This window comes from Nocardia sp. NPDC050378 (assembly GCF_040655675.1).
Lineage (GTDB): Bacteria > Actinomycetota > Actinomycetes > Mycobacteriales > Mycobacteriaceae > Nocardia > Nocardia coubleae.
Map to the genome: position 1 here is coordinate 1 of NZ_JBFAKI010000009.1, position 56,241 is coordinate 56,241.

Here is a 56,241-nt window from a genome sequence, read left to right on the forward strand (position 1 = left end):
AATTCCCTGAAGCCGGGCTGAGCGAGTTCGGTCAGCGACTGCGGCTTCTGGTGAAGGTCGTACTCATCCAGGCCTTCGGGCCATCCGATGATCGCCACCTCGACGCGGTCACCGATCTCATGGTCGACACCGGCTTCGCCGCCGTCGTCCGTGCGTCAGCAAACGATATCTCCGATCGGCAACGTCGCGACATACTCGAAATGACTGCGCAAATGATGGGCCAATGGATAGCAGGAGAAGTCACAGCCAACTCGGATCGATAACACGGCACCAACCCACGAAACGAATGCTGGGCGCGAGTGTCGGGATCAAAAGTCGACGGGGTCGCGGATGATCGGGCACGTCATGCAGTGCCCACCGCCGCGTCCCCGGCCGAGTTCGGCGCCGTTGATCGTGATGACCTCGATACCGGCTTTGCGGAGCAGTGTGTTGGTTTCGGTGTTGCGGTCGTAGGTGAAGACCACACCGGGCTCGACCGCCACAGCGTTGTTGCCCGAATCCCACTGTTGCCTCTCCGAGGCGTACTCGTCGCCTCCGGTTTCGATCACCCGCAATTCCGGCAGACCGAGCGCGTCCGCGACGACGTCGACGAACGGTGTGGTGCCTTCGTCGACCACCTGAACGCCGGGAGCCCGTTCGGTGGGATGAAGCGAGAAGGTATGTACCGCGCCGATGATCTTCGGATAGAGGGTGACGGTGTCGCGGTCGACGAAAGTGAAGACTGTGTCGAGATGCATCGCCGCGCGTAGCTTCGGCATTCCCGCGACGACGATGCGATCGGCGGCGCCCTGGCTGAACAGTGATCGGGCGACCTGGGTGATGGCGTGCCGAGAGGTGCGTTCGCTCATGCCCATCAGCACCACGCCGTGGCCGACGGGCATGATGTCGCCGCCTTCGAAAGTGGCTTGGCCCCATCCCTGTTCCGGGTCGCCCCACCACACGGTGGAGCCGGCGAACTCGGGATGGAACTGGTAGACGGCTTTCATCAACAAGGTCTCGTCGTGGCGCGCGGGCCAGTAGAGCGGGTTGAGGGTGAGTCCACCGTAGAGCCAGCATGTGGTGTCGCGGGTGTAGAGGGTGTTGGGCAGCGGCGGCATCAGATATTCGCGTATCCCGGTGGATTCCCTTGCCAACCCGAGGTAGGGGGTGCGGAGATCCTCCGGCAGGTCAAGGGTCGACATGCCGCCGATCAGCAACTCGGCCAACGAGTCGGCGCTCAGGCTTTCCAGGTAGGTCCGAGTGTTGTCGATGAGCCCGATGCCGACTTCGTTCGGCACGATTTTACGATCGAGTATCCAGTCGCGCGCTCCGGGAACGGCCACTGTCTGCGCCAGCAATTCGTGTAACTCCACCACCTGTACTCCGCGGTTGGTGAGCTTGTTGACGAAGTCGGCGTGATCGCGCTGAGCGTTTTCCACCCACATCACGTCGTCGAAAAGCAGGTCGTCGGCGTTCGTCGGGGTCAGCCTGCGATGGGCCAGGCCCGGTCGGCAAACGAGAACCTTGCGTAGCCGCCCGACCTCGGAATGGACCCCGTAGGACTGCGGTTGGGAGCTCTGATGGGTCATGGCCGTGCCCTTTCGGAAAGAAGGAACTCATGGCGCGATCGTGCCGGTCGCGAGGCCGATGACGCCTGACACCGCACCGACGACGATGATGGCGAACAGGCCGATTTCGGTCGGGGTGAACAGTCGGGCACCTCGTTCGGCGCGAGCTTTGACATACAGCAACGTCGCGGGCGCGAGTATCACGGTGGACAACAGAAGAAACTCGAGCCCTGCCGCGTCGAAAAGAAACAGGGTGTACACGGTGGCAGCACCGGCGATGATCGCTTCTTTGCGGCGGGTGCGCGCACCGACCTCCTCATAGGCTTCCCCGGTGATGGTGAGCTTGAGCGCGTACGCCGCCGCGAGGAAGTAGGGAATGAGTGCCAGGCTGGTGCACAGGTCGAGCATGAAGTTGAGTGCGTCGTCGATGACAAGGGTCAGCAACAGGAGTGACTGGACGGCGATGGACGTCACGATCAGCGCGCTGATCGGTGTGCCGTCGTCGTTTTCGCGGCCGAGGAATTCCGGTAGGTCGTCGCTGCGCGCCGGTGCGTACATGACTTCCGCGGCCATCAACGTCCATGCCAGATAGGCGCCGAGGACCGAGATGATCACGGCGATACTGATGAAAGTTTCACCCCAGGCCCCGACGACCGACTCGAAGACACCGACCATCGACGGCTGCCGTGTCGTTGCCATCTCGGGTTGTGGCATCACCGAATAGCTCGATGTTGTGACCAACGCGAAAAGCGCAAGCACGCTCAGGAACCCCAGCACGGTGGCCCTGCCGACATCGGTTCGCTTTCTGGCGTAACGGGAGTAGACGCTCGCTCCCTCGATGCCGAGGAACACAAAGGTCGTGATGATCATCGTGTTCCGGATCTGTTCGTCGAGACTGCTCAGGTCGTCGTAGGCAAAGAAGTTGTCGGCGAATACCCCGGCATCGAAGGAGACGAAGAGCACGATGATGAAGACGATGATGGGCAGGATCTTGAATACGGTGATGATCCGGTTGATGATCGCCGCATTCCGAACGCCGCGGGCGATCAACACGTGGAATACCCATACCCCGACCGTGGATACCGCGACCGCGAGCACGGTGTCACCGTCACCGAAACCGTCGTAGAAGGCGCCCACCGTGGCAGTGATGAACACCCAATAGAATGCGTTTCCGGCGATCGTGCTCGCCCAGAAGCCGATCGCGGAGTTGAAGCCCGCGTAGTCACCGAAACCAGCTTTGGCGTAGATGAAGACACCTGCGTCGAGTGCGGGTTTGCGGATCGCGAGGGTTTGAAATACGAAGGCGAGCATCAGCATTCCCACACCCGCGATCCCCCAGGCGATAAGCGAGCCGAGTATGCCCGTAGCCACTCCGAATCGTGCGGGCAGGGAGAACACGCCTGCACCGACCATGCTGCCGATCACCATCGCGGTCAAGGTGGGCAGGCTGAATTTCTTGTCGGCTTCTGGTGCGCTCGTGGCCATCCGATCTCCTCGCAGACTGTGGTGTCAGACAACAAGCCGGTGGACCCGCACGTCATGCTCGGTGACGAGCCGCCCGATCAGCGTCTCACGTGCAGGGCAGAACACTGCCGCGTACGCGCCGTCGACACTCACTCAACGAGTGGAATCACGCATCGTCCGGGTCGAGGTGATGCCGGAATCACCGATATCCGGCGGATCGGCCGTGAAGGGCTCGGTCACACCCCGGGAGATGCCCGCGACGAGACCGTCGATGACATCAGCGACCGCCGTCTTGCTGCGGAACTCGGCGCGAATGTCGGCCCACTGCGGGAGTAGCCGGGCGACGGCGGGGAATTCGATGAACTGATCGGCCGAGATCAGGTCCGACCAGTAGGGGAGAGCTGCCTCGTCTCCGTCGCGGTGATGCTCGGCGGCTCGGCGGCTCATCAGCTCACCGACCACGAAACGCCAGGCAGTCAGGTACATGTAAGCGGCTTGCCGATCGGATGCGCCCAATTCCCCTGCGGCATCGACGAATTCGTTGAGCATCCACAACGCCGCCCGGCCCGAGCTCTGACCGGTGACCAGAATGTCGGCCACCCACGGCAAACGGTGAAGAGTCTCGATGAGGTAGTCCACGATGGCGACCATTCGATCTCGTGGCGCGGTAGGGAGCTCGGGGCGTTGCAGTTCGTCGGTGAGTCGGCCGAGCACCACCGAGAACAGTGCTGCCTTGGTGGGGAAGTGGTGATAGATCGCGGCCGTACTGACCCCGAGATCGCCGGCCGGCTTGCGCATGCTGAACGCCACTGCGCCCTGCGTGGCCAGCAGTTGGGCGATCGTCAATGTCGCGCTCCCCGCCATGGATGCCGCGCTCGATCTCGGGCCGACCGGTCTGGCCTGGGCCATCAACGCCTTCCTGCTGCCCTACGCGGGATTGCTGCTGCTGGGCGGCCGCCAAAGGCGATGGCGATCTGGGGCGGCGCCGGCGCGGCGGGTGGCGCGCTCGGTGGTGCTGAGCGGGCTGCTCACCGACCACCTAGCTGGCGCTGGGTGATGTGGGTGAACGTGCTGTTCGTGGTCGCCGCCGTCATCGCTGTGCTGCGCGGGGTGAGCAACCAGGCGCCCACCGGAGAGCGACGGCTCGACATACTCGGCGCGGTGTTCGCCAGGCGTCACCGCACTGGTGCTCGGGGTCATCGCCACCGGTGAGCACGGTTGGGGCGCACCGCGGACGCCGGCATTGTTTGCCGCCGGCGCCATCGCCTTGCTGATCTTCGTTGTCGTCGAGGACAAGGTCGCCGACCCGCTGGTGCCGCTGAATTTCCTGCGGCGGCGCTCGCTCATCGGTGCCGCGGTCTTCGGTTTCCTGCTGACCTCGGCGCAGATCGCCAGCTTCTTCTTCGTCTCCCAGATGATGCAGCGCGTCCTCGGCTACAGCCCGACCGAAACCGGCCTGGCCTTCCTGCCGTTCTGTGCCGGCGTCATGGTGGGGTTGCGGGCAGCGCGGGTCGCGGCTCGCGACTTCGGGCCACGACCGGTGCTGCTCGTCGGCGGACTGGTCGGTGCCGCGGGTCTGCTGTGGTTCGGGTTCACCGATCCGTCCAGCGACTTGGTCACCGGCATCGTGCTGCCGTCACTGGTCTGCAGCGTCGGCGTCGGCGCCGCGATGGTCGCGATGGGTGTGGCGGCGTCGACCGGTGTGCCTGCCGAACAGGCCGGGCTGGCTTCGGGAATCCTCAGCAGCGCGCGCCAGCTCGGGGGTGCCCTCGGGCTGGCGGTGCTGGTCGGTGTGGCCAGTTCCGTTACCGGTGGCGCAACAGGCGCTGATGCGTTGTCCGACGGATTCGGCACGGCCCTGTGGGTGACTGCGGCGCTACTAGCGCTCGGTGCCGTCGCGGCGGTCGTGATCGTGCCCGCCGGGCGCCCGACATCGTTTGGTGCGATCGACCCGCCGCCCCGATCGTCGCCCGCGATCGGCGAGTAGCCGTGCCGGTCCACCTTGGTGACGGGTGCTCCTGTGACCCCGGCGGTGGACATCTCGAATCCTGTGCGCGATCGGCGCCGTGCAGCGGCAAACGTGCGCACCGCACAGGATCCGGTGCGCGTGCAGGGCGGCTGGGCGATGACCTCGGTCGCGGCGTTGGCCGGTGGAATCGTGGCACGGCCCGAAGCCGAGGGCTTCGGGCCGTGCACGACGCAGAGATCAGCGTGTGGTTACCGCGAGGCTCCGCGACGACCGGTGACCAGACCGACGAGGAACAACAGGATCACCGCCCCGGCGAGGCAGGTGAAGAAGCTGAACCACAACCCGCCACCTTCGACATCGACTCCGAACAAGCCGAGCAGGAACCCGCCGAGTAGGCCGCCGACAATGCCGACGACCACGTTCAGCAGGATGCCTTGCTGGGCGTCGGTTTTCATGATCTTGCTGGCGATCCACCCGGCGAGTCCGCCGATGATGATCCATCCGAGAATACCGAGACCGAGCATGGTCTACTCCCATCACCTGAAGGCGCTGGCGAACACCCGTTGTGCTCGCCCTATCGCGGCATACCCGGGTCCAGCGCGGTCAATCAGCCCTACACCATCGGTGCCTCGCGAGGCGCTGAGAGGTATCGCGGTCACCCGACTCGTTCCCGGCAGACAGCAGATCACGCGAGTGTGTGGCAACTGACGCGAACATGCGACATCCTTATTGTCGAGGCGTGGAGGGATAGGCACATGGACGTTCTCGTCGAATCAAGGCAGCTGGGCGGCGCGGACGCGCTCCGTGACCTGAACACCGAGCTACTGAACGATGCGCGGTGGCGTGGCCGGGTCACTCTGCTCGAAAAGCCCGCCCCCGAAGGCACTTTGGGACCGGTGCTGGAGGGTCTGCAGATCGTGCTACAGCCGCAGACACTGGTGCCGCTGGCCACCGCGTTGTTCGCCTTTCTGCGTGTCTATACCTCGGACATCGAGATCGACATCAAGCGCACCGACAACAAGACCGAAGTCACGTTGTCCGCCAAGCGGATCAAGCGGCTCAAGGACGCCGAGCTCCCTGCCGCGCTCGCCGAGCTGATCGGTCGACTCGACACACCCGACAGCGACAACTCAGAGCCATGACCGGACTGAGCGGTGCAGGCACACGCGTACTGCTCATCGGAACCGAACACACGAACAGCCCGAAGCTGTCCGACGTCCCGGCCGTGCGCACGTCGTTGGCGGATCTCGAACGGCGGCTGGTGGATTCGTGCGATGTTCGTCCGGCGAACATTCGAGTCGTTCTCGATCCGCCCGATCCGGTCATGCTGGACGCGGAAATCCGGGCCACCGCCGCCGCGGCGACCGATGTCCTGCTGATCTACTTCGTCGGGCACGGGCTGGTCGCGGCGGGCAACGAGCTGTTCCTCTCGACGGTGGCGACTGTCGACATCACCAAGAACCGCCCCGCCAGTGAAGCTTTGGAGTTCTCCGCCATTCCGGCGGCACTGTCCACGTCGACGGCGAGCACGGTGCTCGTGGTGCTCGACTGCTGCTATTCCGGCCGGGCCAGGCTCGGCTCCGATATCGCCGACGGCCTGCTGTTGGTGTCCGCGACGCCGTGGGGACCCGCGCTGGTTCGCGACGGCGCCGAGCACACCGTGTTCACCGGCGCGTTGCTGCAGGTCCTGGCCGCGGGCGATCCGAACGGCCCGCCGCAGACCACGCTCGCCCGCCTGACCGAGCTACTCGATCGCACACTGCACGACGTCGATCCCCATCAGCCCCGGATCGGCATCGAATTCCGCGGCAACGCCGGGCGACTGGTCATCGCGAACAACCGTGGCCACCGACGACCGAAGCTGGAGCCACCGTCGGATGCGGGCGCCGCCGACGCCGTCAACCCGTATCTCGGGTTGGCCGCATACGAGAAGGGGGATGCCGCACGGTTTTTCGGGAGGGCCGAGACGACTGCCGCGCTGACCGCGGCCATCGCCGCGCGCGCCACCGACATGATCGTGCTCACCGGAGCGTCCGGCGTCGGAAAGTCCTCGATACTCGGCGCCGGACTGCTGCCGCTGCTCGACAAGGGTGCGGAGTTCCCCGGCTCGGAGGCATGGCGGCAAGTGGCGTTCGCGCCCGGCGCCGATCCGCTGGCGGCCCTGCGCTCCGAGTTGGCCGGGGCCCTTCGAATTTCCCAGGAGGCCGTCGACAATCTGCTCACCGACCCCACCCGGCTGCGCGAAACCTGCACCACGACACCGATTGCCGTGGTGGTCGACCAGTTCGAGGATGTGTTCACCCATCATCTCGCCGTTGCCGATGTCTTCATCGAGAAGTTGACGGTACTGGCCGCCGTCGCCCGGTTGACGGTGGTTTGTCTCCGGTCCGACTTCCTCGGGCGCTGCCTGCGTTACCCGGTGCTCGGGCCGGCGGCCAGAGCGGCCGTCGAAGTGACACCGATGACGCCCGCGGATCTGCGCATGGTGGTCGAAAAGCCTGCCGCGCAGGCCGGTTTCGTGGCAGCAGAGGATCTCGTCGAGATCATCCTTGCCGACGCGCTGCCGCGCTCGGGTCGCTCGGTCGAAGTGTTGCCACTACTGTCGCACGCGCTGATGGAGACCTGGCAGGTGCGGCGGGACCGGATACTCACCGCCGCCGACTACATCCGGGCAGGTCGCATCGACAAAGCCGTGACCAAGAGCGCCGACGCCGTCTACGACGCGCTCGACGCTGCGGGTAGAACGGAAGCGCGCCAGCTGTTTCTAGCATTGGTCCCGCTGGACGGCGAGACGCAGCGCACCGGCCGGGTCGTCGCGCTGGACGATCTCCGGCCCGACCCTCGGGTGCTCGACGTCTTCGTCCGAGCCCGGCTGCTCGGCATCGACCGAGGCGCCGTGTTCCTCATCCATGACGCCCTGCTGGACGCCTGGAAACTGTTGCAGGAGTGGATCGACCAGTACGGCGCGGAGATGCGGGAGTGGCAGCGGGTCCGGAGCCGGGCCGCCGAATGGCAGTCCCGCAGACACCCGAGCCTGCTGATGTCCGGTCCGGCGCTGGAATCGGCGTTGCGGTTGCGCGACAGCGGCGTCCGGCTCAACAAACCGGAAGAGGAGTACCTGCACGCCAGCGAGGACAGGCGAACGTTCACCAAGCGCCTGAAAGTCGGCGTGGCCATGGGCCTGGTACTGCTGACCGTGTTCTCGGTGGCAAGCGGGATTCTCGCGATCGATCAGCGCGACCGGGCGAGCGCGAGCGCCGACGAGGCGGCCGTGCGTCAATTGCAGTTGCTGGGGCAGATCCATGCGGAAACCAACCCGCGTGCGGCACTGAGCTTTCACCTGGCCGCCGCGCGCATCGCGCCGAGTGACCGGAACCGCACGGAGCTGGCGCGGGCTTTGATCGGTAGCCCGTTCGGTGGTTCGGTCATCATGCCCGAATTCCAGGAGGCCGACGACGCCATCACAGCGGTGGCGCTCAGCCCCGACGGTGGTCTCCTGGCCGCCGCTGACCAGATCGGCCAGGTGGCGCTGTGGCGGGTCGACAACCACCAGTTGGTCGACGCTCCGGTCGGCAGATTCCGGGTCCGGCAGGTGGACGATCTCCGGTTCGACGCGACCGGCCGGACGCTCGTGGTATACGGCCATGACCACGACAAGACACGGCCGGTCGAGCAGCATGAGCGCGATGTCCAGTGGTGGGACATCAGCGATCCGGCCCGACCAACCTTCAGCCGCGCCGACGGTGGTGGGACGGTCGCGTTGATCTCCGCCGACGGGACGGTCGGCGTCCGGCGGACGCTCGTCGGCAACGCCTCCGTGACCACCCTGGTCCGTATCGGTGACCAGGTCACCGAGGTCGCGCGACCGGACATGCCGGGCATGCTGCTCGGATTCAGCAAAGACAATTCGATGCTCGTCACCGGTGACGGCTCCGGGTATGTCCTGTGGGATACCCGGAATCTCGCTCTCCCTGTGGAACTGGCGCGGTTTTCGACCGCCTTGCCGATCGAGACCGACCCGGCATCATTCGGGATGATCACCGGTGGACCGCGCGAGTTCGCCTCGTTCAGCGCGGACAACCGCCTGGTCGCGCTCGCCGGACGCGGGGGTCCTGTCATCCTGATCGACCTGGCCGACCGCACCCGGCCGACGGCACTGGGCACCGTCTCCGACACGGGACCGACCGGAGTCATCGGACCGAGCGCCACCCGAGCGGAATTCAGTCCGTCCGGACGTACGCTGACCGTCGGCGGAAGCGGTGCCGGCGTTCAGATCTGGGATGTGCGTGATCCGCTGCACCCGCATGTCGAACGCAGTCTCGACACCGAACTGACTGGCCAGATCCGGTCCCTGACCTATTCCGCGGACGGCCGTACGTTGGTGTCCGGTGGGCGGGGCGGAAAGACGACCTTGTGGAATCTCGGCGGCGGCACCGGGATCGAGGTCGAGACCGAATTCGAAGCCCTCGGTGACGACGGTTACCTCAGCCCGGACGGCATGACACTGATCCTCGACCGTCAGTCATCGCTCACGGCGCCCGAGATCCTCGAGGTATGGCGGCTGACCGATTCGCGGAACCCGGTGCGGGTCGGCGAAATACGTGAGCAGGCCGACGGAACCGCCGATGTGAGCATGACGCGCGATGGTCGTCTGGTCGCGGTGCGTGGCGCCGACGGTGCGACCGCTCTCTGGTCGCTCGTGGACCCGGCCGACCCGGTACTGGTCGGGTCGGTCGCGACGAATTCAAGGATCGGCCTGACCTATCCCAACACGCACACCATGACCGTGCGGATGGACCACGCGGGGACGACCCTGGCCGTCGAGCGGGAGAGCGGCTTCGGATACGTCGTACAGCTGTGGGATATCACCGACCCGGCCCGACCTCGGCACCTCGACGACATCCCGGTCGGCGGTTCTCCCCGACCCGTCTACACGGTGTCGCCGGACGGCCGGTTTCTCGCCGCGGCGACCGAATCGGACAGTACCGGTATTTGGGCCATTCGCGGACCGGACAAGCCTCGGCTGCTCGCGGAGCTTTCGGGAGCAGCCGGGCGCGTGACGGTCAGCGCCGACGGCCGCATGTTGCTGAAAACCAGCAGCTTCACGGCCGAGAACGCTGTCACCGAGGTCTACGACCTGACCGACCCCACCGTGCCGGAGCTACGAGAAGCGACCCAGCGGGTGCTCGGCTCGTCCGCTCTCGACCTGGATCCGCGGATACTCACCATCGCGTCGGGGCGCGACGTCATGCTCGCACCGACCGACAACATGGACAGCACCGTGCGGCTCTCCGGCCATCTGGGCACCGTGGACGCGCTGCGATTACGGCTGGACGGACATCTCGTCTCGCGCGATCCCCGGACCGTCCGAATCTGGGATGTCCGCGGGGCGCTGACGACGCTGCTCGATCCAGAAGTCGCAGCCTGCCGACGGCTCGGGGCGGCGATCTCCGAGAAGGACTGGCAGTACTACGCGCCGAACGTGCCCTACGACAACGTCTGTCGCTGACGCCAGGGCGTCACTGGGGGACGAAGTTGTGGATCTGACCGAAAACGTCATATCGCCGAAAAAGCGAAACCCCTCCGACCCAGGTCAGAGGGGTTTTCACTGTCGGGCTGACAGGATTTGAACCTGCGACCACTTGACCCCCAGTCAAGTGCGCTACCAAGCTGCGCCACAGCCCGTTCCTTGCCCCCGTCGCCGGGTGCTCGGAAAGATTACCGCAACAGTCCGCGTGAGTACTAATCGGCTGGTAGATGGCCGTTTCGGGATGCGGTCGAGACTGGTTCGGGGGGTGTGTCGGTGGGGTTGGTGATGAGGGTGGGGATTTTGGGGAGGGCGTGGGGGTGGTGGTCGGAGAGCCAGGTGAGCAGTTCCTCGCGGACGGCGCAGCGCAGGGTCCAGGCGTCGTCGGCGTCGGCGGCGGACATGGCGGCGCGCACGACGATGTTGGTGGGGGTGCTGTCGGTGACGAGCAGGCTCCAGGTGCGGCCGTCCCAGTCGGGGCGTCGGCGCAGGTAGGTGTGCAGATGTTCGCGCAGGGCGGGGATGGGGGTGGAGTGGTCGAGGTGGAGGGCGACGGTGCCGGTGACTTCGGAGCCGCCGCGTGACCAGTTCTCGTAGGGCTTGCTGTTGAAGTAGGAGACCGGCATGGTGAGGCGGCGGTCGTCCCAGATGCGGACGGTGAGGAAGGCGAGGGTGATGTCCTCGACCACGCCCCATTCGCCTTCGACGACCACCGTGTCGCCGATCTTGACCGAGTCGCCGAAGGCGATCTGCAGCCCGGCCATCAGGTTGCTCAGGGTGGATTGGGCGGCCACGCCCGCGATGATGCCGATGACGCCCGCCGAGGCGAGCATCGAGGTGCCGAGTGTGCGCAGGCTGGGGAACAGCAGCAGGATCACGACCGCCGCGGTGGTGACGACGAGCACCGAGGTGATGATGCGGCGCACCAGTCCCAGCTGGGTGCGCAACTGCCGCACCCGCGAAACCTCGGTTGTGCGTTGGGCATAGCGGCGCAGCAGGTGCTCGGCGACGGCGTCGGTGGCGCGAATCACCAACCACGCTGCCGCGATCAGCGCGGCGGTGGCCAGGAAATTCTGGACCACCGTGTCGCGGCGTGGATCCAGGTCGGCCAAGGGGTAGAAGGCACGTAAAAGCAGTGTGCCCAGCAGTAATTGAAGGGGCACCCGTACTCGGCGTACCGAATTCAGGTGGACACCGGGACGTCGGCCGGCGCTGTAGCGCAGCAACCGGTCGATCACCAGGCCGGCGGCCACGGTGATCGCGATCGTGCCGAACACCACGAGCATCGGCCGCAACAGGTCTTCCACGAGATCGAACTCCTCTCGTTCTCGACTCGCCTCAGCCGGTCGCTTACCCGGGTGTCGCGGCCTCAGACATGACGTTCTGATGGCAGCGGATCACCGCCTGGCCAGTTCGCCCAGTAGGGCGATGGTGCGGCGATGGTCGGCCTGGCCGCTGAGGTCGGTCGCGGTGAGGACGACTTCGGTCGCGCCCGCGTCGAAGTAGCGGCGGATGCCCGCGGCGACGGTTTCCTCGTCACCGATCAGTGCCAGATCCGCCGCTCTGGTGACTCCTTCGAGGTCGAGGACGCGGCGATAGGACAGGATCTGCTCATAGAAGGCCAAGTGCCGCAACGCTTCGGAACGGGCCGTCTCGACATCCGCGGTGACGACGGCAGGTACGAAGGCGACGATCCGCGGGGGAGTGGTTGCCGCCCTGGTGATTTCGGGAACGATGTGTTCGCTCAGCGTCCTAGGCCCGGCAAGGTAGGGCAGGGTGCCGTCGGCGAGTTCGCCGGTGACTCGCAGTGCCTGCGGTCCCATGGCGGCCACCAGCACCGGAAGCCGCTCGGCGCCGGGAACCGAAGTCGGTAGCGCCGGGGTGGTGGTGAACAGTTCACCGTGGATGTCGGCGGTGCCGGTGTCGAGAAGCTGCCGCAACGAGGTGAGGAACTCACGCAATCGGGCGATGGGCCGATCGAACGGCTGACCGAAGGCACTCGCGGACAAGGTGGACCCGACCGCGAGACCGAGATGGTAGCGGCCGTGCGTGGCGGCCTGGGCGGTCTGTGCCTGCGACGAGATCAGCAGCGGATGCCGTCCCGTCACGGGAATGGCGGAGGTACCGACCTGCAAGGTGGGTACCTCACGTCCGACGATCGCGGCGAGGGTGGGGGAGTCGTAGTCCATCCGCTGCCCGAACCACACCGCGGGCACACCCTGTTCGGCGACGAAGCGGGCCTGCTCGACGATGTCGTCGACGTAGTTGGTGGCGTTTTCGACGGCGAGCGCGATTCCGAGAGTCATGCCCGGTCCAACCGGGCCATCGGGAGGCTTTGTTCCGAAATGCCACTATCTGATCACCGTGATCGAAAGGGCCGTCGGCCTCAGAAAGCCGCCACCAGGCACGCCGCGAGAGTCACACCGAGCACACCCGCGCCCAGCAGACAGAACAACCATTCCGAACCGCCGCTATAGCCCTCGATGACCATCTTCGCCGGGCGATCCGGATCGTAATGGACGAGTACCGGCGTGCCGGGGCGGAAATTCACAATCCACGACTTACCCATGACGGCGCGTTTCTCGACGGTGCGCCCATCGGCCGTCACCCACCGGACCACCGTGTGATACAGGGTGCCGTTCTGTCCCGAACTGGTTGCCAATGGGACTACTGTGCCGACCGCTTTCGCGCCGGAAATCTTCAACTTTCGAGTACGGCGAATCAAGACCACACCGATAACGAAGAAGACCGACCCCAGGCAACCCGGAATCAGCGCGAACAACCATTCCGTTGACACAGTCTTCCCTCCCCACGACATTCACGCGCATTTCTCGTCGCCCGGTCATCCACCACCACCGCCCCCTCCTCCGCCACCACAGCCGCCGCCACCGCCTCCGCAGCTCGATCCACCCCCACCCCCGCAATTCGATCCGCCCCGCCTCCGCAGCTCGGTCCGCTTCCGTAGCTCGACCCGCCGGTTCCGCTCAATTTTCCCGACAGCCGCGCCGCGCGCCACAAACGCTCGCGCCGGGACAGCGAAGGCGACATCCGACCGATCTCGCGAAGTGCCCACAGATATTCGCGAAGCTCGTACATCGCGATCACCGTCGCGAGGGCGAGCAGCGGGATGCCCGCCATCGGCGCCGACCCCACCGTGGACGCGCCGATGATCGCCAGCAACAGTGCCGGGACCAAGTGCATGATGTCCCCGCCCTCAGCCGGCAGTCCGGCACCGATCAGCCGACGCCCACGGAACGCAGCAGATCCCGCAGCGCCCAGGACATCGCCGACGACCAAGCCGACCAGTCGTGTCCGGCCCCTGCGTCATAGCGTTCCCTGACATCCACGCCGGGCGTGTTCTCCAGTTTGGCGACGAAGCGCGAGTTCTGCTCGTACACAGCGGATTCGACGAGCCCGTTCTTGCCGTAGGTGACGAACAGGGGGATTCCGGTCAGCTTGGCTGCTTGGGTGTAGGGGTTGTTCTGCTCCCAGATGTGGCGCTGGGCCGTGTAGTCACCCCAGACGCGTTTCCAGTCCGCGGCACATCCTTGGCCGGGCTTGTCCGGTTCGCCGGGAGCGCCCGAGTCGTGCAGCGGGTCGACGTTGCCGCTGAAACTGGCCGCCGAACGGAACCAACTCTGGTACTTCGCGGCGAATTTCATCGCACCGAGACCGCCCATCGAGTTGCCCGCGATGGCGCGGGTGGTGTTCGCGCGGTAGGTCGATTCCAGCAGGGTCCGCACGTCGCCCATCAGGTATTTCTCCCAGGCGGGCGCGCCGTAGGAGCCGTAGTTCCACCAGTCGGAATAGGCACTGCACCAACTGGTTTCGGGGAGCACGTAGATGGCGTCGGTGTTCGCGGTGAGGGCTTCGAGATTGCCCTTGTCGGTCCAGGACTTGTGATCGTCGAATCCGCCGTGCAGAACCCAGATCGTGGGCCAGGTGCGGGTGGCGTCTTTCGACCAGCCGGGTGGGAGCAGCAACCGCACCACCTTCACCGCGAAGTCGGGCCCCTCGAGGTTCGGCGAGGAGATCCCGATATCGAGGATGCGGTCACTGACCCGCGCTTCCCACCGCACCGTGGCCGCAGCCTGTGCGGGAGCCGGGATGAACGAGGGCGCCAGGGCGATCAGAACGGTCACGAGGGTCAGGATCACAAGCCGGAGTCTGGACAACGGGGTTCCTTTCGATCGCCGAACCGGTGATCGACAACGATCACGGGTGCTCGGATAGGTGCCCACGCTCGCTGTCCGCCTCTGTGAGGCTCCGCGAAGCGAAAGTGCACCCTTATCGAAGAACGATCCCGTTCGTAGGAAAGCCCGGACAGACCCCAGAAATGGGGGCATGCGGCCCTCAGCCGGCGCGGGAACCCCGGTCAGGGGAGATGTCACTCGACGTCGTCCCTCTATGCGCGCGGATGAGCAGGGCTGCCCGCAGGTAACACAACCCGGTGACGTCGTTGAGGTCGAATCCCGTCATCTGGCTGATCCGCTTGAGCCGGTAGTCGACCGTATTGGTGTGGATGAACATCTTCCGGGCCGTGCGCGAGCGCTGCATATTGGTGGCCATGTAGACCTCGAGGGTCTGCATGAGTTCCGGGTGAGCTTCGAGGGAATCGACGACCGAACTCAAATAGTCGCGAGCGGGGCCGGGACGGGTGAGCTGGTATTCGAAGGCCAGTTCGTGCGGGCGGTAGATCTTGCTCGGGCCGCCGAGGCGGTGCACGATCTCGACGAGTTCGTGGACTTGTTCCGCGGCGCGCGGGATCTCGCCCGGCGCGGCCGACATCACCACGGCGCGCACCGGCACCTGGGCGGCGGTGGACAGGTGCACGATCAGGTCGTCGAGCTCGGGCTCGGTGAACTCGGTGGCAGGCAGCAACAGGGTGCCGCCGTCGACGCTGAGCAGCGACAGCACCTTGCCGTCGCAGCGGTTGGCGAGTTCGGCCTGCACGCGCCGCAACTTGCGCCGCGCAACGACTTTCGCGTTGAGGCCGGGCTCGGATTCCTCCGGGTGCGGTGGCAGTTCGAGGGCCATCACGTGGTATTCGTCGGCGACCTCGATACCGCATTCGCGGGCCATCGTCGAGGTGTTCTGGCCGCCGAGCAGCGCGGAGGTGAGGGTGTGCACGGCGGTGTGGTGCTCGCTGACGACGGCGCGCAGCTCACGCACGTAGGCGGCGGAGACGGCGGAGGTGATCATGTCCTGGGCGTCCATCAGGCGCCGGGCCACACCGACCACGGTGTCGTAGTCGTGGTTGGTGACATTGGTGATCACCAGGTCGAAACCGAGTTTGAAGCCTTCGTGGACCGCGTGGTGGATGGTGTCGATCGGGATGCCCTCGCGTGCCCAATCGGCGGCGGCGGCCTGCACGCGTTCCACGCGACCGGGCAGGTCGCGACCGTCGAGCATGCTTCTGGTGAGTTCCAGGCAGACCCTGGTGACGGTGGTGACGTCGCCGTCGAGCGCTTCGCCCGGCAGTGTCGCGCAGGGAACGACGTTTTCGATGAAATGCACAACCATCTGACGCGAGATTGTGCGAACGTCTTTCAACGGGGTTGACACCGGGCGGCCCGAAGCGGTCAAGAACGGTTCGATGGAAGTTGTGGCAGCCATGATGAATCCTTCCCACCCAGATCGCTGGGCAAGTGACCAAACTACCGCGTAGGCCATTGTCACGTCCGGGCTTCGCTTGTGACAAAGGTCAAGAGAACGGCGAAATGATTAGGGTTACGGCAGGTACCGGATACAAGCCGGTGTGGGCGCCCCGACGTCCGCCCACACCGGCTCACCGCACCGATCTAGCAGGTCACAAGCACAGGCTCACTTCGAGAACGGGCAGCGGCAGGGGCAGGCACACCTCCACGGAGCCCGAGACGGGCGCGGGAGCGGCGGCGGTCGCGGTGCCGGTACTGAGAGCCGCGGCGGCCACCGCGAGCGTGGCGACCGCGAACGGGCGGGCAATTCTGGAGTTCATACGTACTTCCTCGGTCGAACTTCGGTGGAACATCCCAGCGGTGGGACATCTCGATCAGATCACGACGACAATCCTGAATTCACCTGACGACAGCGACTTTTGACGTTTCCATTTGGTCTCCGGCGGCATTGTCGGAGAAATCCACAACAATTCGGCGCGGTCGTCATATCGCCTTGTGCCGCGCGATCAGGTATGGACCGCAGGTTCGGCGCGGACCACGACGGGGCTGTCGGAACCACGAGGGATCGTCACCGATCACTGTGACCTGTCCACATACCGCACACAGGCGTCGTGTGCGCGCGCGATTGGGCCTAGGTTCGCCCGGAGTACTACAGGTGGTTGGAAGGTGGCAGCGAGCGTGGCGACTACGCAGGCGAAGCTCGACGAGTTGGTCAAGATCCTGGCGATCGCCGCGGAACCCGCGGGTGCGGCCGGCGTCGCCAAGCGGGCGAAGAAGGGCGTGCCGAGCGTGCGGGAGCGGCTGAACATGCTGCTCGATCCCGGGACGTTCATCGAGGTGGGCGCCTTGGCGCGCCAGCCCGACCAGCCCGACGCGCTCTACGGCGACGGCCTGGTCACCGGGCGGGGCTTGATCGACGGGCGGCCGGTGGTGGTGATCGCGCACGACCAGACCGTGTACGGCGGATCGGTGGGTGTGGTGTCGGCGCGCAAGTTCATGCGGGCGCTGAAGCTGGCGTTCGTTTCCGGCTGCCCCGTGGTGACGATCAACGACTCCGGCGGTGCGCGGATTCAGGACGCGGTGGGGTCGATCGCGTCGTTCGGTGACATCTCCCGGGTACTGGAGAAGCTGTCGGGGTATGTGCCGCAGGTGTCGATCATTCTCGGCAAGTGCGCGGCGGGGTCGGTGTACGGGCCGATCAATACCGATGTGCTGATCGGGACCGAGGATTCGTACATGTTCGTCACCGGGCCGGAGGTGATCAAAGCGGTCAACGGTGAGGACATCAGCGCCGAAGACCTCGGCGGGGCCGCGGTGCAGGCCGAGCGCGGCACGCTGCATCACGTGGCGAAGACCGAGGCGGATGCCTACGCCTGGGCGCGGGCCTACCTCAGCTACATGCCGTCGAGTTGTCTCGAGCAGCCGCCGATCGTGAATCCAGGTCTGGAGCCGGAGATCACGGGCTCGGATCGTGAGCTCGACACGATCATTCCCGACTCCGATCGCACCGGCTACGACATGCACGAGATCCTGCTGCGGATCTTCGACGACGGCGAATTCCACGAGATCCGTGCGGCTTTCGCCCCCAATCTCATCACCGGCTTCGCGCGGGTGGACGGGTATCCGGTCGGCGTGATCGCCAATCAGCCGCTCGTGCTGGGTGGTTCGATCGACGCGGCGTGCTCGGACAAGTCGACCTACTTCATCCGGCTCTGCGATGCGTTCAATATCCCGCTGGTGTTCGTCGTCGACACACCCGGTGTGCTGCCGGGGCTCGATCAGGAAGCGGCGGGCGTGATCATCCGTGGTGGACGGGTGCCGAGGGCGATCATCGAGGCCACCGTGCCGATCATCAATCTCGTGGTGCGCAAGTCCTACGGCGGTGCCTACGGAATGATGGCGGCGCGTCAGGTGGGCGCCGATGTGAGCTTCGCGTGGCCGACGGCGCGGATCGCGGTGATCGGCGCCGAGAGCGCGGTCGACCTGATCGGTAAGCGGCAACTGGCGGCGGTCCCCGAGGAACATCGCGCCGCCGCACGGGAATTCATGATCAACCAGTACAACGAGACGGTCGCCACGCCCTGGATCGCGGCCGAACGCGGCTATATCGATGCCGTCATCGAACCGGCGCGTACCCGGCTCGAGATCCGCCACGCGCTCCGCCTGTTGCGCGACAAGCCGCCTGTGGCAAGGGAGTTCAACCCGCGCAAGCACTCGGTGTATCCGATGTGAGTGCCCCGGTGCCCGGATCGCAGACGACCGATCCGGGCACCGCCCGGCGTGCGCTTACAGCGCGGAGGGCGCCTCGTCGGTGGCGGCGACGGCCGCTTCGAGGGTGCTGTAGACGGCAAGGAGCTTGTCCAGGCCGGTCAGCTCGATGGGGCGGGCGACCTCACGGGACGCGACCACCCGCAACTGGCCCGGTGCCGCTTTCGATACGATGAGCAGCGCGCTGAGTCCGGCCGACCCGAGGAATCCCACCTGGGTCATGTCGACGACGAGCGCATTCCCGCCCTGCTGTGCCTTTTCCAGCGCGGCCTGCAACTGGGGCGCCGATGCCATGTCGACTTCGCCGCGAACGGTGAGGATTTCGAATCCGTCTTCGGCGCGGACCTGCACATCGAGGTCGGGGATTCCGTTCTGGTCGCGATTCGCCACTTTCCACCTCTTGCCTCGGTGCCGCCGGGTCGGCGAACACATCTCACTCAACTTACCCGATGAAATCGGACCTTACAGAGGAGGTCTCACGTCCCGCGCTGTCCTCGCCGGACGTATGGATCACACGTGCGCTCTGCTTAGCAGTGGATCGGATGGGGTAAATGCCAGAAGCGAGACCTACAGCACACAGTTCGGTGCCGAGGCGCCCGTCTGGTCAGGAGAACGCCCTGAAACCTTTCTATCTGGAATTTTCCGCGACTGCTGATCGTTTGATCGAGGTCCGTCGTGCGCTGCGTGCCTGGCTGAGCGACATTTCGGTGCGGCAAACATTGGTCGACGATGTGGTACTGGCCGCGGGTGAGGCGTGTACCAATGCTGTCGAGCACGGACATCGCGGTGATGGTGGGCCCGTCGAAATCGGCGCATCGGTCACCGACGGTCACATCCGCGTGGTCGTCACCGACCACGGCAGCTGGCGGCCGGGTGCCGCGGTCACCGACGATTCGCGCGGCCGGGGACTGACCATCATGCGCGCGGTGAGCAGCGAATTCGACGTCGATACAACCGAATCCGGCACCGTTGTCACCATGCTCATCGCCTGCTCGTGAAGCCGGTCAGCGCACCCTCGGCAGCCGGACTACCTGCACGAAGAATTCGTCGATCTGCCGGATGGCCGCGATGAACTGGTCGAGGTCGACCGGTTTGGTCACATACGCGTTGGCATGCAACTTGTAACTGCGCAGAATGTCCTCCTCGGCGGCGGATGTGGTCAGCACGACCACCGGAATCGGTGACAACTCGGGGTCGGCCTTGATCTTCTCCAATACCTGCCTGCCGTCGTATCTCGGAAGATTCAAATCCAGCAGGATCAGGTCGGGGGTCGGCGCATCGGCGTAGTCGCCGTTGCGGTAGAGAAAGTCGAGGGCCTCCTCGCCGTCTCTTACCACATGCAGGGTATTGCCGATTTTGTTGTCTTCGAACGCCTCTCTCGTCATCAATTCGTCGCCGGGGTCGTCTTCGACGAGCAGAATATCGATGGGCTGGCCGGGAACGGTCATGCGATAGCCTCTTTCCGGGCGTCGGATGCGGTGGTGGATTCGTCGAGGGCGGGCAGGGTGAAACACAGGCGGGTGCCGTCGTGATAGTCGGTGTCGATCCAGATCCGGCCGCCGTGGAATTCCACGATCTTCTTGCACACGGCCAGCCCGATACCGGTTCCGCTGTAGGCGTCGCGGGCGTGCAGGCGCTGGAAGATGACGAAAACCTTGTCCGCGAATTCGGCGTCGACGCCGATGCCGTTGTCGGCGACGCTGAACTGCCAACCCGAGCCGTTGTCGTCCGGTGTGCAGGTGATCCGGATCAGCGGCGTCGATCCCGGGGTGCGGAACTTGATCGCGTTGCCGATGATGTTCTGCCACAGCATGACCAGCAGTGTCGGTTCGCCCTCGACTCGTGGCAGCTGCTCCGGTCGCTCGATCACCGCGCCGGTCTCCTCGATGCTCGACGACAGCGCTGTGAGCCCGGCGTCGAGACTGTCGACGAGCTCGACGGGTTCGGTGCCGTCGGATACGCGCCCGACACGCGAGAAGGTGAGCAGGTCGTTGATGAGTACCTGCATGCGTTTGGCGCCGTCGACGGCGAAGTCGATGTACTGCTTGCCACGTTCGTCGAGCTGGTCGCCGTAGCGCTTGTCGAGCAGCTGGCAGAACGAGGCGACCTTGCGCAGCGGCTCCTGCAGGTCGTGGGAGGCGACATAGGCGAACTGCTCGAGTTCGGTATTGGAGCGCCGTAGTTCCTCCGCCTGGTCGGCCAGTTCCTGTTTCTGCTGGTGCAGCACCGATTCCTGCACGCGCGAGGAGGCGAGTTCGGCGACGATGTGGTCGCGCATGTTCTCCACGGCGGCGCAGACGAGCGCGATGTCGGAGGGGCCGACGGGATCGATGCGGGAGTCGAATTCGCCTGCCGCGACGCGCCGGGAGGACTCGGTGAGATAGCCGAGCGGCCGGACGACGAGGCGGCGCACCAGGACGGTGAGCGCAGCTCCCGTCACCAGGAAGGCGACCACGATGCCCGACAGCACCAGGTTGCGGGTGGTGCGGGCGGTGTCGAGCCTGCTGTTGTCGCGGTCGACGGCGGCGGTGAGATTGTCGTTCTGGGTGGCGAACCGTGATTGCAGCTCACCGAAGTAGGTGATGCCCATGTCTGTTCGGTTCGGCGCGCCGCCCTGGGTGATCACCGGCTCGGCATACGCGGTGCGCCACAGGTCGGCGGCGGTCAGCAGAGCGGACAGGTCGGCCTGGAGTTCGGGACGGCCCTCGATCAGCTGCTCGAGCCGTTCGACGGCTTTCGCCTCGTCCTGCCTGGCGCTGGAGTAGTGCGAGACGAACAGCGGATCACGGGTGAGCACGTAACCCCGGACACCCGCCTCTTCGTTCACCAGCGCGCCCTGCAGTCGCGCGGCCTCGGCGGCGGCCGGAAGCGTTTGGGCAACCAGCCGGTCGGTGACGCGGTTCGTGTGGGCGATGACCTGGGCGCCTGCCACGGCACCGACGATCACGGCGACGATCATCGAGGCGAAGACGAGCTGGAACCAGCCCTGAGCCGTCATCCGGCTGATCAACCGTTTCCGGTCGTGGGCTGTTGTCGTCACTGCGCAGGCCTTCCGTTGTCGCGCCATCGCACATAGAGGATGGCCACATCGTCGTCCAGGCCGCCCGCTGTGGCGGCCTGGTCTTCTACTCGTTCGATCAGCGCGTCGACGAATTCGTCCGGGTGTGCGATGGGCAGGGTGTTGGCGAGTTCGAGCAGGCCGTCCTCGCCCAGGCGCCGGCTGCCGTCACCGACGTGGCCTTCGAACAGTCCGTCGGTGAACAGCATCAGCCCGGCGTTCTCGGCAAGACGCAGCTCGTGCGCGGGCCACTGCCCGTGGCCCGGGACGAATCCGAGCGCCGGGCCACCATCGACCTCCAACCAGCTCGAGATGCCGGCGGCGCGCCGCAGCATGCCCGGATGGCCCGCTCGGCGCACTTGAACCAGCCTGGTCACCGGGTCGAGCCGCAACACGGTCGCCGTCGCGAAGGTCTGCTCGTCGCGGCGTTCGGCCACGAGTAGTTCCTCGAGCAGAGAAAGCTGACGGGCACCGGTGACGCCGCTGAGAACCAAGGTGCGCCAGGCCAATCGGAGCGCGACACCCGTCGCCGCGGCGTCTGGGCCATGACCCGCGACATCGCCGATCACCACGTGCACCACGCCGTCGGTGTCCTGGACCGCGTCGTAGAAGTCACCGCCGAGCAGGGAGTGGTCGGCGCCGGGTCGGTACCGGGCGAGCACCTCGACGGCGCGGTCGGCACCGAGCAGGGGAGTGGGCAGCAGGCCGCGTTCCAGACGCGCGTTCTCCTGCGCCCGCATCTGGCTGGCCCGCAGGGCGGCGGTCGTGCGCTCGGCGTGTTTACGCTGGATGGCGTAACGCACCGCGCGCCCGAACAATTCGGGCTCCACCCGGCCTTTCACGAGGTAGTCCTGGGCGCCTGCGGCCAGGGCGTTGAGCCCGGTCTGCTCCTCGTCGAGCCCGGTCATCACCACGACGGCGATCTGGTCATCGATCTGGTGCAGTCGCGCCAGTGCCTCGAGCCCGTTGGCATCGGGAAGGTGCAGGTCGAGCAGGACGCAATCGGGGGTGTCGGTGCGCAGCCGTTCGCCCGCCTCGGCCAGGGTGCGCACCCACTCCAGGCGCGGTCCGGTGCCGAGATCGGCCACCAGCTCCTCTACCAGCAGCGCGTCACCCGGGTCGTCCTCGACGAGCAGGATCCGAGCGGCCCGGCCCGGCAGGGCCGCTGCCTCGGTGACCAGGAGATCGGCGGCGGTTGTGTCACTGCGCGGCACGGCGACCCGTGGGAATGCCGGTCCTGACACTCACACTGTTTCGGCGAGTGGGTCTTCTCCCGCAGGTGGACAGCCGAAATCCAGCGGTGTGCACGAATGTCTCCGATCCCGAGCGCCCGCAGCGCGAACTGGCTCCTTCAGCCGCTGGCTGGACCGAAAGAGCTCTGCGATCTTATCCGATCACCGAACCGCTCGGCGCCCACCCGATTCGCCGGTGCCAGGCCGCCCGGTGAATCACCAGGTCGGCGCCGTTTCGCGAAGGCGGGTGCGGACGAGTGCGACGTGGGGGCGTTCGGTGCTGGTGGAACGGCCGACCAGGTAGGCGGTGTTGATCGGCGGGTCTTCCGGATCGAGAAGCGCGACAACGGTTCCGGCGACCACGGCGGACGCGCACAGGTAGCGGGGCAACACGCTCACGCCACCGCCTGCTGTCACCACGGCGAGGACCGCGCGCAGATCGGGGACGACGACGGCGGGCCTGCGCTCGAGGCGGCGCCCGAAGACGTGGCGCCAATAGCGGCGCAGGATCGGCGGCCAGGGGTTCGGCGAGGACGGCCCGGCCGCGCGGCCGGATGGCGGAGATGACCAGATCCAGAGCGCCGGTGCGTAATTCGGCGAGCAGGTCGTCGGCGAGGCCGGTTACCACCTGCAATCGCACACCCTCGGTGCCCAGTGGTGCCAGGGCGAGCAGGGCAAGGGTGGCCAGGATCTCGGCGGGCCCGCCGAGCAGCACGGGTGGTTCGGGTAGCGGGTGACCAGTGGGGGTGCCGGTGACCTCGGCGAGGGCATCGAGCGGGTCCGCGATCCGGTCGGCCAGTTCGTGGGCGGCGGCTGTGGGGGACACGCCACGGGGGAGGCGGTCGAAAAGAGCTGCGGGTGACACGGCGGGGCGCAGGCGTCGCCGGCGACGATCCGGCCGACAGCCGGTTACGCTGGACCGGTTGATCACAGAGGTAGCACTTTCCACCGCGAGAAGGGGCTCACGTTGTCGACTCACACTTTCGCCACCGCCGCGGCGGTCGGAGTTCTCACCGTCCTGCTGGCCGGGGGTGCGGCCGGTGCCCATCCGGTCCAATCCGTTCAGCCCCCGGTCGTCGCCGCCCAAGACGAGGGGGCCGTCGTCGACGAGGAGAAGGAGCCCGGCGGTAAAGGCGAGGGCAAGGGGAAAGGTAAGGCTAAAGGCAAAGGCAAGGGAAAAGGTAAGGGCGGCAAGGGTGCCGAGTAAGGTCAGGGCGCGTCGAGCACGCTGACCGGCACCCCGTAGGGCAGAAATCGCACGCGACGACGCTGATCGGTGTTGTCGCGATGGGCCCGCAAAGCCTCGAGCTCACTCGGAAACACCTGATCCACCCGCGCCTGCCCGCCCTCGTCGATGGTGTAGATCGCCCACACCCCGCCTCCGGTGTCCCCGGTGGTCTCGGGCTCGGCCGCCTGCTGGGGCCCGGTGAACTGTCCGAACAGCGAATTCAACACCGTCTGATCCAGAAATCCGCCCGCCTTCCCGATCAATCCGCGGATCTCCTCGCTCGCCCCACGCAGAACCCGGTCGAAATCATCGGCATCGAATGGTCTGTCATCCGCCATAGCCAGTCCTCCTCGGAACATCGGCGCGTTTGTTGCCCAGTGTCCTCGCCGAACGCGCCACGCGCCATGAACCGCCGTCGGCGGCCACTGTCTCGATAGGCTCTGCGCATGCTGACTGCGCTGCTCTACGGGCTGGGAACCGTGGTTCCGCTGATGATCGGGGTGGCGATCGGCGTGCGGTGGACGCTGCCTCGGCCGGTGCTGGCGACCCTGATGGCGTTCGGCGCGGGAACGATGATCGCGGCGGTGTCGGAGGAGTTGTTCGCGCCCGCGTTCCGGCGCGACGGGGCGGTGATCGCGGGAATCGCACTGTTCGCGGGCGCCGGGATGTATGTGGTCGCCGACCACCTGATCGAGAACAAGCTGGGAAAAGCCGCGATCGGCTGGGCGCTGTTGCTCGGCACGGTGCTCGACGGGATTCCCGAGAACACGGCGCTCGGTGTGTCGCTGGTCGGGGGTGGGGGACTGGTGCTGCTGGTCGCCATCGCGGTGGGCAACGTGCCCGAAGCGGTGAGCGCGGTCGCGTTCCTGCGCGACCAGCACGGATTCTCACCGGGCCGCACGTTCGGTCTGTGGGCGATCACTTCGGCCGTACTCGTCGGGGTCACCGTGCTCGGCAACGCGCTGGCCGACACCATCTCCAGCACCGCCATCAGCGCGGTGCAGGCGTTCGCGGGCGGTGCGACGATCGCGATGCTCGCGGATTCCCTAGTGCCGGAGGCCTATCGGGAGGGCGGCTGGTGGGTCGGAATGGCGACAGCGGCCGGATTTTTCGTCGCCTTCGCCATCGGATGAGTGCTCACTCCCGCACCACGGTGGCCGGGTCGAGGTCGATGCGCCGCAACAACTGAGCGTTCAGCGCGACCACGATCGTGGACGCCGACATGAGCAGCGCCCCCACCTCCATCGGCATGGTGATCCCCCACGGGGCGAGCACACCGGCGGCCAGCGGCACCGCGATGACGTTGTATCCCGCCGCCCACACCAGATTCTGGATCATCTTGCGGTAGGTGGCCTGCGACAGCTCGATCACCGAGACCACCGCGCGTGGGTCGTCGGAGGCCAGGACCACACCCGCGGAGGCGATGGCCACGTCGGTGCCCGCGCCGATCGCGATTCCGACATCGGCCTGTGCGAGGGCGGGCGCGTCGTTGACACCGTCACCGACCATGGCCACGGTGTGCCCGGCCTCCTGCAGCGAACGCACCTTGTCGCCCTTGTCCTTCGGCAGGACCCCGGCGAACACCTGGTCGATATCGAGCTGCTCGGCGACAGCGCGCGCCACCGGTTCGGCGTCGCCGGTGATCATGGCGACGTGGATGCCCCGGCGATGCAGCGCCTTGATCGCCTGCGCGGATTCGGGGCGCACCTCGTCGGCCAGGGCGAGCGCGCCGATCAGCTCGCCGTCGCGCAGTACGTGCAGCACCGTTGACCCCTGCGCGGACCAGCGGGCGGTGGTCTCGGCGGGCTCGAGGTGGTGACGGTGCAGGAGGGCGGGACCGCCGACCTCGATCGTCGAACCGTCGACCGTCGCACGCACACCCACACCGTTGTGGGCGGTGAACTCCGTGGCGGCGGGGACAGCGATTCCGCGTTCGGTCGCGGTGTCGACGATGGCGCGTCCGAGCGGATGCTCACTCTCGGATTCGGCGGCCGCGGCCAGGGCGAGAACTTCGTCGTCCGCGAGGCCCGACCGAGTGGCGGTGGTACCGACGACGGCGGGCGCGCCACGCGTGAGGGTGCCGGTCTTGTCGAACAGGATCGCATCGACGGTGCGCATCGCTTCGAGCGCACGGCGATCGGTGATGAGCACACCGGCTTTCGCGGCGCGTTCGGTGGCGATCGATACCACGAGCGGAATCGCCAGGCCGAGGGCGTGCGGGCAGGCGATGACCAGCACGGTGATGGTCCGGGTGACGGCATCCTCGGGTCTGCCGAGGGCGAGCCAGACGACGGCCGTGATCGCGGCGGACCCGGCGGCGAACCAGAACAGCCAGCCCGCCGCCCGGTCGGCGAGTACCTGGGCGCGGGAGGAGGAATTCTGGGCTTCGGCGACCAGCCGCTGGATGCCGGCCAGAGCGGTATCGGCACCGACGGCGGTGACACGTACCCGCAGGGCCGAATCGGTGGTGACCGTACCCGCGACGACTTTGTCGCCCGGTTCACGGCGCACGGGCCGGGATTCGCCGGTGATCATGGACTCGTCGACGTCGGCGCTGCCCGACTCGACGAGCCCGTCGGCGGGCACCCGACTGCCTGGTCGCACGACGACGCGGTCACCGGTGCGCAGTTCCTCGACCCGGACGGTGTCGGTCGAGCCGTCGTCGCGGACGCGTTCGGCCTCGTCGGGCAGCAACGCGGCCAGCGATTCCAGCGCACTCGAGGCCTGACCGAGCGAGCGCATCTCGATCCAGTGACCGAGCAGCATGATCACGATCAGCAGCGCCAGTTCCCACCAGTAGTCGAGCTCGTGGTGCAGCACGCCGAGCGTCGAGCCCCAGGACGCGAGGAAGGCCACGGTGATGGCCAGCGAGATCAGCAGCATCATGGCGGGTTTGCGCGCCCGGATCTCGTCGACGGCTCCGGTGAGGAACGGCCGGCCACCCCAGAAATACATGACGGTGCCGAGCACCGGCGACACCCACCGCAACCCCGTCGCCACGGTGTAGCCGACGAGTTCGGCGAACATCATGTCGGCGGCGACCACCGGCACGGCCAAGGCAAGCATCACCCAGAACAACCGCCGGAACATGGCCACGTGATCGCCGTGATGATGCCCCGAAGACATGTCGTGGTGCTCGTCGTGGATCGTGTCCGAACCGCTGCCCCGATGATGATCGTCGGCCATGACGCCGACGCTACCCCCGAGGTGTCGCGAGGCCGCACAGGAAAACGCCCCCGCCCGGCAGGGGGCGGGGGCGTCGATCGCGGCGCCGGCTAGTGACCGCGTTGATCGGTGAGATTCAGGCCTTCCTTGGACTTCACGCGTCGGTGTTCCAGCAGCAACCAGGCGACACCGGCGACGGCCAGCGTCGCGGCGGCCACGGCGGCGATGGCACCCCAGCCCGCGAAGCCGTATCCGGCGGCCGTGAGGCACAGGCCGAGGGCGATCACGGCCATCGCGCACAGGATGATGCCGGGGAAGTTGTACCCGTCCTCCAGACCTTCACCGGCGTGGCTGCGGGTGGTTCGGGCGTGGTCGGGGAATTCGCGCCCGGTGCGGCGCGACATGGGGGAGCGTTGGTGGGCGGGGTACGCCATGGTCGATCCTTCCCTCCGATGGACTGCGTGTGAACGGCAATACCCACTGTGTCGCGGTCCAATCGGGCCGGACGAACCGCTGCCCGCGCCGTAACATGGGCGACCACTGGCTACCCGGGTGTGGTGAAGGGATTGAGCGTGCGCACGTTGCTGACGTTGCTGATCGTGGCGGCGATCGCGCTGGTCGTCGGCGACCGGGTCGCGCTCGTGCTGGCGCAGAACGCGATCGGGCGCCAGATCGCCGCGGAATACCAGCTCGCGCGACAGCCCGATGTCGACGTCCCTGGTTTCCCGTTCCTCACCCAGGCGCTCGACGGCCGGTACCCGGTCATCGACATCGCGGTAGGCGACTGGACCGGCGACGACATCACCGTGCGCGACCTCGATGTCACCCTGCGCGAGGTGTCCGCACCGCTGGGTGATGTGCTCGGCAACCGGACCTCGAACCTGGTGGCGGCCACGGCGACCGCGACGGCTGTCGTCCCCTACGACGTCGTGCGAGGGTTCGCTCCCGACGACGTCGAGTCCATCGAATTCGGATCGGACGGTTTGAGCGTGGCGGGCCGGTTCCCGGTCGCCGGGATCATGGTGCCCGCCACGGTCATCGTCACCGTCGCACCGACCACCGACGGCATCGAGGTGACACCCGTGTCCGTGCGCCACGCGGCCGGGGGTCCGACGATTTCGCTCGGCCTGATCCAGCGGAGCCTGACCTTCGTCGTTCCCTTGCAGAGCCTGCCTCTCGGGGCACACATCACCGCGATCACCCCGGCCGCCGACGGTCTGCACGTCACCGCGGCGGCCGAGAACGTGCGTCTCGCCGACGGCTAGGTCAGGATCTCGACATAGCCGTCGGCGCCGTTCACCCGGATGCGCTGCCCGTCGCGGATCAGGTCGGTCGCGTGTTCCACCCCGACCACGGCGGGCAGCCCGTATTCGCGGGCGATGACCGCGCCGTGGGTCATCAGGCCGCCCACTTCGGTGACCAGCCCGGCGATACCGACGAACAGCGGGGTCCAGCTGGGATCGGTGTAGGCGGTGACGAGGATGTCGCCCGCTTCCAGATCGGCCTGACCGATGTCGAGGACCACCCGGGCTCGACCTTCGATCGTTCCCGCCGAGACCGCCATGCCCGGCAGGGCGCCCTCGGGCAGGTCTTCGCGTCGATACGCGCCGGTCACCGCCTCACCGTCGGATGTGAGAACCCTTGGCGCACTGAGCGTCCGGAAGGTATCGAACGCAGCTCTGCGCTGGGCGACGAGGGCCTGGTCCGCGTGCTGGACGCGCACCACCTCACGTAATTCGTCGAACCGCAGGTAGTAGATGTCGTCGGGTTCCTGGAGTACGCCTGCCGCCACGAGTCGTTCGGCTTCACGCGACAATGCCTGCTTGTACACGAAATAGCGGCTGACCATGCCGTACTTCGGGTACTCCCGGTAACCGGCGAAGGTGCGGACCCGGTCGATCATCCGCTCGGTTTCCTCGGCCTTGCTCTCCCCGTCCGGTAGCGCACGCAAGTCCCGCAGGATCCGTGCCCGCTGCGCTTCGGCGTCGCGCGATCCGTCCTCGAAACGCTCGGTACCCGCGCCGTTTCCGAAGTTGCGGACATTGCCGAGGATGGTCGGTACCAGAGTCGTCGGGTCCTCGCTCCACCGTGTCCGGGTGATGTCGATTTCACCGACGCACCGCATGCCATACCTGTCGAGGAATTCGGTGATCGCGACCCGCGCCGCGGGGCCGCCCGCACGCTGCTCGAGTTCGCCGAGGAAATCGTTCGTGCCGTTCTCCTCGACCGCACGCAGATACTCGATCACCTGCGGGTGCGGGCGGATGGCATCGGCGACATCGAGCAACGCCAATCCCATTTCCGAGGTCACATTGCCCGGCACCGACTGGGTGAGCGCATCGGCGGCGTTCTTCTCCCCGAGCCATTCGCCCAGGCGGTCGTTGAGCCATTCGGTCGCCGCCATGGCGGCCGTGATGATCTGCAATCCGCGCGGGGAGAACAACACTCGCCGCAATTCCGCGATATCGGCGTGGATGAAATCGAGCAGGGCCGACCCGGACAGGGGCGCGATCTCGCGTTTCAGCACGGCGAGCGAGGCCTCGCAGTCGGCGATCAGTTCGTCGACGATCCCCGGATCGGTGTCGATCGGGGCGGGCGCGGGCGGCGCGGCAGCCGAATCGGTCTGCGGCACAACGGGAACGAAGCCACGCTCGAGCACGGTGCGCAGTGCGTCGCCCATCAGGGGATCGGACTTCCCGAGCGCCTCGGCCAGCGCGGGACCGGCCGTCGGCGAGGCCAATCGCTCGGTGACATCGACGAACAACCGCCCGCCCGCGTCACGCATGGCCGCGTGACTGGTGAGCTGCCACAACGAAATCCCGAGTGGCTTCATGGCGTCGGTCATCATCTGCTGATGACCGACCGACACGTACACGCGGTGGGCGTCGTCGGCCGCCTCGGGGATCGGGAACAGGGTGGTGATCGGTCTGCTCTGCACGAGCCGGATCTCGTCGTCGAGACACCACTCGATGTCCTGCGGCGAGCCGAAATGCGCCTCGATCCGCCGGCCCAATTCGGCCAGTCGCAGCACCTCGGAATCCGAGAGCACCGGTTCGTTGCGGCGATCCTCGTCGATGTCGCGCACCTCGGTACCGCCCGCACCCAGCGGTTCGACGGCGATCTTCTTGGTGGCGATGGTTTTGCTGACCTCCCCGTCGCGCACCTTGTACACATCGGCGTTCACCAGACCGGACACCAGTGCCTCACCGAGACCGAAACCGGCGTCGATGGAGACAACGGTCCGATCCGACGTCACCGGGTCGGCCGTCATGAGAATGCCCGACGCACGTGGAAACACCATCCGCTGCACCACGACCGCCATCCGGATCATGCTGCTGTCGAACCCGTTTCGCAGGCGGTAGGTCACCGCCCGGTCGGTGAACAGCGACGCCCAGCACCGGCGGACATGGTCGAGCACCTCCGCCGCGCCGATCACATTCAGGTAGGTGTCCTGCTGGCCGGCGAACGACGCGGTCGGCAGATCCTCGGCCGTGGCGCTGGAACGCACCGCGTACGCGGCGTCGGTGCCGAGCCGGGCATGCGCGGCGACGATCTCGGCCGCCACGTCCTCGGGCACCGGCAGTTCCTCTACAGCCCCGCGGATCGCCGCACTCGCCGCGGCGATCCCCACCCGGTCGTCGGGGGAGAGGGCCGCCAGTCCGCCGATCCGTTCCCGGACCGCCGACGCGCCTGCCAGCGTCCGATCGAACGCCTCGGTCGTCACACAGAACCCGTCGGGCACCCGCACCCCCTCGATGCGCGCCAGCTCACCCAGGTTCGCGCCCTTGCCCCCGACGATTCCCACCTGCGACCGGTCGATCTGCCCGAACTCGAGAACAACACCCATAACCACTCCTCACCTGCGATTTCAGCAGTACGCGAGCGATTATGGACCACATTTCGATGTCTCATGAGCGGCCGCGATCGTGTATACAGTGAGAAGGGGAAGGGAAACGCGGCGAACCGCCGCCGAGCCGGGCTCGACGACGGCCGGACGCCGATTCAGGCAGCGACCGCGCGGCGACGGGGTTCGAGTGCGGCCGCGACGAGGTAACTGCCACCACCGGCCAGCGCCAGCACCCAGTACGGGCTCGCACCAGTCAGGAACAGCGCCGCCGAGGACGTCAACGCCAGCCACGCGCCGAGCGCGTACTGCAGCACGTCACGGTAAGCGGCGCCACCGGCGAGGTACAGCAGGCCGACCACGAGTCCGGACCCGGTGGGCCACAACAGCATTCGCACATTGTCGTCGGCCAGCGCCGAACTCAGCGCCGTGATGACGAAGAACAGCGCTCCGAAGCCCACCAGCCACGACGCGGCGAGCAGATTGCCGACCACCGCCTCGGCCCCGGTGGCGCCGCGCTTGGCGCGCATCGTGACCACACTGGTCACCACCATCGCGATCAGCAGGCCGCCGACCAACAGTGCGCCCGGCACCGCGGCGGGCAGCCGCACGAGCGGTGAATCACCGTGGGACACGGCGTAAGCGCCGTGCCCGAGCAGCCACGCGGCACCGAAACTGAGGTAGGACGGACGGTTGTCGAGCAGAACACGCAAAGCGGACATCGCGATTTCTCCAGGATCAGTGGGGGATTTCAGGACTCGGTGTCGGCGACCAGGACGACTTTGCCGACGACGGTGCGAGATTCGGCGAGCCGCATCGCTCGCCCGGCCTCCGACAGCGGCACGCGCGCACCGATCTGCGCTGCCAGCACACCGCGCGCGGCGAGATCGAAAACGGCCGACAGGTCCTCGGCGATACGGGCACGGAAACGCGGCAGATCGCGCTTGCCCGCCCACAGATCGAAGAAATGCGCATTGCGCTTGTTGGGCAACGCGTTCCATACCAGCAACCGGGCGAGCAACCGCAGGACCGGAAGCCGCGAATTACCCTCGTCGTCCTTGGTCGACGCGGTCCCGTAGGACACCAGGGTGCCACCGGGCGCGAGCAGTGCGAACGAATCCGCGATCCCGGGGCCACCGATGTGGTCGAACACCGCGTCCACGCCACCGGGTGTCAGCGCCCGGACCTGCTGCCCCACATCGCCGCGATAGTCCACCCAGGTGGCGCCGAGCGCACGCACCGCCTCGGCATGACGCGCCGAGGACGTGCCGATGACTTGAATACCCTCGGCCCGGGCCAGCTGCACCAAGGTCGAGCCGACGCCCCCGTTGGCGCCGTGCACCAGCACGGTCTGCCCGGTGCGCACCTTCGCGACGCGGAACAACATCTGCCAGGCCGTGATGCCGTTGACGACAAAGGTTTCCGCCGCATCGGCAGCGAGCCCGTCGGGCACCGCGACGAGATCGGCGGCATCGAGCACGGCGTGACTGCTCCACCCGCCGATCTTGGTCAGCGCGGCCACCCGCCTGCCGACCATGTCGGAGTCGACACCGGCACCGACCGCGAGGACGGTACCGACCAGGTCGTAGCCGGGAACGAAGGGGAAAGGTGGCTGGTCGTAGTACTTGCCGCGCCGCATCTGCTGCTCGGCGAACGACACGCCGCTCGCCGCGACCGCGATCACGGCCTGGCCGGGACCGGGGGCGGGCAACGGACGCCGGGTCACCAGCAGACCATCGGGCTCGACCCGATCGGGCAGGACGATTTCGGTGGCGATGACAGACATGATTCTCCTAGTGTGTGACTGGTCAATCACTCGATGGGTCGAAAAAATGCCCCGCGAGGGGGCATCGGTTGGTCAGCCGGCGTCCGGGTGCCGGATGCCCGCGGTGACGATGGTCGCCCACGGGCTGTCGTCACCGTCGAGGCCGAGAGTGGTGATGAGGTGGCAGAGCTGACCGAAGGCGATGAACCGCTGGACGTGCTCGTCCGCGGCGCCGGAGCGGTGTTTGGCGAGTTCGGTGATCCGGGCGAGCCCGGCGCGCATCGCCGCGCCGATCTCGGGGACCTCGGCCACCGATTGGGCGTGGACCTGCAGCATGAGCAGGCTCCGATCGCTGATCAACTGCGCATAGGCGCCGCCCATGTCGTAGAGGATCTGCTCGGGGCTGTCGCCGGCCGACTGTGCCGCACCGGCCGACATGGCCGCCGCGATCCGGTCGAAGCACCGCTCGAGCGCGGCGACGAACAGGGCGACCTTGCCGGGGAACAGCTTGAATACATAGGCAGGGGAGATCTGTGCCGTCGCCGCGACCGTGCTGATCGGGGTGCCGTGGTAGCCGGTGCGAGCGAACTCGACGATCGCGGCATCGACCACGGCGTCGCGGCGGATGTCGGATCGGGAGAGTGTTGCTCCGCTCTTGCTCATGTGAGTGACTGTACACTCACTCTTTCGGGCGCGTCAAACGGCTCGTTCAGCGGCAGCAACTCGCGCCCGACGCCACCGCCTCCTGCTTGGCGTCGGTGCCGCAGCAGGCGCCTTCCGCCTCGGCCTCCGCTGCGGTGCCGCAGCATGCGTCGCCCTGCTCCACGTCGACGAGTTGCGGTGCGCTACCGAAGGTTTCGCTGTCGGCCAACACGGTGTAGACCTCCCATCGCTCCGCGTCGGGCGCGCTCACCCACACCTTGTCCTGGGTGGCGAAGCAACAGGTCGTCGCGATCTGCTCCTCGGTGAACAGCCCCGCCTGCGACAGGCGCGCGATCTCGCCGTGGACCTGCTCGGACGACTCGACCTCCACGCCGAGATGGTTGAGGCTGCCGCCCTTGCCCGCGTTCTCGATCAGCACCAGCTTGAGCGGCGGATCGGTGACGGCGAAGTTGGCGTAGCCGGGCTTGCGCTTGGCCGGCTCGGTGGCGAACAGGGTCGAGTAGAAACGCACGGCCTGGTCGAGATCGTCGACATTGAGGGCCAGTTGAATTCGGGACATGATCGAACCTCCACTTGTGAGACATATGTCGAAGAACTTGCGAGCTCGAGTCTGCTCACCTTTTCGACATATGTCAATACCGAGCGTAGAGTCGTCGACATGCCCAAGGCGCTACCCGTGATCGATATGTCCGCTCCCGTCTGCTGCGCACCCGTGGCGGCGGCGCCGGTCGACGATGCCGCCGCGCTGGAGGTGGCGTTGCGGCTCAAGGCCATCGCCGACCCGGTCCGGGTGAAACTACTGTCATTGCTGCTCACCACTCCGGCAGGGGAGAGCAATGGCGGTGACCTGGCCGGCGCCGTCGAGCTGAGCGAGTCGACCGTCTCGCACCATCTCGGGCAGCTGCGCAAAGCCGGTCTCGTCGAATCCGAGCGGCGCGGGATGAACACCTTCCACCGGGCGCGCCGCGAGGCGCTGTCGGCGCTGTGCACGGTGCTCGACCCCAACTGCTGCAGCTGAACCGCCGGTCCTGGGAATCGGTGAGCGAACGGCGGCTCGATCGTCGTATTCGGTGTGAACCGTGCCAAAAGCGCGTGCCGTGCGCCGATCGGCCCCGGTCTGCCCGCATACGCTCGCGGCCATCGACGACCGATGCGAAGGACGAACCGTGATCGAAATCCGCGCCCGCGTGGGCTTGGTACTTTCCGCCGCCGTACTGGCGGGCACCGTCACCGGCGTGGCCGCGCCCGCCTCCGCCCAGGCGGCGGGCTGTGTCGACGTCCACGTCGTCGCAGCCCGCGGGACCAACGAACCCGGTGGGGTGTGGAGCCGGTACAAACTGGGCACCGTGGTCGGCAACCCGGTGTTCGCGGCCATCGACGACGCCCTGGCGCGATCGACGAACGCCTATCGGGTGCAGTATCCGGCGAGCCACGAACAGCCCGCGTCCGTGCAGGCCGGCAACCGCGACCTGGTCGATCATGTGGTCGAACGGGCGGCGGCCTGCCCGGACCAGAAGTTCGTGCTCGTCGGCTACTCCCAGGGCGCCAACGTGGTGGACAACTCGATCGGGGTCAGTAGCGAGGGCGCGCGGGTCGGCGGGCCGATCGTGGCCACCCTGCCCGTCGAGCTGGCGCCGAGGATCGCGGCGATCCTGTTGTTCGGCAACCCTATTCGCGGGATGGGCCGTGAGGTCACCGGCCTGTACGCCGATCGCACCTACGATGTGTGCAACGACAACGACCCGGTGTGTGACCCACAGGGCACGGACTGGAACGTCCACCTGCAGTACCAGCGGTACGCCGGCGAGGCCGCGGCCTTCGTCGCCGCCCGGGTCTGACCCATCGATCGACGGCAGGCCTGCGGGCCGCGTCACCCCTGGAGGTCTTGTTCATGTCGCCCCGATTGGGCACGGTTGTGCTCACAGCCGCGCTCGCGCTGAGTCCCGCGGTGATCCAGCCACCGGCCGTGCACGCACAGACCCGGTGCGTCGAGGCCGCGCCCGGTGCCGCACCCGAACGGCGCGCGGCCGCCGAGGTCGGCATGGACGAGGCCGCGCTGGCCGCCGCGATCGATTTCGGCATCGGTGCGAAGGCCCACGCCATCCAGGTCTACCGGCACGGCTGCCTGGTGGCCGACCACGCGCCGACCGGTGACCTGCCGATGCCGCTGTTCAGCGCGAGCAAAGGGGTCACCGCCGTCGCGGTCGGCCGCGCGGTGACTCTCGGTCACTTCGGGCTCGACGACCCGATCGGCCGGTTCTTCCCCACGGCCGACCCCGCGCACGCGCGGATCACGGTGCGCCAGGTCCTCACCCAGACCACCGGCCTGCACTTCTCCTGGCCAGCCGACGTCGCGTCGATCGCCACCAGCACCGTCGACCGAATCCTGGCCGCCCCGATCGACTACGAACCGGGCACCACCTTCCAGTACGCGCAGGCGGTGCTCGGCCTGCTTCCACGCATCATCGAGATCACCACCGGCCTGGACTATCAGGACTTCGTGCAGCGAGAACTGATGGGCCCGTTGGGCATTCCCCGCGATCACTGGGTGTGGCTGCGTGATCGCGACGCCACGACCGCCGTCGCCGGTGGTCTGGCCATGCGCCCCGCCGACCTGGCCCGGATCGCCCGGCTCGTTCTGCAACAGGGCGAATGGGCGGGCAACCGATTGATCGACGCCGACTACCTCCGCCAGGCCGCCACGCCGACCGAAGCCAACGGCGGGTACGGCTTCTTGTTGTGGCTGAACGCGGGGGAGACCTTCCGTGGGGTGAACGTGCCGGTGCCCGCCCACTACAACCATCGCCTGTTCCCCGGTCTCCCGCACGACGCGATCGCCTTCTCCGGTGCCCTCGGCCAGTTGGCCGTGGTGATTCCCAGCCGTGACCTGGTGATCGTCCGGCTCGGCGTACCCGCGACCATCGATCCGAACAACCTTACCGGATTCCTCACCGGCACAAGCAATCCCGACAACCGAATGCTGTTCCACCGGATCGTCGCCGCCATCGAGAACCAGCCGGAACCCCTCGACGACCCGAACATCGCGCCGGACCCGATCCATCGGACGGGCGCGACCCCGGAGGAACGCGCGCTGCTGCTCGACGCGCAGAACCTGTCGGCGATCCTGCTCGGCACCGGCGCCTACGCGGGCTGCACCATCGCCGTGTGTCAGGGCCGCACACTTGCGGCCGACATCTTCGGCCTGGCCCTGGACGTCGGCAACCAGCTCGCGGCCGCGGTACCGGCAGCGCGCTGACGCCGCGCGCGACTGTGCGTGGGGGATGATGGTCTGGTGAGTGCCGACAGCAGATCCGAGGTTCGTCCGAAGCGCCGCAACGGCCCTCGGCTGCCGCCGGACGAGCGTCGAACGCAACTGCTCGACGCCGCGTTGCGGGTGGTCGGCAGCGAGGGTATCGCGAATCTGACCATGCAGGCGGTCGCCAAGGAAGCGGGCGTCGCCAAACCGGTGCTGTACGCGATGTTTCCGACGGCGCCGGAGCTGGTTGCCCACCTGCTGCACCGGGAGCACTCGCGTGGAATGGCGCAGGTTTTCGCGGCGATGCCGGGTGATCTGCGTGGCTCCGATCCCGACCGCGAGTATGTCGGGGCGGTGATGGCTTTTCTCGAATCGGTGGCCGCGGCGCCGACGCGCTGGCGCCTGATTCTCATGCACAGCGACGGCGCACCGGCCGATTACCGGGAATTGCTCGGTGCCGCCCGCGACAAATTGCTCGACCAATGTGTGGACCTGCTGAACGCCGGTTTCGCCGTGCGCGGCGGACCCCACGATGCCGATGTGGAACTGATCGCCCACGTCATGCTCGGTTTCACGGAGGTGCTGGGCAGGATGGTGCTGTCCGACCCGCAACGTTTTCCGCCCGAACGGCTGCGCGCCACGGTCCGTTCCATGGTGCGGACACTGCCGCAGGAGCCCGGCGCGGACTCGCGGTGATCTGCTCACCAGCGCCCCTGGTGAGCAGATGTCGCGGATTTCTACCGCAGGTCGACGTCGGCGACGAGCAGTACCGGCCAGGCGATCACCTGGCCGAGGATCGAGAAGAATCGGTCCAGCCCGGACAGCTCGCCGAGGTGATCTCGATGCGCGAGCAACCACACCAGCCCGATCGCGACATAGGGGATGCCGCCCGCGAGGGCGAGGTACATCATCTGGCGGATGCTGAGCCGGCGTTCCATGAGTTTCGTGAGCACGAGTGATCTCTCCTTCGTTCAGGCCATGTCGCCGAGGATCGGCTGGGATTCGATGAGTCCCTCATCCGAGGGCGGGAGTCCTCTGCTCAACACGCGATCGCGCTGCTTGCGGCGGAGTGCGTGATGGGCTCGAGCGGGGATGTCGTATCCGTATTTTCGCTGTGCTTGCCGCGGTGTGGTCGTCACCGGGTTCTTCGGCGCTATGCCGAGCAGGACCGGCCCCGCAACCGGCACCGTCGTCGGCGAGATCAGTCGCAGCAGAAGCAGTTCGAGCCGGGCGTTGAAGCTGACCAGGGTCATCGCCGCGCTGAGCCATGGCACCACGAGTGCGTCGAGAACCCGTCCGGTGGGCAGGTCCGCCATCTCCCGCATCCACCGCGGCATCGTCGCCAGCGTGCCGCGTCGCAGGAAAGCCGCCACGAGCTTGAACATCGGACGCAGTACCAGCGGCATCGGCGGCAGCATCACCTCGGCGTCGAGCAGGTGATTCATCGCCTTCTTCGCGATGTCGGATCCGATCAGCTGCGGGCGCATTCGGTCGAAATACTGGGCGACGCCCTCGCGGGTGCGGGGAATATCGGCCGGGTCACAGGTCTGCAGTTCCGCGGCACGGGCGCACTCGTGCCAATACCGCGATTCGTCCGCCGCGCTGAGCCGCCCGGGGCCGTACTTCTCGTAGGCGATCAGGAGCGAATGCCATGCGGTCAGATGGATCCACAATTGCGAATCCGGATCGTTGGCGTCGTAGTGCCGACCGGTCACCGGATCGATCCCGACAGCCTTGGAGTGGATCTTGACCAGAATATCGGCCGCGCTCACCGTCGACCGGCTGTCGGCGAACATCACCATGGCGAAATAGCGCAGCGTGCGGTCGTAACGAGTGCGCGGGCGCGTATAGATCGCGCTGGTCGCATCGACAGCCGCGATGAGGTTCGGATCGAGTTCCTCGATGACGACCGCGCGTTGGAAACCGATCGTCAATCCGGTCGGGTAACTCCATACCCGCCATGCGACGGATTCGGGTCCGAAGAAGCCGTAGTCCTCGGCCGGTTCCACCTCGGGCAGTGAGAACCAGGTTCGCAAAGAGCCCATGTGGCCCTCCTTCATCGTGTGAGCAACGGAGTACTGAGTTCGCTGACCAGCCAGCGGTCGGTGTCCCTGCGCAGCGACATGTTCACCGAGAGCTGGCCGGGAGCGGGCGTGCCTCGGGTGCCGAGGCTGGTGATGGTCTGATTGATGACGGCCACGGCCCGCGCGGTGGTCTCGTCGGCGGACTCGATGGCGCAGGTGACGTTGCCGACGGTGGAGACGACCTGACCCTGCACGAGCACCTCACGCAGATCCTTGCTGGTGGCGTCGAATTCGGTGCGCCAGGCGCCGGTGGCCCCTGCCAGCACCGCGGCGAAATAGGTGTCGAGGTCCTTGGCGTCGTAGCTGGCCAGGGTGGGGGCGTAGGCACAGGCGGCCTGGAGGGCGGCGTCGCGGGCCTGCTCGCGTGCACGGATGCGGTGGTTGTCCACGGCGAGGAACGTCGCGATCGCGACGGCGCCGATCGTGGTGAGCGCGGCTGCCGGAAACAGGACGCGGCGCAAGGCGCTTCGCCGGGGTCCGGCCGGCGGCCCGGGGCTTTCGGAATCAGGGTCGTCGGTGGGTGGTTTGTCGGGTTCGGTTGTCATACGAGGATTCCTCTGCGTGGGTAGGAGTCAGTTGGCGGGCAAGGGGACGGACAACTCGTCGCCGGTGACTCCGGGTGGCGGGCCCGAACCGTTGTCGGGCCCGGCGGGGCGCGGCGCGTTCGCCGACCCGCGGATCTGCAGTTCGGGGTGGTCGGTGACGCAGTAGTTGTAGAGGCGGGTGCGGCCGTCGGAGACCTGGGTCGGGGAGACCGGGACGGTCTCGTACTCACAGGTGGGGCGCGGCCAGATGTCGGCCATGGTGTGAAAGGCGTTGTCGTGGGCGGGGATTCCTAGTGCTATCACCGCGGTGCGCAAGGAGGGGAACAATGCCGTCATGGCCGGTGTGCGCAGGCGGGCCGCGCGGGTGATGGCGACGAAATTGGTGACCAGACCGGTCAGCGGGTCACCGGTCTCGGTGAGAACACCGTCGAGCGTCGCGAGCCGGCCCGGCCCCTGGTCGAGTAGTTCGCGAACTTCGTGGTCGGCGGCGTTCATCTGGTCGAACAGCGTGCTCGAACCCCGCACCAGAGTGGCCAGGTCGGGCTGGGCGTGTGCGGTGGTGGCAGCGATGACGCTCAGATTGCGGATCAGTTCGGTGGTCTGGGGCAGCAGCCCGGCGAGTCCGGCCGTCGCCTGGCTCAGGCCACTGATCACACTGCGCAGCACCTCGGGGCCGCCACGCAGCGCGCGGTCGAGTTCGTCGACGATCGCGGTGAGCCGGTCCGGATTCATCCCGGCGATGAGGGCACCGGTGTTGTCCAGGAACGAGTCGATCGTCACCGGCGTGCTCACCTGGTCGGCGGGCACGGTCGCCCCGTCGGCGAGGTAGGGCGCCTCACCGGTGACAGGCCGGAAATCGAGGTACTGTTCGCCTGCCGCCGACAGGCGACTCACCGCCACGGGCGTGCCGACGGGAATTTGTGTGGCACTGTCGATTTCGGTCTCAGCGAGGATGCCCGACCCGTCGATGCGGATCGCGCGCACCGACCCGACCTCGACACCGCGCACCGTGACGTTGCTGTGGGGGAGCAGTCCGCCGGAGCTGTCGAGCTGGACGAGCACGGTGTAGGTGGTGTGCAGCGGCCGCACACCGATCACATCGATGGCGATGTAGCCCGAGCCCACCACCAGCATGGCGACCATGCCGAGCACAGCTCCCGCGATCCTGTGGTCGTGCGCCCAGCGGGCCAGCCGGACGACGACAGTGGCGGTCCACCCGATCATCGGTGACCCCCTTGCAAGCGGCCGAGCACCCGCGCGAGCACCTGGGCGAGGCTGCCGACGAAGGCGGTGACGTCGGTGCCGTCCGGCAATCGGCTGCCCTCGGTGTCGGTGAGGGCGCCGACGTCGAGGTACGAGATGCGGGCCGCCACGGCGAGACTCGACCCGCGCATCGAAGCCCGCGCCACCGGGGCCACCGTGTTGAGCTGGTCCAAGGTGGTGGCCAGGTCGTCCCCCATTCGGGTGAAGCCGCTCATCAACTCCTGCACGCTGTCGAACAGGCTCAGAAACTGTGGGCCGGTGGTCGAGGTGAAATCGCCGAGCGCGGCGGTCACCGTCGACACCTTCGTCGTGAGATCGGTGATGGCGCGGTTGTTCTCGCCGATCACCCCGATCAGTTCCGGGAAGGTGTCGGCGGCCCGGCCGAGTTCGGCCTTGCGCGCCCGCAGGGTGGTGGTGAGCCCGTGGAGACCGTGCAGAACCGAATCGAGCTGCGCGGTACGTTGATTCAGCGCGGCGAGCGTCGCGGTGAGTTCGGTGAGCAGATGCGACAACTGCGGGCCTCGCCCGCCGACGATGGCGTCGAGCTCGGAGGTGATGCGCGCGACTTGATTCATCGCGCCGCCGTCGAGCAGCAGCGACATCGCGGTCATCAGCTCCTCCACCGAGGCGCCCGCCGACGTGTGGTCGCGGTCGATGACATCACCGTCGGTGAGCAGCGAGTTGCCGGGACGGTGCTGCGGCAACACGATGGCGACATGGAGATCGCCCAGGGGAGTAGGTTGTCGCAATTCCGCACGGGTGCCGCGCGGTAACGCGATATCGCGGCGCAGTTCGAGTTCGACCTCGGCGCGGAAGTTCGTCGTCTCGATCCCGGTCACCACGCCGACGTCGGTGCCACCGATCTTGACCCGTGCGCGCTCGGGCAGGTTGAGCGCGTCGTCGAAGACCGCGTGCAACCGGTAGGAGGGCCCGTCGACGCCGGGACGGGGCAGCGGGACGTCGTCGACGGTGACCGTGCACGAGGAAACGCCGAGGGCGGTGAGCGCGGCGGCCGTGAAGCGGGCGGTCCGGCTCATGCGGTGAGCCCCAGCAGTGCGGCGGTCAGACCGAAGTCCGGTCCGAAGTCCATCAGTTTGCCGGTCCGGCAGCCGTCGGAGCGCAGGGCCAACCGGGCGCACAGCAGCGCGAGAGCTTCGCTGTCGAGCACGGACTTGTCGGTGAGCAGGTGCAACCGCAGGGCCCGCTGGTCCGGGTTGACGGCGCGCGCGAAATTGTCGGCCATCAGGGGCGTCACGTCGATGATCTCGGTCAGTCCGCGTGCGTTGTCCCGCATCTGGCCGGTGATGGCGACCAGGCGGTTCACCGCGTCGGTGAGCGGGGTGTGGTTGTCGGCCAGGACGGTGGAGGTGTTGGCGATGAAATCGTTCACCTGGGTGAGGACCGCCGCCAAACCTGGAGCCTGTTCCTCGAGCAGCGTGACGAGTTCGGTGAGCCGACCGCTGAAATCCCGCACGGTCTGGTCGTTTCCGGCGATCATCGTGGTGAGGTCGTTGAGTTCGACGATGGTGCGCGAGATCTGGTCGCTGTTGGCCAGCGACACGTCGAAGGTGGTCGCCAGCGCGTCGAGGGTCTCGCGGATCCGGTCTCCGTTGCCGTCGAGCATCGGGAACAACACCCGGCTGGCCATCGGGCCGTTCGCGTTGTCGCCCTTCAACGCTTCGCCGAGCTGTTCGAAATTGCGCAGGATACGGTCGAGTTCGACCGGTGTCCTCGTCCTGGCCAGCGGAATGTGGGCGCCGTCGGCCAGGGGCGGTCCACCGCCGGTCCCCGCCGGGGTCAACTCGACGTGGCGGTTGGTGATGAGCTGCGGGGAGACCAACGCCGCCTTGACGTCGGCGGGCAGTTCGACGCCTGGCTCGATGGTCATCGCGACTTCGACGAACGCCCCCTTGGGCGCGATCGCGTCGACCCGTCCGACCGGGACACCGAGGACCGCTACGTCGTTGCCGACGAACAAGCCCGCGGTGCTTTCGAAGTCGGCGGTGAGGTGGACGGCGTCCGGCTGTAGCGACACCGGAATCGAGGAACAGCCCGCACCGATCCCGGTAGTGATCACCAGCGCGAGGCATCGGAACAGTCTTCGCATCTACTTGCACCCTTCGACGGCGCCGGCCAGGCACAGCCAGTTGTCCGGGAACAGCCACGGCAGGTAGATGTCGCCGTAGGGTCCCTGCGCGAACGTGTTGTTGAATTGGCGAACGGCCACCGGCATCACCTGATACAGCGCGGCGAGGTGGTCGCGATTCTTTTCCAAGCCCTGTGACATCGTGTTCAGACTGTGGATGAGCGGGCCGAGTCTGCCGCCGTCCTCGACGCCCATGTCCTGCAGGATCTTCGACGCGGCGGCGATGTTGTCGAGCAGGTCTGCGATCAGGTCGCGGCGGCGGCTGACGGCGGCACCGATCGCCTCGCCTTTGGTGAGCAGCGCGAGCACGCTGTTCTGGTTGTCGGCGATCAGACCCGACACCTGGTCCATGCTGTTCAGCAGTTGGTCCACCTCGTCGCGCCGGGAGGCGATCACCCGGGCCAGCGCGCCGACGCTGTCGAGTGCCTGCGCGGTGAGGTGCGGTGAATCGCCCAGCTGGGTGGCGATCGTGTCCAGGCTCGCGCGCAACGCGTTCGGGTCGAGCCGTTCGAGGTGCTCGAAGGAGTTGCGGTAGGTCGGGTCGTTCACGACCTTGGCCAGGTTGTAGGGAACGGTGGTGGCCGACAACGGGATACGGTCATCGGGCAGCTCGCCGTCGGTGCCCGGGTCGAGCTCGACGTGCATCTTCCCGAGAATGGTCGACATCTTGATCGCCGCCTCGGCGTCGTGGCCGAGGCCGAGGTCGGGGCGCACGCTCATCGTGACCAGCACCCGGTCGCGTTCCAGTCGTACCGAAGTGACCGTGCCGACTTCGATTCCGGCCACATCGACGCTGTTGCCGGTGCGAAGACCGGCCGCCTGGGCGAATTCGGCCCGCAGGGTCGCCTCGCCGAGGTGCGCACGAGACAGCAGCCCGGATCCGAGGACCACCGCTGCCACCGTCACCCCGGCCACGATGCCGAGCGAGAAGTTCCGGTTGCGGAACGCGTCGACCAGGGTCGTCCGGATCAGCTGGAACAGGAGTCCGATCATCGACAGACCTCCGAGTGCGCGTTGCCGCCGACCTGGGAGAGCACGCCGCGGGGGAACAGCACGCCCCACAGCGAGACATCGAGGTTGCAGACATAGGTGTTGACGTAGGTGCCGTTGCCGCTGATCCGGGCGAGCCCGGACATGATCAGCGGTAGTTCTACGGCCGCCTGGTCCAAGCGGGCGCCATTGGTGAGCAGCAGATCCACGCCCGCGACGGCCTGTCGCTGTGCCTGCGCCATTCCCGGGGCGACGCGAGCGATGAGATCGGTGAGTTTCGTCGTCGATTCGGCGATCCCGGTGACCGCCCCGCTGAGCACCGCGCCCTGTTCGTAGAGCCCGGTGACCAGAGCGCGCGACTGGGCGATCAACGTTTCCAGCTCGCCGCTGCGATGGGCCAGGCTGGTGATGACATCGCTGAGGTTGCTGATCACCGCGCCGAGGATCTCGTCGCGCTCGGAGAAGGTGGTTGCCAGTGCGGCGGCCTGGGTGATCAACGCCGACAACGACACGCCGTCGCCTTGCAGTGCCTGCACGAGGGTTTCCGACAGCGAGTTCACGTCGTCGGGTTGCAGCAGGCTGAACAACGGTTCGAAGCCCGACAGCATGGCCGAGACGTCGAAGGAGGATTCGGTGCGCTCCAAGGGGATCGAGCCACCGGCGGGCAGCGGTTCGCCCGGCGATTCCCCCGGAGTCAGTGCCACATAGCGCTGGCCGATCAAATTCTGATAGCGGATCAGCGCCTTCGTGGTGGTGCTCAGCTGTTGCCGCGATCGCACGGACAAGGTCACCCTGGCGTGCTTGCGGTCGACCAGGTCGATCGCGTCCACCCGGCCGATCCGCACACCGGCGATCCGCACGTCGTCGCCGGTACGTAAACCGAGCACATCGGTGAAGGTCGCACTGTAGCGGTGGGTGTCACCGGGGACCGAGCGCTGCAATGTCGACCAGATCGTGAAGGTCGCGATCAGGGAGAGGGTCACGAAAACAGCGAGCCCGAGATGGGTTGTGCGCTGGCGCATCTCAGTGTCCTTCCGAAGGCTTCGGTGTGACTGTGACGGTCGCGCCGGTGAGCGCGGAGCCGAGCAGAAGCAACTGTGTGGTGTTCGGGCGTGCGCCCAGGAACCCGGCCACCGCGGCGGGTCCGGTGAGGGAGATCGGTCCGGCGGGCGGCGGGGAACCGGGCGGTGCGGTGAGGCCGGGAATCGCCGCACCGGGCAGCGACAGTCCGGGAACGGGCGGCAAGGCCGGGAGGCCGGGCACCACCGGGCTGGGTGCGGGTCCGGCGGCGGGTAGGTGGCCGGGCCGCAGCTGCGGTGGAAAGATCTGTGCCGCAGGAGAATCAGGAATCGTCGCGGTGTCGCATCGCGGACCCGCCTGGCTGCCGTAGCGGGGGCAGTCGGCAGCGGTGTACTGGCGGAACGGTGTGAACGAGACGGTGATGTCCCACTGCATCTGTTTGCTGGGACCCCAGTGGAACACCGTGGCGAGGCGGCTGAGCGAATCACCGAGCGCGGTAACCGTTTCGGTCATCGCCGCCGGATCGGCGGCGAGGGCACCGAAGGTCGCGTCCAGTCCGACCACGAGTTCCTTGCCCGCATCGGGGTTGCGCGCGAAGAGCGCCTGGGTGGCGGCGGTTGCCGCCTCCGCCGAGGCGAGTAGTTCGATGACCTGAGCGCGGCGCGCGGTGATGGTCTGCGCCGTCTGGACCGACCTGCCGAGGGCGTCGGCGAGTTCGGGCGCCGACTGGTTCACCGCGGCAGTGGCTGCTCCGAGGTTCCCGAGCAGCTCACCTATTCCGGGCAGGGCGCGTACCTCGGTGATCCACCGGTCGAGGCGTTCGATCGTCGAACCGGGCAGCCGGGCGTCACCGTCGAGCGCTTCGGCCAGTGTGGCGAGCACCCGGGCAAGCGTGGCGGGCTGCACGCGGTCGAGCACATCGCGCAGGGTGGTCAGCGTCGTCTGCAGCGCCACCGTGGCCCGACCGGTGTCCTGCTCGATCACCGCTCCGGCGTGCAAGGGAGTGGTGGCCGGCCCGTTGTCCACGAGCTCGATCGCTGTGACGCCGAAGATATTGGCGGGAACGACCCGCGCCGTCACCGTGGCCGGGATCCCGGCGGCGGCACCCGGTTCCAGCGCCAGGTCCACGCGTTGCCGAAGACCCTGCTCGGCGATCTCCGCCGCGGACACCGAGCCGACCAGCAGTCCGCGAAAGCGCACGTCGGCGCGAGCGGGCAATCCGTCGCCGGTGCTCGTCATGAGGGCGGTCACCGCGACGGTGTCCTCGAAGTGTCCGCTGTAGCGCAGCCCGAGCAACGTGACCACCCCGGACAGGCTCAGCGTCATCGCCACCCCGGCCGCGCCGAGTCGCCGACGAGACCACCCGCGCCCACTGGGATCCGGATACATGTCGTTTCCCCTATCCCGAGATCCGGATACCGGAGTCGACGCCCCAGATGGCCAGTGTGAGAAGCAGATTCAGGAAGACGACGACGATGATCGTCACCTTGATCGCTCGTCCGGCCGCGACGCCGACGCCTTCCGGTCCCCCGGCGGCGATGTAGCCGAAGTAGCACTGGACGAACGTGGCGACGAGCACGAACGCGACCGCCTTGAGCACCGAGTAGACGATGTCGCCCGGGTCGAGGAACTGGTGGAAGTAGTGGTCGTAGGTGCCGATGCCGTTGCCGCCGAGGAAGATCGCGGTGATCTTGGTGGTGAGATACGCGGTGGCCATGCCCACGGCGTACAGCGGCAGAATCGCGACGGCGGCGGCCAGCATGCGCGTGGTGATCAGGTAGGGGAGGGGACGGATGGCCATCGACTCGAGCGCGTCGATCTCCTCGGCGATCCGCATCGACCCGATCTGTGCGGTGAATCGGCAACCCGCCTGGGCGGCGAACGCGATGGTCGCCAGTAGCGGGGCCAGCTCCCTGGTGGTGGCGAAACCCGAGATCGCGCCGGTGAGCGGGCTCATCGTCAACAGATCGAGCGCGGTATGCGATTCCATGCCGACGGTGACGCCCCCGAAACCGCACAGGATCACGATCACCCCGGCGGTGCCTCCGCCGACGACCAGTGCGCCGTTGCCCCAGGTGACATCGATGATCAACCGTGTGACTTCTCTTCGGTAGTGCCGCAGCACGAACGGAACGGCGATCAGCGCTCGCACGAAGACGACGCCCTGGTGGCCCATCCGCACGTTCGCCTCGACGACCGGCGTTGTCGCTGTTCTCGCCGCGTGGAACGGACGCAGCAGGGGTGGGGTGTAATTCGACATCTCAGAGCACCTTGGACGGCAGCAGGGTGTTGTAGATCTGGGTGAGCGCGATATTGGCCGCGAAGAGCACGATCGCCGAACTGACCACCGCGGAGTTCACCGCGTCGGCGACCCCACCGGGGCCGCCTTGGGTGTTCAGACCGCAATCACAGGCGATGATCGCGGTGAGCGCGCCGAACACCGACGCCTTCACCAGCGCGACCAGCAGGTCGCTGGCGACGGCGAACGAGGCGAACGTACTGAGGTAGGAGCCGGGCGTGCCGTCCTGGACGAAGATGTCGAACAGGTAGCCGGTGGCGAAACCGATGAACACGACGAACCCGCACAACAGCATGCTCACCAGCACCGCCGCCAGCAGTCGTGGTGCCACGAGCCTGCGCACCGGGTCGACGCCCATCACCCGCATCGCGTCGATCTCCTCCCGGATCGTGCGGGATCCCAGATCCGCGCAGATCGAGGAGCCGACCGCGCCCGCGATCATCAGCGAGGTGACTAGTGGGGCGCCCTGCCGGATGATGCCGAGGCCGTTGACGGCACCGATGAAAGTGGTGGCCCCGACTTGGCTGACCAGCGCGCCGATCTGGATCGAGACGATCGCGGCGATGGGGATCGCAACCAGGAGTGTCGGAGTGGCTGAGACAGTTGCCATGAACGAGCTCTGCCGAAGGAATTCGGCCAGCGGAAAACGGCGATTGCCCAGTGCTCGGACCAGCTCCGCGGTGGCTTGCCAGGCCATGCTGACCTGTCGTCCGGCGGTCTCTGTCGCGCGTCGCGGATGGTTGCGCCACCAGTCCAGGCAGAAGGAGACAATCATGTCGAAATCCGTTGTAGCGCTGGCAGGTATAGATTTCGAGCCCATCGCGACCGCCTCTGCGTGAATGCGGTGGTGGACTCGTGCGACCACTACCGACAAGATTTCTACCACCGCGTATATGTATTTCTACGCGACCGTAGTTTTCTGTCTGGGACTGTAGCAAGAGGTGGTCGTGACTGTCGAGGAATCGAGGCAATCCTGGCTTCGCTCACTTGAGTGCGATGGTGCGGCGTACCGGGCAGCGGTAGGGGAACCCGCACGAGCAACGTGCTGGGGGCAGCCGGTCAGCCGTGCCAGCGGCGGTAGACCTCGGCGGCGGCGGGGTGCAGGGGGACGGTACCGGTGCCGATGAGGAAACGGCCGTCGAGGAATTGGGTGCCGGCGGCCTCGGCGGGGACCAGGGCATCGGCGTGCCAGAGGAGGAGTTCGACGATGGCGGCGGCGGTTTCGTCGGGCAGGGTAGCGGTGGCGAGAAGCAGGTTGGTGACGCCGATGGTGTGGACCGCGGGACTACCCGGATAGGCGTCGGCGGGGATGGCGACGTGGTCGTAGACGGGGCCGTACTCCGCGCGCATCGGTGCGACCAGCGCGCCGAGGTCGAGCAGCCGCATCGGATCGGGCACGGTGAGGGCGGCGGTCGGTACGCCGCCTGCCCACAGCAAGGCGTCGATGGCGCCGTCGGTCAATGCCCGGGTGGCCTCACGCAGGGGACGATGTTCAGTCACCACATCGACGGTCGGGTCGAGGCCTGCCGCGGCCAGGAGACGTGCACCGGTCAGTGCGGCACCCGAACCGGCCGCACCTAGGTTGACTCGTCGGCCACGCAGGTCGGCCACCTGCTCGATTCCGCTGTCGGTGTGGACCGCCAACTGCAGGTAGTTCTCGTACACGCGGCCCAATGCCAGTACCCGACCGGCGAAGTCGCCCACCGAATCCGCCAGTGCCAGTGCGGTTTCGACCTCGCCATCGGCGATCATCCGCAGATTCTGTTGTGAGCCGGCGGTTTCCACCGGCTCGATCCGGACGTGGTCGGTTTCGTTCGCGGCCGCGTCTGCCAGCAGCCGGGCGAAGGCGAAATAGAAGCCGCCGTCCTCGCCGGAGGCCAAGCGCACTGTCGACCGGTCGCCCGTGCCGCAGCCGAAGAGCGCCGCCGAGGCGAGCGCGGTCAGCGCGAGCATCCGACGACGCGTCATCGGCACCGCGCCGCTCACCGGGTCACCGCCTGCATCGGACAGTGCCTGCTCAGCACGGCGCCGCTCATCGAAGCACCGCCGGTAGCCGGATCGCCACGGCGAGACCGTGTGGCCGTACCGCCTCCACCGCCAGTTCGCCACCGTACGCTCTGGCCAGTGCCTGCGCGATCGAGAGTCCGAGCCCGGTACCGCCCGGGATAGCCGTGGTGCCGCGGAAGAAGCGGGTGGTGAGTTTGTCGAGTTCCTCCGGTGCGACACCGATCCCGTCATCGGCGACCCACACCGTCACCCAGCCAGGCTCGGCCTCGATGGTGACGTGAGTGTGCGCTCCGGCACCCGCGTATCGACAGGAATTGCTCAGCGCCACATCGAGAATCTGTGCCAGCGCCGCCGAACTGATCGCCGCGGTCACCTCCCCACCGCCCGGCACCGAAACCCGAGCCGCGGCCGAGTTGGTCGCGCCGCTGTCGTCCGGCGGTGAAACGTGCGCCGCGGCCGAGCTGATCCCGCCACCGCCTTCCGACGACGAAACGCGAGCAACGGCCACGCCGGTCCCACCGGACGCACCTCTCGGACCCAACGGCCGGACGACGGACGTCCGCGGGAGCGCCGCCAACTCGATACCCGACTCCTGGAACGCCGACACCCACGCATCGATGCGGTCGGCGACAACCTGCGCCGGATCGCACTGTGCTTCCTCGGACGCCGCGGTCCCGAACGACGCGGGTGTTTCCGCGACGGCGAGCTCGAGCAGGTCATCCAGCAGCGCGGTCAACCGTTCCACTTCCGCGGTAGCACCGCGAAAGGTCGCCGACGCGGTCGCAGGCACGGCGTACTCGAGTGAGTCCAATCGAATCATCAAGGCGGCCAGCGGGTTACGCATGGCGTGAGCGGTATCGGCGACGAGTTGACGTTGCGCGTCGGCGGAGTCGCCGACCGCGGTGGCCATGGCGTCGACGGACTCGGCCAGCGCGCGAACCTCGGGCGGACCGCCGTAGTTCCTGGTGATCGGTGCGCGCCCGCGTGGTTTGGGCAGGGTGGCGGTGAGCTCGGCGACGGCGTCCGACATCGCGGCCAGCGGACGCAGCACCCAGCGGCTCAGAACGAGCGCCAACAGCATGAACCCGATCATCGCGCCCAACCCGCCGACCGCGATCACAGCCCAGGTCCTGGCGATCGCGGCACGAGCCGCCGCGGTCGACGCCTCGATCACGACGGCCCCGTTCACCTGCACGCCGGTGCCGACGGGGCGAGCGACGAGCATGACCGGTGCGCTCCACGGCGTGAGCCGGTCCTGCTGCTGCGGGCGCTGGTTGCGCCGCGCCGCCGCCAGTGCCGCGCTGATGCGCGAATCGGTCACCACCACACCGGCATTCACGATCGGCGCGCCCCGCGCGTCGACGACGAGCACGTTCTCGCCGTACAGCTCGTGATAGCGGTGCACCTCGTCGGCGAGCGCGCGCACCCCGTCGGGGGAACCGGCCCCGTCGGCGAGGGTGGCGAAACGGTCGGCGTCGCCGGAACGGCCGAGGACCAGCTGCTGGGTGCGGCTGGTGGCGGCGGTGAGTGACAGCGGCACCGCGAAGGCCAGCACCGCCAGCGCGGCGAACACGGTGAGGACGATCAGCAGTCGGCGGCGCACGCGCGTCCTCCGGTGATCACTGCCCCCACCGATACCCGTAGCCGCGAATGGTGGTGATCAGTCCCGGCCGGTTCAGTTTGGCGCGCAACCCGGTCATGTGGACGTCGAGAGAGCGGGAGACCGCGACGAACGCGTCGCCCCAGATGCGGTCCATCAGCTGCTGCCTGCTCACCGCCGCACCCGGTCGTTCCACGAGCGCCTCGACCAGCTCGAATTCCTTCTGGGTGAGCGAGACCGGGCTTCCGCCCACCTCGACCGTGCGGGCGCGCAGGTCGACGCGCACATCCCCGGTGACGACCTCGGTTCTGCTCTGATTGGCGACGGCCGCGGCCCGCCGCAGTACCGTCTCGAGCCGGGCCATCAGCTCCGCGATCCGCGGTGGTTTCACCACATAATCGTCGGCCCCGCCGCGCAGCCCGCGCACGATGGACCGTTCGTCGCTGCGGGCGGTCAGGATCAGCACCGGCACGGCGCTCACCTCGCGCAGGTGCCGAAGTACCTGCAGTCCGTCCGCGTCCGGCAGGCCTAGGTCGAGGAGTACAGCGTCGTAGTCGCGGTGGGCGATGAGCAGGTCGGCGCCGCGGCGCAGACGCTCGGCGCGGTAGCCGCGTGCGGTGAGCGCCTCCACCAGGGCGTCGCCCACTCCGTCGTCGTCCTCGACCACCGCAAGCCGCACGCGCCGATCCTCCCACAGGGCCTGGATCGGCGCGTGTACCGCACGCTCAGCCACGCACGGCGGCCATCGTCCGTTCCGGCTCCACCGGGTCGGCGTGGACCTCGCGTTCGGCTTCGATGGTCGACTCGGCCGAGGTCTCCCGCATGAAGTAGTACGTGAGCAGCGAGATCCCGATACACCCGGCGACGTAGAAGAAGTACAGCGACTCGAGGTCCGCCTTCTTCAGCGCCAACGCGATCATCTCGGCGGTGCCACCGAAGATGGCGACGGTCAGCGCGTACGGCAGGCCGACGCCGAGCGCGCGGATCTTGGTCGGGAACAATTCGGCCTTCACGATCGAGTTGATCGAGGTGTAGCCGGTGACGATCACCAACGCGAGCATCATCAGGCCGAAGGCGGCCAGCGGGTCGGCGGTGTGGGCGAGTGCGGTCATGATCGGCACCGTCAGCAGGGTGCCCGCGACGCCGAAGAAGATGAGCAGCTTGCGGCGCCCGATGCGGTCGGACAGTCCGCCAGCGATCGGCTGCAGCACCACGAAGACCAGCAGTGCGACGAAGTTGATCCAGGCGACGGTGTCCTTGGAGATGCCCGAGGTGTTGATCATGAACTTCTGCATGTAGGTCGTGTAGGTGTAGAAGGCCACGGTGCCACCCATGGTCAGGCCGACGACCAGCAGGCATTCGCGCGGGTACTGCAGCAGCACCCGCAGCGAACCGCGCGAGCTGCTCGGGGCCGCGCCGGTGGTTTTCGTCGCGGCCTCGAACGACTCGGACTCGTCCATCCCGCGGCGCAGCAGCATCACCACGATGGCGCCGCCCGCGCCGATCAGGAACGGAATGCGCCAGCCCCAGCTGTACATCTGCTCGGCGGAGAGCACCTGCTGCAGCACGATCTGCACACCGAGGGCGGTGAGCTGGCCGGCGACCAGGGTCACGTACTGGAAGCTGGAGTAGAAGCCGCGCCGTCCCGGGGAGGCCACCTCCGACAGATACGTGGCGCTGGTGGCGTATTCGCCGCCGACGGAGAGTCCTTGCAGCAGCCGCGCCAGCAGCAGCAGCACGGGCGCCGCGATGCCGATGGTCGCGAAGCCAGGGGTCAGCGCGATCATCAGCGAACCGGCGGCCATCACGGTGACCGACAGGGTGAGCGCGGCGCGGCGACCGAACCGGTCGGCGTAGCGGCCAAGCGCCCACCCGCCGATCGGTCGCATGATGAACCCGACCGCGAAAACCGCCGCCGTCGAGAGCAACTGGGCCGTCGGGTCGCCGTCGGGGAAGAACGCCTTCGCGAAGTACACGCTGAACGCGGCGTAGACGTACCAGTCGTACCACTCGACAAGGTTGCCGATCGAGCCGCGCAAGACATTCGCGACGACCCGCTTCTCACCACCGACCTGTGTCGTTGTCACCTTGGACCTCCTCTATCGGCGCGGCAGTGCGCCGTCGCAGACCACTGTGTCGGCTGTCACAGCCCCATGGAAGCCACAACGGAGGTTCCTAACGTTCCCTTAGGACGATGCCCGACCCGTGCGGTCCGGACAGCACGAAACGCCCCGGACCGAAGGGTTCGAGGCGTTTCGCGGAGTGTCAGGTGTCAGTGGCGGAAGGCGTCCTTGGCCTTCTCACCCGCGTCCTTGATGTTGGCCTTGGTCTGATCGGTCTTGCCTTCGTGCTCGAGGTAGCGGTCGTCGGTCGACTTGCCCGCCGCTTCCTTGGCCTTGCCGATGAGCTCTTCGGCCTTGTGCTTCGCCTTGTCCGCGAGACTCACAGTTGTTCCTTCCAGACAGATCGCTCGGTCAGCGTCGGTGACCGTGGGCCGTCCGTTGGACCCACTGAGCGCATACCCCGGTTTCGGAAAGACAATCAGGCGCAACCATTTTCACTGGTGGGGCTGGTCACTCCGTGATCGCGGGTACCTGTTCGCCGGGATGCGGTGGGGGCGGTGGGGTGCCGTCGGCGAAGGGGCGGCCGCCGAGTTCCTCGCGGTGGTGCGGGGTGAGCCAGTTCGACAGGTCCGGGCCCTTCGGGACGATGCCGGTGGGGTTGATGTCGCGGTGCACCACGTAGTAGTGCTCCTTGATCTGGCCGAAGTCGATGGTGTCGCCGAAGCCGGGTGTCTGGAACAGGTCGCGGGCGTAGGCCCACAGCACCGGCATCTCGCTGAGCTTGGTGCGGTTGCACTTGAAGTGCCCGTGATAGACCGGATCGAAGCGGGCCAGGGTGGTGAACAGCCGCACGTCGGCCTCGGTGATGGTGTCGCCGACGAGGTAGCGCTGGGTGCGCAACCGCTCGCTCACCTGGTCGAGCGCGGCGAAGAGCCGGTCGTAGGCCGCGTCATAGGCGTCCTGCGCGCCGGCGAAACCGCAGCGGTACACGCCGTTGTTGATCTCGGTGAACACTGTCCGGTTGATCTCGTCGATCTCGTCGCGCAGTGGTTCCGGATACAGCTGGGGCGCGCCCGGCCGGTGATAGGCGCTCCACTCGGTGGAGAAGTCGAGGGTGATCTGGGCGTAGTCGTTGGTGACCACCTGCCCGGTCGCGATCTCGACCATCGCGGGCACGGTGATCCCGCGCGGGTAGTCCGGGAACCGGGCCAGGTAGGCGTCACGTAGGCGATGGATACCGAGCACCGGATCGACGCCGCCCGGGTCGAGGTCGAAGGTCCAGCTGAGTTTGTCGTGGGTGGGCCCGCACAGGCCGAGTGACAGCACCGGCTCGAGCCCGAGCAGGCGACGCACGATCAAAGTGCGGTTGGCCCACGGGCAGGCCCGGGCCGCGACCAAGCGGTAGCGGCCGGGTTCGACGGGGTAGCCGTCACGGCCGTCGGCGGTGATGCGTGTGGTGATGTAGTTGGTGTCGCGGCGGAACTCGCCCTTCTCGACGTAGCTGCCCGCACCGGCGTCGGCATCGCTCATCGGGTCAGTGTCGCATATCGGACGGGCGAAACCGGTCACCCGCGGGCGGTGGTGGCTACCCTGGAAATCGAACCTGTTGTGGCGCAGTGACGCTCGCCGGCTTGTGTGGGAAAGGGGTCGGGGACATGATGTCCTAGCGAAAATCATTGTCAACAAACGTGGCTCGGATGGGGGCAGTGTGGAACCGGACCTGGTCTTGACGCCGCGAATCGGTGGGTCGCTTCGCGCGGTACTCGACTCTCCCGGCAGGCTCGCGGAGCTGGTGGCCGCGCTCGGATCACCACTGAATGTGGTTGTGCCACAACAACTCGAGGAGAACGCGGCGAGCTACCGCGCCGTGTACCGTGCGCACCGGCTGAGCGGGAACATCTTCTTCGCGCACAAGGCGAACCGGTCGAGCGCGATCGTCCGCGCGCTGGCGGCGGGGGAGTGTGGAATCGACGTGGCCTCGCTCGGGGAGCTGCGGCACGCGCTCGAGTGCGGATTCACCGGCGACCGCATCATGGCCACCGGTCCCAAGGACCGGGAATTCCTGTGGCTCGCCGCACGGGTGGGTGCGGTCGTCAACGCCGACTCCCGCGAGGAACTCGCCGAGCTGGCCCGGCTGGTCACCGATGCGGGATTGCCACGAACGCGGGTGATGATCCGGCTGTCGGCGTTCGACTCACCCGGGGTGACGATCGCGAGCAGACGCAGCCGTTTCGGGTTGCACATCCGCGAACTGCCCTCGGCCCTCGACCTTCTCGACGGGCACCGCGACGCCCTCGATCTGCGTGGCATGGCCTACCACCTCGACACCACCGGCCTCGACGAGAAGGCCCTGGCCCTGGAAGGGTGCCTGCTGGCGATGCGGGAAGCCCAGAGCAGGGGATTCACCCCCACCGCGATCGATATCGGCGGCGGTTTCGGCGTGAGCTACCTGCGTGAGCGTGCCGAATGGCACCGCTACACCACCGAACTGGGCAACGCGGTGCTCGGCACACGACCGGCCATGACCTGGCACAGCCACGGTTACGGCCTGCGCGCGCAGGCGGGCACGCTGCGCGGCACCCTCGGCCTCTATCCCGCCCATCGGGAACTCGCCGGTGCGGACTACCTGGACGAACTGCTGAACCGCGAGTCGCCCTCGCTGGGCCGAACATTGGCCACCCTGCTGCTGGAAAACCTCTACGACCTGCACATCGAACCCGGTCGCTCGCTGACCGACCAATGCGGCCTCACCCTTGCCCTGGTCTCGGAGGTGCGCACCACCGAGGAGGGTGAAATTCTGGTCCGGGTGGCCGCGAATTCCCGTGACATCAGTGCCGAACACCATGCGGTGCTGATGGATCCGGTGCTGCTGCCCGAACGCGCAGGCGAGCCGGTCGGTGTGTATCTCACGGGCAATCTCTGTCTCGAAGACGACTTCATCACCCGCCGCAAGGTCACCCTGGCGCGCACTCCGGTGCCGGGGGATCTGCTCGCGTTCGTGAACACGGCGGGCTACTTCATGGATTTCGCGGCCGATTCCGCGCTGATGCAACCGGTCGCCCGCACGATCGCGGTCCGCCCCGGCGCGGGCGGGTGGACGTGGTGCCTGGATGAACAGTATTGGCCCGTGGAAGGGAACCGCGCATGAAGTACGACAGCATTCTCGACGTCATCGGGGACACGCCGCTGGTCCGGATCGATCCGGCCGTGCACGGGCTCACCAATATCGACCTCTACGCGAAGATGGAGATGCTCAATCCGTTCGGTTCGGTGAAGGACCGTCCGGCCTGGAACATGGTGCGCGACGGCCTGCCCCGAGCCGTGGAACAGGGTGACGCGGTGGTCGAGTTGTCCAGCGGCAACACCGCCAAGGCGCTGGCGGTGATCGCGGCCATGCACGGGCTGCCGTTCAAGAGCGTCACCAACCGCATGAAAGTGCCCGAGATCAAAGAGCTGCTGCTGTTGCTCGGCGCCCGCATCGAGGAGCTGCCGGGCCAGACCGAATGCCTTGACCCGACCGACACCGAAGACCCGCTCAGCCGCATGTACCGGATGCTGTCCGAGGACGGCGGCGGCTACCT

57 protein-coding genes, 1 tRNA gene and 1 pseudogene (1 of these 59 only partly in view) are annotated in these 56,241 nt (G+C 67.2%); 17 read left to right on the plus strand and 42 right to left on the minus strand.

The window, feature by feature from the left end; all coding sequences use genetic code 11:
• Positions 1-263, plus strand: a pseudogene (locus AB0I35_RS20265) (TetR/AcrR family transcriptional regulator); the annotation flags it as partial.
• Positions 264-308: 45 nt separating this feature from the next.
• Here the strand turns inward: AB0I35_RS20265 and AB0I35_RS20270 are convergent.
• The 3 genes from AB0I35_RS20270 to AB0I35_RS20280 all read right to left on the minus strand — a co-directional run bounded on the left by AB0I35_RS20270 (position 309) and on the right by AB0I35_RS20280 (position 3,809).
• Positions 309-1,568: an arginine deiminase gene (locus AB0I35_RS20270; RefSeq protein ID WP_357397651.1), complete on the minus strand. Its 1,260-nt coding sequence runs from the start codon at positions 1,566-1,568 to the stop codon at positions 309-311.
• Between the two features lie 27 nt (positions 1,569-1,595).
• Positions 1,596-3,032 (minus strand): basic amino acid/polyamine antiporter, encoded by a 1,437-nt coding sequence (locus tag AB0I35_RS20275; RefSeq protein WP_357397652.1) that lies wholly within the window; start codon positions 3,030-3,032, stop codon positions 1,596-1,598.
• Positions 3,033-3,164: 132 nt separating this feature from the next.
• Positions 3,165-3,809, minus strand: coding sequence for a TetR/AcrR family transcriptional regulator (locus tag AB0I35_RS20280; protein ID WP_357397653.1), 645 nt, complete (start codon positions 3,807-3,809; stop codon positions 3,165-3,167).
• Between AB0I35_RS20280 and AB0I35_RS20285 the strand changes: the two genes are divergently transcribed.
• Genes AB0I35_RS20285 through AB0I35_RS20295 form a run of 3 tightly spaced genes read left to right on the plus strand, consistent with a single transcriptional unit; the run spans position 3,808 to position 4,998 of the window.
• On the plus strand, positions 3,808-4,068 hold the full coding sequence (locus tag AB0I35_RS20285) for a hypothetical protein (RefSeq protein WP_357397654.1): 261 nt from the start codon (positions 3,808-3,810) through the stop codon (positions 4,066-4,068). The two genes, AB0I35_RS20280 and AB0I35_RS20285, sit on opposite strands and share 2 nt — an antisense overlap.
• A 5-nt stretch (positions 4,069-4,073) precedes the next feature.
• A complete protein-coding gene (locus tag AB0I35_RS20290) occupies positions 4,074-4,223 on the plus strand; it encodes a hypothetical protein (RefSeq protein ID WP_357397655.1) in 150 nt (49 codons plus the stop codon).
• Complete coding sequence (locus tag AB0I35_RS20295; protein ID WP_357397656.1) at positions 4,198-4,998, plus strand: MFS transporter; 801 nt, start codon at positions 4,198-4,200, stop codon at positions 4,996-4,998. The genes AB0I35_RS20290 and AB0I35_RS20295 overlap by 26 nt, the downstream gene beginning before the upstream one ends.
• Before the next feature lie 230 nt (positions 4,999-5,228).
• Here AB0I35_RS20295 and AB0I35_RS20300 read toward each other — a convergent pair whose 3' ends face one another.
• On the minus strand, positions 5,229-5,504 hold the full coding sequence (locus tag AB0I35_RS20300; RefSeq protein WP_357397657.1) for a GlsB/YeaQ/YmgE family stress response membrane protein: 276 nt from the start codon (positions 5,502-5,504) through the stop codon (positions 5,229-5,231).
• A gap of 231 nt (positions 5,505-5,735) precedes the next feature.
• Here AB0I35_RS20300 and AB0I35_RS20305 point away from each other — a divergent pair, with 231 nt between their 5' ends.
• Together AB0I35_RS20305 and AB0I35_RS20310 are read left to right on the plus strand one after the other, a co-directional pair.
• Positions 5,736-6,122, plus strand: a complete 387-nt coding sequence (locus tag AB0I35_RS20305) for a hypothetical protein (RefSeq protein ID WP_357397658.1) — start codon at positions 5,736-5,738, stop codon at positions 6,120-6,122.
• Positions 6,119-10,489, plus strand: coding sequence for a hypothetical protein (locus AB0I35_RS20310; protein ID WP_357397659.1), 4,371 nt, complete (start codon positions 6,119-6,121; stop codon positions 10,487-10,489). The genes AB0I35_RS20305 and AB0I35_RS20310 overlap by 4 nt, the downstream gene beginning before the upstream one ends.
• Positions 10,490-10,591: 102 nt before the next feature.
• Here AB0I35_RS20310 and AB0I35_RS20315 read toward each other — a convergent pair.
• The 8 genes from AB0I35_RS20315 to AB0I35_RS20350 all read right to left on the minus strand — a co-directional run bounded on the left by AB0I35_RS20315 (position 10,592) and on the right by AB0I35_RS20350 (position 16,484).
• Positions 10,592-10,665: transfer RNA gene (locus AB0I35_RS20315), tRNA-Pro, on the minus strand.
• Positions 10,666-10,722: 57 nt separating this feature from the next.
• Positions 10,723-11,814, minus strand: a complete 1,092-nt coding sequence (locus tag AB0I35_RS20320) for a mechanosensitive ion channel domain-containing protein (protein WP_357397660.1) — start codon at positions 11,812-11,814, stop codon at positions 10,723-10,725.
• 90 nt (positions 11,815-11,904) lie between these two features.
• Positions 11,905-12,813, minus strand: a complete 909-nt coding sequence (locus tag AB0I35_RS20325; protein ID WP_357397662.1) for a TIGR03564 family F420-dependent LLM class oxidoreductase — start codon at positions 12,811-12,813, stop codon at positions 11,905-11,907.
• A gap of 80 nt (positions 12,814-12,893) precedes the next feature.
• Positions 12,894-13,289, minus strand: coding sequence for a DUF3592 domain-containing protein (locus AB0I35_RS20330; RefSeq protein ID WP_357397663.1), 396 nt, complete (start codon positions 13,287-13,289; stop codon positions 12,894-12,896).
• Complete coding sequence (locus tag AB0I35_RS20335; RefSeq protein WP_357397664.1) at positions 13,277-13,708, minus strand: hypothetical protein; 432 nt, start codon at positions 13,706-13,708, stop codon at positions 13,277-13,279. Before AB0I35_RS20335 ends, AB0I35_RS20330 begins: the two co-directional genes overlap by 13 nt.
• A gap of 35 nt (positions 13,709-13,743) precedes the next feature.
• Positions 13,744-14,649, minus strand: coding sequence for an alpha/beta hydrolase-fold protein (locus AB0I35_RS20340; RefSeq protein WP_357397665.1), 906 nt, complete (start codon positions 14,647-14,649; stop codon positions 13,744-13,746).
• 211 nt (positions 14,650-14,860) lie between these two features.
• Entirely contained in the window at positions 14,861-16,030 is a 1,170-nt protein-coding gene (locus tag AB0I35_RS20345; RefSeq protein WP_357397667.1) for a helix-turn-helix domain-containing protein, read from the minus strand.
• 286 nt (positions 16,031-16,316) lie between these two features.
• Complete coding sequence (locus AB0I35_RS20350; RefSeq protein ID WP_357397668.1) at positions 16,317-16,484, minus strand: hypothetical protein; 168 nt, start codon at positions 16,482-16,484, stop codon at positions 16,317-16,319.
• A 358-nt stretch (positions 16,485-16,842) separates the two neighbouring features.
• On the opposite strand from AB0I35_RS20350, the gene AB0I35_RS20355 reads away from it, so the two are divergent.
• On the plus strand, positions 16,843-18,396 hold the full coding sequence (locus tag AB0I35_RS20355; RefSeq protein WP_357397670.1) for an acyl-CoA carboxylase subunit beta: 1,554 nt from the start codon (positions 16,843-16,845) through the stop codon (positions 18,394-18,396).
• 54 nt (positions 18,397-18,450) lie between these two features.
• Here AB0I35_RS20355 and AB0I35_RS20360 read toward each other — a convergent pair whose 3' ends face one another.
• Positions 18,451-18,822: an STAS domain-containing protein gene (locus AB0I35_RS20360; RefSeq protein ID WP_357397671.1), complete on the minus strand. Its 372-nt coding sequence runs from the start codon at positions 18,820-18,822 to the stop codon at positions 18,451-18,453.
• Between the two features lie 161 nt (positions 18,823-18,983).
• Here AB0I35_RS20360 and AB0I35_RS20365 point away from each other — a divergent pair, with 161 nt between their 5' ends.
• Positions 18,984-19,430, plus strand: coding sequence for an ATP-binding protein (locus AB0I35_RS20365; protein WP_357397672.1), 447 nt, complete (start codon positions 18,984-18,986; stop codon positions 19,428-19,430).
• A gap of 6 nt (positions 19,431-19,436) precedes the next feature.
• On the opposite strand, the gene AB0I35_RS20370 is transcribed toward AB0I35_RS20365, so the two are convergent.
• From AB0I35_RS20370 to AB0I35_RS20385, 4 genes are all read right to left on the minus strand, one after another.
• A complete protein-coding gene (locus AB0I35_RS20370; RefSeq protein WP_357143243.1) occupies positions 19,437-19,880 on the minus strand; it encodes a response regulator in 444 nt (147 codons plus the stop codon).
• Positions 19,877-21,472, minus strand: coding sequence for an ATP-binding protein (locus AB0I35_RS20375; protein ID WP_357397673.1), 1,596 nt, complete (start codon positions 21,470-21,472; stop codon positions 19,877-19,879). Before AB0I35_RS20375 ends, AB0I35_RS20370 begins: the two co-directional genes overlap by 4 nt.
• The gene (locus tag AB0I35_RS20380) at positions 21,469-22,629 is read right to left on the minus strand and encodes a SpoIIE family protein phosphatase (protein WP_357397919.1); all 1,161 of its coding nucleotides are present in this window, start codon (positions 22,627-22,629) and stop codon (positions 21,469-21,471) included. The genes AB0I35_RS20375 and AB0I35_RS20380 overlap by 4 nt, the downstream gene beginning before the upstream one ends.
• Before the next feature lie 309 nt (positions 22,630-22,938).
• The gene (locus AB0I35_RS20385) at positions 22,939-23,295 is read right to left on the minus strand and encodes a LysR substrate-binding domain-containing protein (RefSeq protein WP_357397921.1); all 357 of its coding nucleotides are present in this window, start codon (positions 23,293-23,295) and stop codon (positions 22,939-22,941) included.
• A 394-nt stretch (positions 23,296-23,689) separates the two neighbouring features.
• On the opposite strand from AB0I35_RS20385, the gene AB0I35_RS20390 reads away from it, so the two are divergent.
• Positions 23,690-23,929, plus strand: coding sequence for a hypothetical protein (locus AB0I35_RS20390; protein WP_357397675.1), 240 nt, complete (start codon positions 23,690-23,692; stop codon positions 23,927-23,929).
• A gap of 2 nt (positions 23,930-23,931) precedes the next feature.
• Here the strand turns inward: AB0I35_RS20390 and AB0I35_RS20395 are convergent, their stop codons facing one another.
• On the minus strand, positions 23,932-24,288 hold the full coding sequence (locus tag AB0I35_RS20395) for a hypothetical protein (protein ID WP_357397677.1): 357 nt from the start codon (positions 24,286-24,288) through the stop codon (positions 23,932-23,934).
• 108 nt (positions 24,289-24,396) lie between these two features.
• On the opposite strand from AB0I35_RS20395, the gene AB0I35_RS20400 reads away from it, so the two are divergent.
• A complete protein-coding gene (locus AB0I35_RS20400) occupies positions 24,397-25,083 on the plus strand; it encodes a ZIP family metal transporter (RefSeq protein ID WP_357397679.1) in 687 nt (228 codons plus the stop codon).
• A gap of 4 nt (positions 25,084-25,087) precedes the next feature.
• On the opposite strand, the gene AB0I35_RS20405 is transcribed toward AB0I35_RS20400, so the two are convergent.
• Both AB0I35_RS20405 and AB0I35_RS20410 read right to left on the minus strand, forming a co-directional pair.
• On the minus strand, positions 25,088-27,076 hold the full coding sequence (locus AB0I35_RS20405) for a heavy metal translocating P-type ATPase (RefSeq protein ID WP_357397922.1): 1,989 nt from the start codon (positions 27,074-27,076) through the stop codon (positions 25,088-25,090).
• 149 nt (positions 27,077-27,225) lie between these two features.
• Entirely contained in the window at positions 27,226-27,549 is a 324-nt protein-coding gene (locus AB0I35_RS20410) for a hypothetical protein (RefSeq protein WP_225279460.1), read from the minus strand.
• A gap of 138 nt (positions 27,550-27,687) precedes the next feature.
• Here AB0I35_RS20410 and AB0I35_RS20415 point away from each other — a divergent pair, with 138 nt between their 5' ends.
• On the plus strand, positions 27,688-28,380 hold the full coding sequence (locus tag AB0I35_RS20415) for a DUF2993 domain-containing protein (protein WP_357397680.1): 693 nt from the start codon (positions 27,688-27,690) through the stop codon (positions 28,378-28,380).
• On the opposite strand, the gene rph is transcribed toward AB0I35_RS20415, so the two are convergent.
• From rph to AB0I35_RS20440, 5 genes are all read right to left on the minus strand, one after another.
• Positions 28,377-30,962 carry a rifamycin-inactivating phosphotransferase gene (rph, locus tag AB0I35_RS20420; RefSeq protein ID WP_357397682.1) on the minus strand — a complete coding sequence of 862 codons (2,586 nt, stop codon included), beginning with the start codon at positions 30,960-30,962 and terminating at the stop codon, positions 28,377-28,379. The two genes, AB0I35_RS20415 and rph, sit on opposite strands and share 4 nt — an antisense overlap.
• Positions 30,963-31,117: 155 nt before the next feature.
• A complete protein-coding gene (locus tag AB0I35_RS20425) occupies positions 31,118-31,681 on the minus strand; it encodes an ABC transporter permease (protein WP_067639263.1) in 564 nt (187 codons plus the stop codon).
• Positions 31,682-31,710: 29 nt separating this feature from the next.
• Positions 31,711-32,745, minus strand: a complete 1,035-nt coding sequence (locus tag AB0I35_RS20430) for a medium chain dehydrogenase/reductase family protein (protein ID WP_357397683.1) — start codon at positions 32,743-32,745, stop codon at positions 31,711-31,713.
• A gap of 72 nt (positions 32,746-32,817) precedes the next feature.
• The gene (locus tag AB0I35_RS20435; protein WP_357397685.1) at positions 32,818-33,387 is read right to left on the minus strand and encodes a TetR/AcrR family transcriptional regulator; all 570 of its coding nucleotides are present in this window, start codon (positions 33,385-33,387) and stop codon (positions 32,818-32,820) included.
• Between the two features lie 46 nt (positions 33,388-33,433).
• Positions 33,434-33,946 (minus strand): ArsI/CadI family heavy metal resistance metalloenzyme, encoded by a 513-nt coding sequence (locus tag AB0I35_RS20440; protein ID WP_357397686.1) that lies wholly within the window; start codon positions 33,944-33,946, stop codon positions 33,434-33,436.
• Positions 33,947-34,045: 99 nt separating this feature from the next.
• On the opposite strand from AB0I35_RS20440, the gene AB0I35_RS20445 reads away from it, so the two are divergent.
• The 4 genes from AB0I35_RS20445 (at position 34,046) to AB0I35_RS20460 (ending at position 37,339) form a co-directional block, all read left to right on the plus strand.
• Positions 34,046-34,405: an Rv2640c family ArsR-like transcriptional regulator gene (locus tag AB0I35_RS20445; protein ID WP_067639255.1), complete on the plus strand. Its 360-nt coding sequence runs from the start codon at positions 34,046-34,048 to the stop codon at positions 34,403-34,405.
• Positions 34,406-34,553: 148 nt separating this feature from the next.
• Positions 34,554-35,225 carry a cutinase family protein gene (locus AB0I35_RS20450; RefSeq protein ID WP_357397687.1) on the plus strand — a complete coding sequence of 224 codons (672 nt, stop codon included), beginning with the start codon at positions 34,554-34,556 and terminating at the stop codon, positions 35,223-35,225.
• 53 nt (positions 35,226-35,278) lie between these two features.
• Complete coding sequence (locus AB0I35_RS20455; protein ID WP_357397689.1) at positions 35,279-36,643, plus strand: serine hydrolase domain-containing protein; 1,365 nt, start codon at positions 35,279-35,281, stop codon at positions 36,641-36,643.
• Positions 36,644-36,679: 36 nt separating this feature from the next.
• Positions 36,680-37,339: a TetR/AcrR family transcriptional regulator gene (locus tag AB0I35_RS20460; protein WP_181697308.1), complete on the plus strand. Its 660-nt coding sequence runs from the start codon at positions 36,680-36,682 to the stop codon at positions 37,337-37,339.
• Positions 37,340-37,380: 41 nt separating this feature from the next.
• Here the strand turns inward: AB0I35_RS20460 and AB0I35_RS20465 are convergent, their stop codons facing one another.
• The 17 genes from AB0I35_RS20465 to AB0I35_RS20545 all read right to left on the minus strand — a co-directional run bounded on the left by AB0I35_RS20465 (position 37,381) and on the right by AB0I35_RS20545 (position 54,190).
• Positions 37,381-37,596 carry a hypothetical protein gene (locus AB0I35_RS20465; RefSeq protein WP_357397690.1) on the minus strand — a complete coding sequence of 72 codons (216 nt, stop codon included), beginning with the start codon at positions 37,594-37,596 and terminating at the stop codon, positions 37,381-37,383.
• 18 nt (positions 37,597-37,614) lie between these two features.
• The gene (locus AB0I35_RS20470; protein ID WP_357397691.1) at positions 37,615-38,688 is read right to left on the minus strand and encodes an oxygenase MpaB family protein; all 1,074 of its coding nucleotides are present in this window, start codon (positions 38,686-38,688) and stop codon (positions 37,615-37,617) included.
• 11 nt (positions 38,689-38,699) lie between these two features.
• Complete coding sequence (locus AB0I35_RS20475) at positions 38,700-39,272, minus strand: hypothetical protein (RefSeq protein ID WP_357397693.1); 573 nt, start codon at positions 39,270-39,272, stop codon at positions 38,700-38,702.
• Between the two features lie 27 nt (positions 39,273-39,299).
• Positions 39,300-40,496, minus strand: coding sequence for an MCE family protein (locus tag AB0I35_RS20480; RefSeq protein WP_357397694.1), 1,197 nt, complete (start codon positions 40,494-40,496; stop codon positions 39,300-39,302).
• Entirely contained in the window at positions 40,493-41,572 is a 1,080-nt protein-coding gene (locus tag AB0I35_RS20485) for an MCE family protein (RefSeq protein WP_357397696.1), read from the minus strand. Before AB0I35_RS20485 ends, AB0I35_RS20480 begins: the two co-directional genes overlap by 4 nt.
• Positions 41,569-42,642, minus strand: a complete 1,074-nt coding sequence (locus tag AB0I35_RS20490; RefSeq protein WP_357397697.1) for an MCE family protein — start codon at positions 42,640-42,642, stop codon at positions 41,569-41,571. Before AB0I35_RS20490 ends, AB0I35_RS20485 begins: the two co-directional genes overlap by 4 nt.
• Complete coding sequence (locus AB0I35_RS20495) at positions 42,643-43,674, minus strand: MCE family protein (RefSeq protein WP_357397698.1); 1,032 nt, start codon at positions 43,672-43,674, stop codon at positions 42,643-42,645. It lies immediately after the preceding gene.
• Positions 43,671-44,693, minus strand: coding sequence for an MlaD family protein (locus AB0I35_RS20500; protein ID WP_357397699.1), 1,023 nt, complete (start codon positions 44,691-44,693; stop codon positions 43,671-43,673). Before AB0I35_RS20500 ends, AB0I35_RS20495 begins: the two co-directional genes overlap by 4 nt.
• A 1-nt stretch (position 44,694) precedes the next feature.
• Positions 44,695-46,080 carry an MCE family protein gene (locus AB0I35_RS20505; RefSeq protein WP_357397701.1) on the minus strand — a complete coding sequence of 462 codons (1,386 nt, stop codon included), beginning with the start codon at positions 46,078-46,080 and terminating at the stop codon, positions 44,695-44,697.
• 10 nt (positions 46,081-46,090) lie between these two features.
• Positions 46,091-46,867 carry an ABC transporter permease gene (locus AB0I35_RS20510; protein ID WP_357397924.1) on the minus strand — a complete coding sequence of 259 codons (777 nt, stop codon included), beginning with the start codon at positions 46,865-46,867 and terminating at the stop codon, positions 46,091-46,093.
• Positions 46,868-46,952: 85 nt separating this feature from the next.
• On the minus strand, positions 46,953-47,765 hold the full coding sequence (locus AB0I35_RS20515; RefSeq protein WP_357397702.1) for an ABC transporter permease: 813 nt from the start codon (positions 47,763-47,765) through the stop codon (positions 46,953-46,955).
• Positions 47,766-48,049: 284 nt separating this feature from the next.
• Positions 48,050-48,958, minus strand: a complete 909-nt coding sequence (locus AB0I35_RS20520) for a TAXI family TRAP transporter solute-binding subunit (RefSeq protein WP_357397703.1) — start codon at positions 48,956-48,958, stop codon at positions 48,050-48,052.
• A gap of 64 nt (positions 48,959-49,022) precedes the next feature.
• Complete coding sequence (locus AB0I35_RS20525; RefSeq protein ID WP_357397704.1) at positions 49,023-50,600, minus strand: HAMP domain-containing sensor histidine kinase; 1,578 nt, start codon at positions 50,598-50,600, stop codon at positions 49,023-49,025.
• Between the two features lie 16 nt (positions 50,601-50,616).
• Positions 50,617-51,276, minus strand: a complete 660-nt coding sequence (locus AB0I35_RS20530) for a response regulator transcription factor (protein ID WP_357397925.1) — start codon at positions 51,274-51,276, stop codon at positions 50,617-50,619.
• Between the two features lie 46 nt (positions 51,277-51,322).
• Entirely contained in the window at positions 51,323-52,684 is a 1,362-nt protein-coding gene (locus AB0I35_RS20535; RefSeq protein WP_357397705.1) for an MFS transporter, read from the minus strand.
• A 185-nt stretch (positions 52,685-52,869) separates the two neighbouring features.
• Positions 52,870-53,043 (minus strand): CsbD family protein, encoded by a 174-nt coding sequence (locus tag AB0I35_RS20540; RefSeq protein WP_067639236.1) that lies wholly within the window; start codon positions 53,041-53,043, stop codon positions 52,870-52,872.
• A gap of 127 nt (positions 53,044-53,170) precedes the next feature.
• A complete protein-coding gene (locus tag AB0I35_RS20545) occupies positions 53,171-54,190 on the minus strand; it encodes a glutathione S-transferase C-terminal domain-containing protein (protein ID WP_357397706.1) in 1,020 nt (339 codons plus the stop codon).
• A 178-nt stretch (positions 54,191-54,368) separates the two neighbouring features.
• On the opposite strand from AB0I35_RS20545, the gene AB0I35_RS20550 reads away from it, so the two are divergent.
• Entirely contained in the window at positions 54,369-55,808 is a 1,440-nt protein-coding gene (locus AB0I35_RS20550; protein WP_357397707.1) for a Y4yA family PLP-dependent enzyme, read from the plus strand.
• Positions 55,805-56,241, plus strand: the 5' end (the start) of a protein-coding gene (locus AB0I35_RS20555; RefSeq protein WP_357397708.1) for a pyridoxal-phosphate dependent enzyme. Its footprint extends 883 nt past the window's final position; only the first 437 of its 1,320 coding nucleotides appear in the window; it begins with the start codon at positions 55,805-55,807; its stop codon lies off the right edge, out of view. The genes AB0I35_RS20550 and AB0I35_RS20555 overlap by 4 nt, the downstream gene beginning before the upstream one ends.

What these genes read in the sequence shown, in the direction of transcription:
- AB0I35_RS20270 (WP_357397651.1), bottom strand. Translation starts at nt 1,568, where the DNA reads ATGACCCATCAGAGCTCCCAACCGCAGTCCTACGGGGTCCATTCCGAG.
- AB0I35_RS20275 (WP_357397652.1), bottom strand. Translation starts at nt 3,032, where the DNA reads ATGGCCACGAGCGCACCAGAAGCCGACAAGAAATTCAGCCTGCCCACC.
- AB0I35_RS20285 (WP_357397654.1), top strand. Translation starts at nt 3,808, where the DNA reads ATGCTGAACGCCACTGCGCCCTGCGTGGCCAGCAGTTGGGCGATCGTC.
- AB0I35_RS20280 (WP_357397653.1), bottom strand. Translation starts at nt 3,809, where the DNA reads ATGCGCAAGCCGGCCGGCGATCTCGGGGTCAGTACGGCCGCGATCTAT.
- AB0I35_RS20300 (WP_357397657.1), bottom strand. Translation starts at nt 5,504, where the DNA reads ATGCTCGGTCTCGGTATTCTCGGATGGATCATCATCGGCGGACTCGCC.
- AB0I35_RS20305 (WP_357397658.1), top strand. Translation starts at nt 5,736, where the DNA reads ATGGACGTTCTCGTCGAATCAAGGCAGCTGGGCGGCGCGGACGCGCTC.
- AB0I35_RS20310 (WP_357397659.1), top strand. Translation starts at nt 6,119, where the DNA reads ATGACCGGACTGAGCGGTGCAGGCACACGCGTACTGCTCATCGGAACC.
- AB0I35_RS20325 (WP_357397662.1), bottom strand. Translation starts at nt 12,813, where the DNA reads ATGACTCTCGGAATCGCGCTCGCCGTCGAAAACGCCACCAACTACGTC.
- AB0I35_RS20335 (WP_357397664.1), bottom strand. Translation starts at nt 13,708, where the DNA reads ATGCACTTGGTCCCGGCACTGTTGCTGGCGATCATCGGCGCGTCCACG.
- AB0I35_RS20345 (WP_357397667.1), bottom strand. Translation starts at nt 16,030, where the DNA reads ATGGTTGTGCATTTCATCGAAAACGTCGTTCCCTGCGCGACACTGCCG.
- AB0I35_RS20350 (WP_357397668.1), bottom strand. Translation starts at nt 16,484, where the DNA reads ATGAACTCCAGAATTGCCCGCCCGTTCGCGGTCGCCACGCTCGCGGTG.
- AB0I35_RS20365 (WP_357397672.1), top strand. Translation starts at nt 18,984, where the DNA reads ATGCCAGAAGCGAGACCTACAGCACACAGTTCGGTGCCGAGGCGCCCG.
- AB0I35_RS20370 (WP_357143243.1), bottom strand. Translation starts at nt 19,880, where the DNA reads ATGACCGTTCCCGGCCAGCCCATCGATATTCTGCTCGTCGAAGACGAC.
- AB0I35_RS20395 (WP_357397677.1), bottom strand. Translation starts at nt 24,288, where the DNA reads ATGGCGGATGACAGACCATTCGATGCCGATGATTTCGACCGGGTTCTG.
- AB0I35_RS20400 (WP_357397679.1), top strand. Translation starts at nt 24,397, where the DNA reads ATGCTGACTGCGCTGCTCTACGGGCTGGGAACCGTGGTTCCGCTGATG.
- AB0I35_RS20405 (WP_357397922.1), bottom strand. Translation starts at nt 27,076, where the DNA reads ATGTCTTCGGGGCATCATCACGGCGATCACGTGGCCATGTTCCGGCGG.
- AB0I35_RS20410 (WP_225279460.1), bottom strand. Translation starts at nt 27,549, where the DNA reads ATGGCGTACCCCGCCCACCAACGCTCCCCCATGTCGCGCCGCACCGGG.
- rph (WP_357397682.1), bottom strand. Translation starts at nt 30,962, where the DNA reads ATGGGTGTTGTTCTCGAGTTCGGGCAGATCGACCGGTCGCAGGTGGGA.
- AB0I35_RS20425 (WP_067639263.1), bottom strand. Translation starts at nt 31,681, where the DNA reads ATGTCCGCTTTGCGTGTTCTGCTCGACAACCGTCCGTCCTACCTCAGT.
- AB0I35_RS20430 (WP_357397683.1), bottom strand. Translation starts at nt 32,745, where the DNA reads ATGTCTGTCATCGCCACCGAAATCGTCCTGCCCGATCGGGTCGAGCCC.
- AB0I35_RS20435 (WP_357397685.1), bottom strand. Translation starts at nt 33,387, where the DNA reads ATGAGCAAGAGCGGAGCAACACTCTCCCGATCCGACATCCGCCGCGAC.
- AB0I35_RS20440 (WP_357397686.1), bottom strand. Translation starts at nt 33,946, where the DNA reads ATGTCCCGAATTCAACTGGCCCTCAATGTCGACGATCTCGACCAGGCC.
- AB0I35_RS20445 (WP_067639255.1), top strand. Translation starts at nt 34,046, where the DNA reads ATGCCCAAGGCGCTACCCGTGATCGATATGTCCGCTCCCGTCTGCTGC.
- AB0I35_RS20455 (WP_357397689.1), top strand. Translation starts at nt 35,279, where the DNA reads ATGTCGCCCCGATTGGGCACGGTTGTGCTCACAGCCGCGCTCGCGCTG.
- AB0I35_RS20470 (WP_357397691.1), bottom strand. Translation starts at nt 38,688, where the DNA reads ATGGGCTCTTTGCGAACCTGGTTCTCACTGCCCGAGGTGGAACCGGCC.
- AB0I35_RS20475 (WP_357397693.1), bottom strand. Translation starts at nt 39,272, where the DNA reads ATGACAACCGAACCCGACAAACCACCCACCGACGACCCTGATTCCGAA.
- AB0I35_RS20480 (WP_357397694.1), bottom strand. Translation starts at nt 40,496, where the DNA reads ATGATCGGGTGGACCGCCACTGTCGTCGTCCGGCTGGCCCGCTGGGCG.
- AB0I35_RS20485 (WP_357397696.1), bottom strand. Translation starts at nt 41,572, where the DNA reads ATGAGCCGGACCGCCCGCTTCACGGCCGCCGCGCTCACCGCCCTCGGC.
- AB0I35_RS20490 (WP_357397697.1), bottom strand. Translation starts at nt 42,642, where the DNA reads ATGCGAAGACTGTTCCGATGCCTCGCGCTGGTGATCACTACCGGGATC.
- AB0I35_RS20495 (WP_357397698.1), bottom strand. Translation starts at nt 43,674, where the DNA reads ATGATCGGACTCCTGTTCCAGCTGATCCGGACGACCCTGGTCGACGCG.
- AB0I35_RS20500 (WP_357397699.1), bottom strand. Translation starts at nt 44,693, where the DNA reads ATGCGCCAGCGCACAACCCATCTCGGGCTCGCTGTTTTCGTGACCCTC.
- AB0I35_RS20505 (WP_357397701.1), bottom strand. Translation starts at nt 46,080, where the DNA reads ATGTATCCGGATCCCAGTGGGCGCGGGTGGTCTCGTCGGCGACTCGGC.
- AB0I35_RS20510 (WP_357397924.1), bottom strand. Translation starts at nt 46,867, where the DNA reads ATGGGCCACCAGGGCGTCGTCTTCGTGCGAGCGCTGATCGCCGTTCCG.
- AB0I35_RS20515 (WP_357397702.1), bottom strand. Translation starts at nt 47,765, where the DNA reads ATGATTGTCTCCTTCTGCCTGGACTGGTGGCGCAACCATCCGCGACGC.
- AB0I35_RS20520 (WP_357397703.1), bottom strand. Translation starts at nt 48,958, where the DNA reads ATGACGCGTCGTCGGATGCTCGCGCTGACCGCGCTCGCCTCGGCGGCG.
- AB0I35_RS20545 (WP_357397706.1), bottom strand. Translation starts at nt 54,190, where the DNA reads ATGAGCGATGCCGACGCCGGTGCGGGCAGCTACGTCGAGAAGGGCGAG.